The organism is Pantoea sp. sgz302252, assembly GCF_042610525.1.
Lineage (GTDB): Bacteria > Pseudomonadota > Gammaproteobacteria > Enterobacterales > Enterobacteriaceae > Erwinia.
In genome coordinates, this window is sequence record NZ_JBHDVM010000001.1 from 231,644 (window position 1) to 286,604 (window position 54,961).

The window sequence follows — 54,961 nt, forward strand, 5'->3', positions numbered from 1 at the left end:
TGTCCTGCAAAGCTTCGTGAGAAATGGTCGCAGCTGGCGATTAAACGCGACAAGGCTAACTCTGGCTCCGGCGGCAAGCAGGCGCTGGACTTCAACAATACTGACTGGGCAGAGGGGTTACAGCTATGAGAAACGTCGTTACCGCCATCCAGAATCGTGACGGCCAGGCGCTGCAGCAGATGTACGCCGCTGAAAAGCCAAAGCAGCAGGTACCGGAGCAGGCGATCCACATCTTCAACGAGCTTTTCCGTCAGCTGAAAGCGGCCTTCCCGGCGCTGATGGCGAATATCAAAACTCAGGACGAGCTGAACGAGCTGCGGCGACAGTGGGTGCTGGCGTTTGCCGAAAACGGAATTACCAGCATTGACCAGGTTAACGCCGGTATGAAGCTGGCCCGCCAGCAGGAAACGCCTTTTCTCCCGTCGCCCGGCCAGTTTGTCGCCTGGTGCCGCCAGGGCGAAGCTAGTCGCTACGGCCTGCCGAATGCCGACGAGCTTTACGACATGGTGATGGAGTACAGCGCGCGCCGTGGCTTCTACGACAGCCCGGAAAAATACCCGTGGAAGAGCAACGAGTGCTGGCTGATGGTTCCCGCCCTGTATTCGCAGATGCGTGCCATGAACCTGACACCGGCTGAGCTGCGGCAGAAGTGCGTGAAGGAACTGCGCTCGATGGCGAAGCGTCTGGACTCAGGTGAGAAAATCGGCGCGCCGATCGCACAGATACCGAAGCTGCACTGCCCCGTTAGCAACGAGAAGGGCCTGGATAAAATCGCAGAAATCCGGCGGAAACTGGGAATGCGAAAGGTGCAGCCATGAGCAACGTAACGCAGTTGATAATCGAGCCGCCGCTATTAAGCACGGCACGCAATCTGGCGCTGGCAATCGTGAAGCTAAGCAATAAACCTAACGCTACGCTGGCCGACGCTCAGGACACGATACACGCAATGGGAATGCTGGCGCGCGAAGCTCACGATTACATTGTTGATGCTGAATTTGATCAGCGGAAGCAAGAAAGCAAAGGGAGTGGATAATTCAAAACCGTTACAGGGTAAATGCTTTGCTATTTTTCTTCACAATTTAGTTTCATTTGGCATAAGTGACACTATTCTTTTTAACTAAGTTAATGATTACTCTGTCATTGAAAATGCTGGCTTCCCAAATATGCGAGGGTGTCATGGACAGTAGATTTATAGCGGTCATAGCGCTTGAAGGTAAAGCTCTGGAATGGGCAGCTTTAAAATCTATTGGTGGCCACTGGCCCGCTAATCTAAACGGGCGTTGGGACAAGGCAGGGTTTTTGATAGGCAACCTGCATATTTTCATCAGCGGAGGCGGACAAAAAGGGACATTTGTGGCTTTTATCGACGAACGTACACCGTTAACAGGACATGACTTACCTGAGGCTGTTTTCAGGACGGTTGTTCAATCCGTGATGGGTAATGTGGTGCTTGTACCCGGATCCGTGTTTGAAGGCGATTCAAACCAAAATTTATCAGGAGAAAATCATGAAAGCTGAAATCATCCCAATTAAGCCCCGGCCAGATCATCTTTCTGAAGTAAGCGCAGGTTTGGCGCTTCTGAAAATGTTTCATGAAACAGGCGGACATAATAAGCAAACCGTCGAGCTGATTATGGCGAAGATGGAAGACGATCTTGCCAAGGCGCAGGAGTCCATTTACCGGAGGTGAGTCGTGCAGGACTTTTGTTTGCACAAATCCACCTTGGGGCAGTTTACCAAACACATCTTCGATCTCGTATCTTCCGGCAAACGCTGGCGCATCAAAATCACAGAATGGCGTGATCAACGCAGTATCCCTCAGAACTCCTTACAACACTTGTGGTACGCAGAGCTGAGCGCTTATTTAATTAAGCGCGGTAAGCCCTTTGCATCTCCTGAATGGGTTAAGGATGCGATGAAACACACATATCTAGGCTATGAAGCACGCGAGATGGTTGATGTGGTAACAGGTGGACGAACTCAGGTACAGACGCTACGGCATACGGCAAATCTGGATACAGGCGAAATGCATCACTACCTGACGCAGGTGGAAGCATGGGCGCTTAATGTCGGCTGCCGACTGACCGTCCCGGCCGATAGCGAATACAACCAACTCAGGAAAAAACAGGTCGCATAATGAAAGCAACCGCCAACAAGCCAAAACGACGGCGCTGTAAAATATGTCGTGAATGGTTTCATTATCAGGACTTCAGAACCTGGTGGTGTTGCCCTGAGCACGGAGCGCGATTCGCTCTTCAAAAAAGGGAGGCAGACCGAGAGAAAAAAAGGAAGGATGAAGCGCAACAGGAAAGACGAAGCATTAAAATCCGCAAGCTCGCAGTACAACCCCTCAGTTACTTCCATAAGCAAGCCCAGACAGCCTTCAACGAATTCATCCGAACCCGCGACGCCGGGCAGCCCTGTATCAGCTGTGACCGCAGCACAGGCGCGAAAATGAATGCCGGGCATTACCGCACGGTTGGTGCCAGCAAAGAAACCCGCTACGACGAAACCAATTGCCACCTGCAGTGTGAGCACTGCAACTCGTACCTCTCCGGGAACATCGGCGAGTATAAGCCGCGCCTCATCGCAAAGATTGGCCAGGCTGCTTTCGATTGTCTGGTGGGGCCGCACGAGCTTAAGAAGTGGACGCGGGAAGAGCTACAGGAGCTGGCGCGGAATTACAGGCAGAAAACCAGAGAGCTGATTAAACAAAGAGAGGCAGCATGAATCTTGAAAGCGCTATTAAATTCCATTCCCCAAAATCACCGCAATTCACCGATTCACCACGTGCAACCGCCTCAGAAGCTCTGACGGGCACGGATGTTATGGCAGCAATGGGAATGGCTCAGAGTCGCGCTGAAATGGGTTACAGCGCGTTTTTGGGAAAGATGGGGATCGGTAAGCAGGACAGTGATCGGGCTATCAACCTGTTAACGAAGTATGCTCTTGAAACCTGCGACAGGGTTGCAGCCCTCCGCAAACTCAACGGTGATATTAAACCGGCGGTCGCGCAAGCGCTCGCAACTTATGCCTACCTGGATTATTGCCGCAGCGCGGCCAGCGTTAAAGGATGTGATTGCTGCGCCGGTACTGGTTTTATCGAAGCGGAAGTGTTCACAATGAAATCCCCCCTGGCGGGCGGCGTCAGGAGGAACGTGCGGGAAGTTGTGCGGGTCCGGTGTAAGCCATGCGAAGGCCGTGGCATCGTATCAGCGGCCTGTAATGACTGTTCCGGGCGAGGCAAAGTGGTAGACAGGAAGAAAACAGAGGCACAGGGCGTACCAGTTATGAGTAATTGTAAGCGCTGTGGTGGCCGGGGTTATGAGCGAATACCTTCTACAGAGGCACACCGGGCAGTTTGTGAGGTCACTGATTTACTCAGCCTCGACACCTGGAAGAAAACCGTTAAACCCTTTTACGACTCGTTAATCGATAAACTCGAAATTGAAGAAGCTTGGGCGAACAGTACCTTACGTTCTGCTACTAGATAGCGCCAAAAAAAATAGCTCATTATTATATCGTGAGCTATTTACTTTTCCCGAAGTTGTGGTAATTTATCCCTAACGTAGGGGGTCAACCTTCGTTAAGAAGTCTAAGCCTGGGGTTCATGCCCCGGGCTTTTTATTTGTCATTTTCTGAATGACAACTATTCTTAACAAGGTAGTACTCAATGCGCCGCCCGACCGACGGACTGACCATTAATCACTGATGATAAACAGGCGCACCAAATTTCAGGCTCTGCTCAGGCAGAGCCTTTTTTATTACTGGTCCTGTTTATTGTACTACAATGGAACCTGTGGTGAATCCCCCTATGCGGAGGGGCGTATCAGTTATCATTCTCCTGAATGACGTTAGTGAATGAGCCACGCGAACTCTTTGACTGGATAGTTCACCGGGAGGCACCCGGCACCACATTCGACTGATGGACCAGCAAAATTCAGAGCATTACTAATTGGTTTATACGAGTAAGGATGTAAAATTTCAGCGCCATACTTAAGTAAAGTTGATGGTATGTCTGACAACAAAGAATGACGGCAGATTGGAAGTGCTTACCGATGTCAGTGATTGCCTGAAACAATTATCTCTTTCTGTTCCCCAGTGAGAAGATAAAAAGGCAAAAAAATATCCCCGCTCCATTAGTCTCGACAGACAGGTTGGGTGAAGCGGGGGAGCCAATACGGCCAACACCAGGGAATACCATAAGAATAATTCATAAAAATAAAAAATAGTAATTTTTGAATCAGAAGGCCCGCAATCGCGGGCTTTTTTTGTGCCTGAGATACGCGAAAGCATTTAGCCAGCGTGTTAATACAGGTCATAGATGCGGTACAACGCTCGCATAATTCAAAAGCTCACTTCGCTGGGCCTCTTTACTTCCGCGTCATACTCAATGGCGCCTTTTCCCAAAGACTATAGACAGCACCGCCCGTCAATCGGAGGTGATGATGAGTATTGATATGAGCAAACTGGCATCAGGCGCGGCATATGGCGCATCTGCCGGGACGATAGCGAACGGTCTGTTGACCAGGCTAAGCCCCGATGAATGGAGTGCTGTTGGCGTGCTGGCCGGTATCCTGGTCGCGCTGTTCACGCTCGGCATCAACTGGTATTACAAACGAAAAGCCACACTGGCGCAGATTCAGGCGCTGCAACGTTGGCCAAACACCGAAATCGAGGAATAGCTATGGCGTTATCAAACAGCCTGCGCAATAAGCTAATTGCTGCTGCTGGTGGCGGATCCATGCTTATCGCCACGATACTCCTCGGCGGCAAGGATGGTGTGGAAGGGCGCGCTTATGAGCCTTACAAAGATGTGGCTGGAGTCTGGACCGTCTGCGACGGACACACTGGCAATGACATCGTGAAAGGCAAGAAGTATACCGACCGCGAATGCGATCGCTTGCTCTGGAATGACCTGCAGCCGGTAAAGCGCAGCGTTGATAGCCTGGTTAAAGTCCCGCTGGCCGAATATCAGCGCGCCGCGCTCTACAGTTTCACTTACAACGTCGGCACGGGTGCCTTTTCCAAATCCACGCTGCTGAAGCGCCTGAACACTGGCGATGTTGATGGTGCCTGCGAAGAACTGCGCCGCTGGGTTTACGCTGGTGGCATGAAGTGGCGTGGACTGATGAACCGGCGCGATATGGAAAAGTCCCTTTGCCTGGCGGAGACGGCTGATGATCTGGCTGATAAATAACTGGCGCATGCTGCTCTGGTTCTTTTTGGCCGCCTGCTTAGTGCTGACCGGTAGCGCCGCGAGCTATTACCACAACCGCATGAAACAGGCTCAGGCAAGCGCCAGCATTGCACTGCAGGGTCAGCAGCAGGCCGAAGCTATCACGGGAAACGTGATAGCAGCTGTAAATCTATTCAACGACATCGCCAAGGCAACCCACAATGACAAGCAACAGAGCAAAGCAGAGAGCGATGAGCGCGTCGTTTATATCAGGAAGGCGATTAAAGGCGATGCCTGTGCTTTTCAGCCTGTGCCTGCCGCTGCTGCTGACCGGTTGCGCGAACACCTCAACAAAATACGTTCCAGTGCCAGCGGTACCGATACCGGCAGAACTGCTGGCTGATTGTGAATTGCCTGCCATTCCAGATCCGCTGACGTATGGCGACAGCCTGGAACTGAACGAACGATTACTGACTTCGGTAGAGAACTGCAACCGGGACAAGGCGGCCATCAGACAAATTGAGCTAATTCGTTGAAAACGCTTTTATGATGAAGTGATTAATCGCTTAGGCCGTCAAAAGAAGAAAATTGTGAAGTGTTTGGCAGAAAAATGACCTCTGGAAGTGGAAATCCACTTCACCTCCAGAGGTGATGCAATGCATCATCGTTACAATTGCCATGATGGCAGCGCAAATGTATACACTTCTTGAACTCTTGTACAACTTTATGTAAGCTAATCGTGTGGTCAAACCAGTTCGGGTTGCCATAAACTAAAAAAGATGCCGGAAATCCACTTAAGGGCATCTTTTTCAAGCCGCTTAACAGCGGCTTTTTTTATGCCTGAAAATCAGTATCAGAGCGAACCTGAAGTAACTTTTATGCGCCATAGTGAGGCCATTCCTAACAGGAAAATAGAATTTCATTTTTTTTGCCTCTTATCTTGTTGCTAACTCAAAATGAGCAGATCATAAGATCCCCTAGGTTGAACACGGCAGCCTCCATGCTAATCAGCACTGAAAATTTACGTAATAATGCTGCAGACACAAGACTTGCCTGCACTCTTGCTGCAGTTGCTGGAGCCCTAAACACAGCTGCATTTGAAATTGTTGGTTTTTTCTCTGCCAACATGACCGGTAACGTATCTTCGCTCTCGGATCATCTTGCTAAGGGCAACTTCGCATCAGGCATTTTTTTTCTTGGAATTGTTTGTGTATTCATTGCCGGTTCTGTGTTCTCCACCATCCTTATAAACGCTGGGCGCAGGAGGAACATACGAGCTGTTTACGTCTTTAATATCCTTATTGAAGGAGTTAGCCTTATTTTACTTGGCGTGGTGGAAATCTGGCTGAGACCACCATCGCCTGGAATAACACTTATCTTAAGCCTGAGTTTTTTAATGGGACTACAGAATGCGGTAGTGACTCGAATATCTAATGCACGAGTAAGAACGACACACATCTCAGGGACTTCTACGGATATTGGTATAGAGTTGGCCATGCTGTTTGATGTGGTAAGACGGAAAGAATCCCCCAAAGAAACCCCATTATATCTCGAAAGACTCAGGTTACACTCCTTTACATTAGTATCGTTTCTAATAGGGGGTATTACAGGAATATGGCTTTTTCATTTGCTTGGATATGGGTATTTAATATTTATAGGCGCAAGTGTGATTATGCTCGCATTGCATAACTTGCTGAAAAATAGTAGTATTTAGTGAAAATTATAGGTTGTTTCTCTGAGTGAATTATTTGAAATCATAAGGCGCATTTATGGTTGCGCCTTATGGTGGAGCTTTAATATCCTAAAATATTTTTAACGGCTATTTTAACCTCTGCGTCGGATATTCCTTCTGCTGTTGCGACCCTATAATTGGGGAGGGCAGGGATTAAGTAATCAGACACGGTGTAAACCTCTTTCCATACGTGCTCTGTATGATTATGCGTTTCAGTGATAACGAATGTATCGCCGGTACTTTTAGGGCTAAATGATTGAATTTCAGAGTCAAATTCCCCGCCAACCAGTAAATAGTTAAAGTTTTCCATTTTACGCCTCTTAAAATGTAATAAACCTTGCTGCTAAAGATACCGTGCCAGTCGAATATATAAAATGAGCGGTATCGTTTTTGCTAGAAAAATGTGTATTTATTCGTTAGGAGTGAACATGATCACAATCCCGAATGCTCCGGTAATCGGGGCAAATTCATTCACCGGCATATGGGTACCCGGCGCGGTAGTCACAGGAAGCCGCGGTGCTAAGCTTGGCATTACTGCGATAGACCTGACAGCACAAACCCTCGATTCCCGCATGCAGTACAAAGGCCCGGCTCACTCCTATATCGCCAGTGATGGTACGTTAAGGCAGTCAGCCATTAACGAGTGGCCGCTTGAGTACAATAGAGGCGTTCCGATCGGTCGGCATGAGCCTGAAAGGGCATCCATGAATTACGTCGCTGGTGTGGAATATGGCAGCATCGGCCCTTCTGGGGCGGTTAATTACGACTGGAACTATGGCCCCGGCGCTAAGCCAACGACCCAGGCTTCAGATATGGGCATTGCGTCTGCGACATCAACGCGCACCGGTGCGCTTACTGCCGTTTATTCCGAGGCAACCAATGCATTCATTGCTGCGGCGACAGATGGTGGATCGCCTGAGGTGTGGACGCTGATAAAGCGTCAGTTTACGAATGCCTCAACAGCGCTGCTGAGATGGTACGCTGCACGCGTCAGTGCGTCGGATTATCTGCTTGCTCGATGCTCGGCGGTTCCGGCTGGTAACTTTACCGCTTCTGTGTACCGTAAGGTGACGCCAACCGGATTGCTTTCTGCTGGCGCTCAGTTAGAAGCGGGCGACACGGTAACCTCACCAATGATATCCCTGACCGGGCAGCAGGCAACTCGCACTGCGGCAACGCTCACAATCGACACATTAGCAGCAGCGTCGCTGACTGTTATTTACAGTAACGGCGACACTGAAACCCATCAAACACCAGGTAACACGTTCACGATGCCTTTTGCCAAAAAGGACTGGGCTGTCCGGCGCATGGAAAGAATTGAGTTTGGAGCATAACTATGGCGACAGAGACAATCACGCTCACCGATAGTGAATACGTCCAGATAACGGATGGCACCAATAACGCCTACATGACCGTTGTAAGTTGGCCTGGCTTTTCTGAGGTTTGTTGGTCTGACTCTCCGTCAAAGCCCGCAGCTAATGCACCGGCACACGATGAGACAGGCAAGATAGGATTCACTCCACCACTTCAGGTATGGGCAAAGGCCAAGAGAGGCAGCGCCATGATTAACGTTACCCGATGGATTTCATAAATGATGAAGCCTTTCTGTCTAAGCGAATATAGTCGTGCGCTGTTAGGCGGCTATCTGGCTGTAACCATTATTCTGCTACTGAGCATATTGATATCACAATTAATCTGGACGTTATGATGCCATCAGCCATCCCTCGCGCATGCCGTAAGCTCGGCTGCAGCAAGACAACCACCGCTCGTTCCGGCTACTGTGATAACCACCGCAACGAAGGCTGGCAACAGCACCAGCGAGGACAGAGCAGGCACCAGAGAGGATACGGCAGTAAGTGGGACATCATCCGCGCCCTCATCCTGAAACGTGACCGGCACATCTGCCAGCAATGCCTGAAGAAGGGCAAGCCTGTACCTGCATCCACGGTTGACCATGTCAAACCCAAAGCACATGGAGGCACTGATGACGACAGCAACCTTCAATCGTTGTGCTGGCCATGTCATAAGGCCAAGACAGCAACAGAAAGAAGTCGTCAGGGTACCCATCAGCAACCTGATGAAATGTAAAGAAATGGCATCAAATGAGAGTCATTCTCATCAAGGCAACCAAGGGGGAGGGCGGGTCAAGAGTTCAGAGCCTGCGCCCCAAAGGACCGCCGCCTAAGTTTTTCTCGCATCGCCGCAGGTTAGAAAACTTTTTTATGGGTACCCCCAACGTACCCTCTCAGTGGAGTTTCCCCTATGTCAGGACCACCGAAAACCCCGTCACACCTGGTTTTGGTGAGGGGGAACCCATCTAAACGCCCGGTTAACCAGAATGAGCCTAAGCCAGAGAAAGGGGTACCCAATACTCCGAAGCATCTCGATAAGATGGGTAAGTACTGGTTTCAGCAGATTGCCCAGGAGCTTGACGGGATCGGCGTGCTCACGCAGCTTGACGGCAAAGCGCTTGAGCTTCTGATAGAAGCCTATACCGAATACCGACGCCACTGCGAAACGCTCGACCGCGAAGGGTATACCTATGCGATTTACAGCGAAGAAGAGCCGGACGAGGGCAAAGAGCGGGCAATTAAATTTATTAAGGCGCATCCGGCCGCGGCAATGAAGGCCGACGTCTGGAAACGTATTCGCGCCATGCTGTCAGAGTTCGGCATGACCCCGGCCTCGCGTAGCAAGGTTAATGCTGGTGGCCCCGATAAGGTCGATCCGCTGGAAGAATTCCTGAAAGCGAGGGACTGATGGCAAAGGTAGCAGACGGTATCCGCTATGCCGAGCGCGTGATGAGCGGCGAAATCGTTGCGTGCAAATACGTGAAGCAGGCCTGCGCCCGTTTTCTGGACGATCTGCAGGTAGGCGAGCGGCGCAACGTATTCTTCAGTGAAAGCCGCGCCCAGCACATCCTCAATTTCTATAAATTCGTGCCGCACGTTAAAGGTGATCTGGCCGGTAAGCCGATTGACCTGATGGACTGGCACATCTTTATCCTGATTAACATTTTTGGCTTCGTCGTGCCGCAGATAAACGAGCTGACGGGCGAGCAGGTGCTGAACAGCAAAGGCAAGCCGGTCATGGTTCGCCGCTTCCGCACAGCTTACAACGAAGTGGCGCGTAAGAACGCCAAATCAACGCTTTCCTCCGGCATCGGCCTGTATATGGCGGGCGCTGACGGGGAAGGTGGGGCCGAGGTGTATTCCGCCGCCACCACGCGGGACCAGGCGCGTATCGTTTTTAATGACGCCGTGAACATGATTAAGCAGTCCCGCGCCGCGCTGGGCAGGCTGTTCGATTACAACAAGCTCGCAATTTTTCAGGAGCGTACCGCCTCAAAGTTTGAGCCGCTCTCCAGCGATGCCAATAACCTCGACGGCCTGAATATCCACTGTGCGATCGTGGATGAGCTGCACGCGCACCGCACCCGTGATGTGTGGGACGTTCTGGAAACCGCAACTGGTGCCCGTTCGCAGTCCCTGTTGTTTGCCATCACCACCGCAGGCTTTAACCGAGAAGGTATCTGTTACGAGTTGCGCGATTACGCGGTGAAGGTGCTGAGCGGCGTGGTGGAAGACGACACATTCTTCGGGATTATCTTTACCCTGGACGAGGGCGACGAGCCCTTTGACGAAAAGGTGTGGCAGAAAGCCAATCCGGGCCTGGGCATCTGTAAGCGCTGGGACGATCTGCGCCGCCTGGCCAAAAAGGCCCAAGAGCAGGTTTCCGCCCGCAACAACTTTTTCACAAAGCACCTGAATATCTGGGTCAGTGCCGAGTCTGCCTGGATGGATATGGTGAAGTGGGAGGAATGCGAACCGCTAGCACCGGTGCACGAGCTGAAAACGTACCCGATGTGGGTCGGCGTGGATCTGGCAAACAAAATTGATATCTGCGCGGCGGTGAAAGTATGGCGCGCGCCCGCGGGCCACGTACATGCAGACTTTATGTTCTGGCTCCCCGAAGGGAGGCTGGATCGCTGTTCCCGGCAGATGGCCGAGCTGTACCAGAAATGGCGCGACAGCGGCCACCTGACGCTGACGGACGGTGACGTTGTGGATCACGCCGTTATCAAAGAAGACCTCCTGAAGTGGATTGCTGGTGAAAACCTGCGGGAAATCGGTTTTGACCCGTGGGGCGCAACGCAATTCAGCCTGTCGCTGGCGGAGGAGGGCGTGCCGATGGTGGAGGTGGCGCAGACGGTGCGCAATCTCTCTGAAGCCATGAAGGAGACGGAGGCGCTGGCCTACGCCGGGCGCCTGCATCACAACAATCACCCGGTAATGACCTGGATGATGAGCAACGTCACCGCAAAGACCGATAAAAACGACAACGTGTTCCCCGTTAAATCGACGCCAGAGGCAAAAATAGACGGCCCGGTCGCCATGTTTACCGGGCTCAGTCGTCTGATCCTCAACGGCGGAGAAGAGCCGCAGGACTTAAGCGGCTTCTTTGATAACCCGATAATGGTAGGTTTCTGATGAAAGAGAGCAAACAGCCCGGCAAGGTGAAAAGCGCGCTGCTGAACTGGCTGGGCGTACCGATCGGGCTGACTACCGGTACGTTCTGGCAGGAATGGATGGGCCTCAGCAGCAGCGGAAAGGTGGTCTCGGCTGAAAAAGCAATGCACCTGTCAGCCGTCTGGGCCTGCGTCCGGCTGCTGAGCGAGTCCGTTTCCACGCTGCCGCTGAAGATTTACGAACGCCAGCCGGATGGCTCACGTAAGCCCGCCACGACGCACCCGGCCTATCAGGTGTTGTGCCGCCGGCCAAATATGGAGATGACCCCGTCGCGTTTCATGCTGATGGTGGTTGCCAGCATCTGCCTGCGCGGCAATGCGTTTGTCGAAAAAAAGATGATCGGCAACCGTATGGTGTCGCTGGTACCGCTGTTGCCCCAGAACATGGTCGTAAAGCGGCTGGATAACGGCAATCTGGAATACACCTATACCGAGGCACAGGCGCAGCGCGTCATTCCGGTAAAGAACCTGATGCACATTCGCGGCTTTGGCCTGGATGGCGTCTGCGGCATGATGCCGATGGCCGAAGGGCGGGATGTAATTGGTTCTGCAATGGCCGTTGAGGAATCGGCGGCAAAAATTTTTGAGAACGGGCTGCAAAGCTCCGGGTTTCTCTCAGCAGATCAGGCACTGGATAAAGACCAGCGGGAGCGGTTACGCGGCTATATGCAGGCGTTCACCGGGTCCAGGAATGCCGGAAAGATTATGGTACTGGAAGGCGGGCTGAAATATCAGAACGTCACCATGAACCCTGAAGCCGCCCAGATGCTAGAGTCCCGCGCGTTCAGCATTGAAGAAATCTGCCGCTGGTTCCGCGTGCCGCCGTTTATGGTCGGCCATGCGGATAAACAGAGCAGCTGGGCATCAAGCGTTGAAGGCATGAACCTTCAGTTCCTGACAAATACCCTGCGCCCACTGCTGGTAAACATCGAGCAGGAGATTTCGCGCTGTCTGCTGGACGGTGACGACGATCTTTTCGCGGAATTCTCCGTTGAAGGCCTGCTACGTGCCGACAGCGCCGGCCGTGCCGCATACTACACCACGGCATTGCAGAACGGCTGGATGTCACGCAATGATGTGCGCCGCCTTGAGAACATGCCGCCGATTGAGGGTGGAGAGCTTTACACCGTCCAGCTGAACCTCACACCGCTGGAAGATCTGAAAGCCAACGGTCAGGCTGCTCAGGCCGCGCAGCTGCGGAAGTTGCATAACCATATTTTCCCCGACATACCTTTCGAGCAATCCCCGCTGAAACAGGCGGCTTAGGAGCTAATCCCATGACACTGAAAAGCCTTCCGGAAGCACCGGCGGGGCGGCCTTCTGCACTCTCAAAACGGGATTTGCCGTCCGCCGCGATGGAGCGCTGGAACGGCGGCATCAAGGCCGCAAAAGCTGATGACAACAGCATCTCTGTATTTGACGTGATCGGCGCCGACTACTGGGGTGATGGCGTAACGGCCAGCCGCATTGCTGGTGCGCTTCGTTCAATGAATGGCGCGGACGTGACCGTCAATATTAACTCGCCTGGCGGCGACATGTTTGAAGGCCTGGCGATTTATAACCTGCTGCGCGAGTACAAGGGAAAAGTCACCGTCAAGGTGATGGGCCTGGCAGCATCTGCGGCATCAATCATCGCTATGGCCGGTGACGATGTGCAAATCGGACGCGGTGCCTTCCTGATGATCCACAACTGCTGGGTTTATGCGATGGGCAATCGTCACGACCTGGAGCAAATCGCAGCGGATATGGAGCCTTTCGATAAAGCGATGGGCGATATCTACGCAGCGCGCACGGGTCTCAGTATTGAGGACGTAGCCAAAATGATGGACGGCGAAACCTACATCGGTAGCAGTGACGCGGTTGATAAAGGTTTTGCCGATCGCCTGCTTTCCGCTGACGAAATTTCTGATGACGACGACAGCCCTGCGGCGGCGCTGCGTAAGCTTGACGCGCTGTTAGCAAAAACTGACACGCCGCGCTCTGAGCGTCGAAAACTGCTTAAGGCTTTATCCGGCAGCAAGCCAGGCGCTGTTGCCAACCATGATGGTACGCCGGGCGCTACCGAAGAAATCAACCCTGACAATATTAAACAACTTGAAGACGTCCTCGCGGCGTTCGGCAAATAAGGAAAACCCATGTCTGAAGTTAACGATTTACTAAAAAAAGTCTCCGCGAAGCTGGAAGAAGTTTCCGGCACCTTCAGCCAGAAGGCCGAAGATGCGCTGAAAGAGGCAAAAAATTCTGGCCAGCTCTCTGCCCAAACTAAAGAAGCGGTAGACAAGATCGCCACTGAGCACAACGCGCTGAATGAAGCGCTTAAATTACTCAAAGCGTCTCAAGGCGAGCTTGAGCAGCACGTGGCTAATATGCCGCTGGCAAACGCGAAGAAAGTTATCGAAACCGTAGGTCACACCGTGATCAGCTCTGAAGCGCTGAAGGCATTTGCTGCCAGCGTGGAAGGCGGTAAGCGTGTCAGCGTGCCGGTTAACGCTGCGCTGCTGTCAACGGGCGTCGCTGACGGTGTGGTTGAGCCTCAGCGATTACCGGGCATCGATACTGCGCCAAAACAACGCCTGTTTATTCGCGACCTGATCGCCCCGGGTCGTACCAGCGCGCCGGCGATCTTCTGGGTACAGCAGACCGGCTTCACCAATAAGGCCGCCGTAGTGCCGGAAGGCACGACCAAGCCGTACAGCGATATCGAGTTTGCCACGCAGATCACGCCGGTTACCACCATTGCGCACATGTTCAAGGCGTCCAAGCAGATTCTGGACGACTTTGCGCAGCTGCAGTCCACCGTGGATGCTGAGATGCGCTATGGCCTGAAGTATGTCGAAGAGCAGGAAATTTTGTTCGGTGACGGCACCGGCGCACACCTGAAAGGCATCGTGCCGCAGGCGTCCGCTTTCGCTGCAGCGTTCAGCGTCGAGCAGCAAAACGGTATCGACGATCTGCGTCTGGCCATGCTGCAGGCGCAGCTGGCGCGCTTCCCGGCGTCCGGCCACGTTCTGCACTTTATCGACTGGGCGAAGATCGAGCTGACCAAAGACACGCTGGGCCGCTATATCCTGGCGAACCCGTCAGCGCTTACCGGCCCGACGCTGTGGGGTCTGCCTGTTGTGGCCACCGAGGCCGCCGCGTTCCAGGGCAAGTTCCTGACTGGCGCCTTCAACGCTGCCGCGCAGCTGTTCGATCGTGAAGACGCCAATGTGGTTATCTCCACCGAGAACGCCGACGACTTCGAGAAGAACATGATCTCTATTCGTTGCGAGGAACGACTGGCTCTGGCCGTTAAGCGCCCTGAGGCGTTTATCTACGGCAGCTTTACTGCACCGGCAGCCGCTGGCGCATAACCCCTTAAGGCGGCCTGCGGGCCGCCAGAACAATGAGGAAACCGCCATGAAACTGCGATCAATCAAACCGATTTATCACAAGGGTGAAGTGCTGACCGAAGGCACAACGTTTGAAACGCTGGAACAGCACGGGCGTGAGCTCATTCAGCGGGGCTATGCCGAAGAGCCCGGCGCGAAAAAAGAGTCCGGTGACGACGGCAGCGCCAAAGGCAAGGCGAAAACGAAGTAAGGAGTGATTATGCTGACCGTTGATCAGGTAAAGCATCACTGCAACATCGAGCAGGACTTTACCGAGGATGATGCCTGGCTGGTGGCCCGCATAAAAGCGGCGGTGCGGTACGTGGAAAACTCTACCCGCCGCACGCTTTATGAAGAAGCCGCCGATCCTCTTTATCTTGCCGATCCGGACGCGCTGCTGTACGGCGAGGACATTGAAACCGCCATGCTGATGCTGATAGCGCACTGGTATGCGAACCGCGAGGCGGTGGTGACCGGCGTCAGCGTGGCCACGCCGGATTTTGCCGTTGAATCTTTTCTTCAGCCCTACAGGATTTATGGCGTATGAGAGCAGGACCCATGCGTTACCGCGTGACGCTGCAGAAACCCGCCAGCGGACGTCTTCCATCCGGACAGCCCGCTACCGGCTGGACTGATGTGGCAAGCATACGCGCTTCTATTGTTGATGTTTCTGGTCGGGAGTTGCTTGATTCCGGTTCGGAACTTTCAGGCACAACCTCCCGCATATGGATACGCCGCGTCCCAGGTATTGCTGTTACTGGCGGCTGGCGAATCGTGCATTTGCCACCAACTGGCAGCGGCGAGACATACGATATTAAGTCAGTTACCCGTGCTGAAAACGGCCAGCGGCTTGAGTTGCTTTGTGAAACAGGAGTGAAGCAATGATCAACACGAATCTGGACTTTTCAGGCCTGAAGGACATTGCTAAAGACCTTGAAACGTTAAGCCGCGCAGAAAACAACAAGGTGCTGCGTGATGCCACGCGTGCTGGCGCAGATGTGCTGCGTGAAGAGGTGATAGCCAAAGCTCCCGTGCAGACCGGAAAACTGAAGAAAAACGTCGTTGTAATGACCCAGAAAGCGCGGCGCCGGGGGGAAATATCCTCCGGCGTGCATATTCGCGGCGTCAACCCAGGTACGGGCAACAGCGACAACACTATGAAGGCCAGCAATCCGCGAAACGCCTATTACTGGCGATTTGTGGAAATGGGTACGTCCAAAATGGCCGCACATCCGTTTGTTCGACCTGCCTTTGACGTCAGGCAGGAAGAAGCAACGCGTGTTGCGCTGGCGCGGATGAATCTGGCCATTGATGAGGTGTTGTCAAAATGACGGAAGCCGATGTTTATCCGCTAATAGCTGAACTGGCCAACCTTCAGGTTTATCCCTACGTCGCGCCATCCGGCACGGAAGCACCCTGGGTTGTTTATATTCTGCCTTCGGCGGTGTCCGGTGATGTTTTTTGTGGCCAGGCAGAAACTTCTACCACGTTGCAAATTGACGTATGGGCGAAATCAACGGACGAAGCACGCAGCATCCGGGATCAGGCCCTGAACGCAATACAGGTGCTTAATCCGGTATCTGTGAATGAAATGAACGACTATGAGTCTGATACTTCGCTTTACCGCGCCACGCTTGAAGTACAAATATGGGATTAACCCTGACGAAACCGCCGCCTGGCGGTTTTTTATTATCCGGAGAGAAATATGTCCTCAAAATATGAAAAAACGCAGGGAACGAAAATCAATGTTTCCGCCGACGCGGCCACGGAAGCCAACCCGACCGGCGCCACCTGGCAGAGTATCAACTGCTCCACCAAAGAGCTGAGCTACACCGGCGGCCAGAAGTCCGATATCGAAACCACCACGCTGTGCTCCACCGAGCAGGAAATGACGAACGGCCTGGCTGCGCCCGGTGAGGTAACGCTGTCCGGTAACTGGTCAGCGGATGAGGTCGGGCAAAGCACTCTGCGTACCGCCTATGAAACCGATGCGGTGCACGCGTTTCAGGTGATTTTCCCGTCGGGTAACGGCTACGCCTTCCTGGCCGAAGTTCGCCAGAACAGCTGGAGCCTGTCCACGGCGGGCGTGGTCACCGCGTCGTTTACGCTGCGCGTAAAGGGCAAGCCTGTGGCGATCGTACCGGCACCGGCCGCAGCATAATAACGGCGGCTCAGGCCGCTTTCTCCCGCATCAGTCAGAGAGTAATTAAATGGCAAAGAAGGCATCAACCAACCCTTTACGCGCGCTGGCGCTGGCGCCTATGGCCGGATTTCGCAGCAAGGTTATCACCGTCCCTGAATGGGAAAATACCAGCGTAAAACTGCGCGAGCCGTCAGGCCAGGCCTGGATGGAATGGCAGCAGATAATTAACCCCAATCCGGAAGGCGAGCCGGAGACGCTGACCGCCGCCGAACGTGCGCTACGCAACAAAAGCGCCGACGTGGTGCTGTTTATCGACGTGCTGCTTAATGAAGAAGATATGCCGGTGTTTACCGCCGAAGACAAGCCGCTTATTGAAAATATCTATGGCCCTGTACATGCCAGGTTGCTTAAGCAGGCGCTTGACCTGAGTACATCGCAGGCGGCCGCAGAGGCAAAGTAAAAGAGCCCGGCACTTTCTTTCTGATGACGCTGGCGCTGCGGCTGGGGCGCACTCTCCATGAGCTGAAAGAGACGCTGACCGCCAGCGAGCTCCGGATGTGGATTGAATATGACAGGGTAAATCCCATCAGCGACCGGCGCGGCGATATTCAGTCTGCCCAGGTGGCCACCGCCGTCCTTAACTCGCAGGGGGCGAAGGTCAAAATGGAAGACGTTCTGCTGCAGTGGCGCGAGCCTGATCCGGTTGAGGAAAGTGGCGGGCTTGAGAATTTCTTTGCTGCGCTGTCCGGCTAGCGCAACACTAACAGGGTGATTTATGGCTACGCTGCGCGAACTTATTATCAAGATTTCGGCAAATTCCAGCTCGTTTCAGTCCGAGATTGCGCGCGCGTCGCGGATGGGCTCTGATTACTATAAAACCATGGAGCAGGGCGGGCGCCGGGCCGCTGCCGCCACGCGGGAAACGCAGCGATCGCTGGGCGAGCTTAATTCTCAGCTGGCATCCGTTCGCTCTACCGCAACCGGTATGGCGGGAGCGTTTGCTGGCGCCTTTGCTACCAGTCAGCTGATCCATTATATGGACACCTGGAACCAGCTCAGCGGTCGCTTGCGGCTGGCCTCCACGTCAGCGGATGATTTTGCAAATTCACAGCAAACGCTGATGACCATCAGTCAGCGCACCGGTACCTCTTTTGAAGCCAATGCTAACCTTTATAGCCGAATCGCCTCATCCCTGCGCGATGCGGGCTATGCCTCTGCGGACGTGGCGAAAGTAACCGAAACCGTGGCAACGTCCCTGAAGCTTTCCGGTGCCAGCACGGAAGAGGCCAGCTCGGTTATAACCCAGCTCAGCCAGGCGCTGGGATCGGGCGTGCTGCGCGGTGAGGAATTCAACGCCATTATGGAAAACGGCGGGCGGCTGGCGAAGTTTCTGGCCGACGGCCTGCACACCACGATTGGCGGCCTGCGCAACATGGCCAATAACGGCGAGCTGACCACCGATAAAATCGTGCCGCTGCTGACCAACGTTGAGCAGTTGCGTAAGGAGTTCGACACGCTTCCGGCATCAATCAGCGGATCGGCTCAGAAGGTTGAAAACGCCTTTATGCAGTGGGTTGGTGGCGCTAACAATGCAGTAGGCGCATCTTCGTCCCTGTCAGGCGTACTGGATGGCCTGGCGAAAAATATTGATACCGTTGCCAACGTAGCAGGCGCGCTGGTCGGTCTGGGCGTGGCTCGCTATTTCGGAAACATGGTTTCCAGCGTCACCACGGCGACCGCTTCGGTTATCTCCAATACGGCCGCCGAGGTCGCGCTTGCGCAGGCACAGGTTCGCGGCACGCAGGTCAGCGTGGCCACTGCGCGGCAGGCAGTCTATCGTGCGCAGCAGGCGCGAACAGCAGCCGCAGGTATTGAGGCCCAGATTGCAGCCGAGAGGCAACTGGCAGCAGCGCAGGCAGGTCTTAATACCTCGATTGCCAGCAGGAGCGCGGCAGCAATCCGCCTGACGGAAACGGCATCAGTGATGTCGCGTCTTGGAAGTGGGGTGCTGGGCATACTTGGTGGCTGGCCAGGTGTGATTATCGCCGCAGGCACCGCTCTTTACGGTGTCTCTCAGCACATGGAGCAGGTGCATAACGAGGCTGTGGGGTTTGCTGACAGCCTCGATGCCATTAACGGTAAGCTGCAGAAAATGTCGGTGGCGGGCCTGCGAGCAACTTTTGCCGATGCGCGCGGCTCGCTGGATGCACAGAAAAAAGATCTGGCTGATATCGATGAGCAGATCCGTAAGACGCGCGACAGCCTCCGCGGTATGCAGGATATGGAGAAGCAGTATGATGAGCACCCCTGGCTGGCGCGCATCAACAACCTGATGACGGCGGAAGAACTGACGAAACGGCAGCAGGAAGCCACCGACCAGCTCAACAGGCTTGATTATCAGCGTGAGCAGGCAGCGGCAAAAGTTGAAGCCACGCAAAAGCTGGTAAATGACGCCAGCGACTTTGCTACCAAAAAAGCCATTGAGCAGGCTGGCGCGGTTTCCATCCTTAAGGGCGCTTACGATCTCCTTAATCGCTCAATGAGCGCTACCGGCAACGCTACGCCGCCTCAATATGCCGGACCGGTTATTTCACTGGCAAAGGCCACGCCCCAGCAGACAACTGCACTCGAAAAAGCGCGTCGAGATAACGAGCTCGCCAGCCTGTCAGGACTGCAAAAACTACATGCCCAGCATCAGTATGAAGCCGATGATCTGAAGCTTACGGGCGCGCTGTATACGCAGTACGTTTATAACAAAGACCAGGCGGCAAAGAAGGATGCCGAATCTGCCCAGGCTAAGAAGGACGATACAGCCGCAACTAACGCCCAGGAAAAAGCGGCACGTGAGGCAGCGCAGACGGCAGAGCAGTATTCCCGAAAGATGGCCGATCTCAGCGTGGCGGTGGAAGTACAACGGGTACGCGCCACAGACGGGGAGAAAGCCTCCGAACTCTATGCTGCGTCGCATCAGGCCGGTGTTAAATGGACGGACGAACAGCGAAAGGCCATTCGGGCCTCTTCGGTCGAGCTGGAAACGTGGACGCAGAAAGCGGACGCGAACGTTAAAAAGCAACGCGAGCAGACCGAAGCACTGAAAGACCTGACCGACGCCGCGCGCAAATACCGTGATGACGCTACGTTAACCACAACAACGGCTGGCATGGGCGATCGGCAGCGTGACAGATTCAACGAGCAGCAGCAGGTCGAGCGTGTTTTTGATAAAACAGACAAGGGCGCAGAAGCCATTGCCGCGCGTAATGCGGCACTGGATGCGCTGTATAAAAAGTACAAGGCAACTGCTGCCGTAGAATCCAGCTGGCTGAACGGCGTTTCCCGCGGCTATGAAAACTGGCTCGAAAGCGCCAGCAATATCTCCGGCACGGTTTCACAGGGGATCACGTCCACGATGGACAGCGCGCTGGATAATATGGCGGCCGGACTGGCAGGGAGTAAGGCCGACTGGAAAAGCTGGGGATTGTCTGTCCTGCAGATGATTTCCAAAGTGGCGCTACAGATGGCGATTGTGAATTCGCTTCAGGCGGCGGGTGGTTCTGCGCTGTCTGGTATCTTCAGTGGTCTTGCAAGCGGCATCGGCGGCGCAGCTTCGGGAGCGGTCGGGGCAGCAGGAGGAACAGGAGCCCTGGGAATGTCTACCAGCTTCAGTGCCTATGACGGCGGCGGCTTTACCGGCGCGGGCGGAAAATATGATCCGGCCGGCATTGTGCACCGTGGCGAATTCGTCTTTACCAAAGAAGCCACTGATCGGATCGGCGTATCCAACCTGTACAGCATGATGAAAGGATATGCCAGCGGTGGCGTGGTAAGCGGTGCGGGGGGTATCGACGCATTTTCCTCCGGCGTAAATGCGGCTTCCGGTAACGGCATAGGAGGCATTCAGGTTAGCGCGCCCGTGACGATTGTGCAGGATAGCGGGTCCGGAAGTGTCAGCAGCGCTAATACAGCCAGCACGGCAAAGCAGTTACAGGCCATCGTTCAGACCACTGTTACCGACAGGCTGAGGAAAGAAATGTCGCCCGGCGGGCTGCTTTATAGGAGTTAATTCATGGCAATCGACACATTTACCTGGTGTCCGCAGGTGCAGGCCAGCGAGCAACTGGCCGTTGCTACGCTTCAAGCTCAGTTTGGTGACGGATATAAACAGGTGGCCAGCGCAGGGATAAACACGGCTGTGGAAGTATGGGCACTGTCCTGCAATGGCAATAAAGCTGATATGCTGGCGTTGCGGACGTTTTTAAAATCGCATGTGCTGGCTTCGTTCTGGTGGATTAACCCTTGGGGCGAAAAACATCTCTACCGAGTGAAGTCTGATTCCATTAACCCAAAGTTCATCAACGGTAACTTTGTCGAAATTGCTTTCACATTCGAACAGGCCTTCGCGCCTTAAATTTCCCTTCCGGTAACCGGGTCGCTCAGGCGGCCCTTTTTTATGGGCTGAATATGAGCTTCACACAGGACATACAGCAGCTGGAGCCGGGCCAGCTTATCCAGCTGCTGGAAATAGACGGCACCGCCTTTGGCCTGGACAACATTCTGCGCTTCCACGCCCACAATATCGCTTCAGAAGGCTGGGCCTCATTCGCCGCGGATAACCTGCCGTCGATTATCTGGCAGGGCAACGAGTATGAGCCTTATCCCTATGAGCTGAAGGGACTGGAACTATCCAGTACCGGATCGCAGCCTACGCCGACGCTGTCCGTAGGCAACGTTGGGAACTACGTTACCGCGCTGTGCCTGCAGTTCGACGACCTGGTGAAAGCGAAGGTTAAGGTTCACACCACGCTGGCGCGGTATCTGGATGCTGCCAACTGGACGGCGGGCAACGCGAACGCGCAGCCAACGGAAGAACGCGTGCAGCTTTTCTACGTGAATGCCAAGACCACCGAAACCCGGACGCAGGTGGATTTTGAGCTGTGCTCGCCGTTTGACGTGCAAAGCCTGCAATTACCCTCGCGGCAAATCACGCCGGTCTGCACATGGTGTATGCGAGGCTGGTACCGCACCGGCACAGGCTGCGACTACAACGGCACGCGCTACTTTCTGAAAGACGGCACGCCGACGGATAACCCGGCGCTGGACGTGTGCGGCGGACGCCTGAGCGACTGCAAACTTCGTTTTGGTGACGATCAGCCGCTGCCGTTCGGTGGCTTCCCGGCGGCAAACCTTCAGGGGAGATAGCAATGCGGAAAAAAATCATGGATGCCATTACGGCCCACGTGCAGGCGGAATATCCAAACGAGGCCTGCGGCGTGGTGGTGCAGATCGGCCGGGCGCAGGAGTACCTGCCGTGCCGGAACATTTCAGACACGCCGACCGAAAGTTTTACCCTGGCGCCGGACGACTACGCGGCGGCGGAAGCGCGGGGCGAGGTGCTAATGATTATCCATTCTCATCCGGACGTGGTGCAACTGGTGCCATCAGAGGTTGACCGCATCCAGTGCGATTACTCCGGCGTTGAGTGGGGAATTATGTCGTGGCCGGACGGCGATTTCTGCACGCTGTCACCGCGCGGCGAACGTGAGCTGGCCGGGCGGCGCTGGGTGTTGGGGCATGCCGACTGCTGGACGCTGGTGATGGATTATTACCGGCAGGAGCACGGGCTGGCGCTGAATAACTGGTCGGTGGATTATGAGTGGTGGAAAGACGGCAAGGAAAACCGTTATGACGACAACTGGCAGGCGGAAGGGTTTGTCGAGGTGCCGCGCGATGAAATGCAGCCGGGCGATATGGTGATGATGCAGGTCAGCGCACCAGTCACCAACCACGCCGCCATATATCTCGGCGACAACATTATCCTGCATCACTCCTTCGGCAATCTGTCGGCAAGAGTGCCTTACGGCAAATATTATCGGGATCGAACGGTGCGCGTCGTGCGCAGAAAGGAGTTGATCGATGCTTAAGACACTGACGCTAGGCGGCGCGGCGGGCAAGAGATTTGGCAAAATACACCGCTATCACGTGGCGGATCTACGCGAGATGCTGCGGGCCATGTGCGCTACCGTACCGGGATTTAAAAAGTACATGTCAAACGCGCACCTTAACGGCGTGCGCTTCACGTTCTGGTGCGGCGGCAACAATATTGGCCTGGCGGAATTTGATATGTCAGGCGGCGCGGAAGAATATCGCATGATGCCGGTGATTGAAGGGCGAAAAAGTGGCGGCGCGCTGCAAATTGTGGTCGGTGCGGTGGCGCTGGTCGCGGCATTCTTCACTGCCGGTGCTTCACTGGGAGCCTGGGGCGCCACGATGGGGCTGGCAACCGGAGCCGCAGCGGCAACAGGCGGAGCTGCGCTGGCGGTAACTGCCCTGACCGGTATGGGCCTGTCGATGATGCTTGGCGGCGTGGTGAGCATGCTGACGCCGCAGCCAAAATACAATATCGGATCGGCTTCCAGCACCGATAACCAGCCCAACTACGCGTTTGGCGCACCGATTAACACCGTTTCTATGGGCTATCCGGTGCCGCTGCTGTATGGCAGCAGGGAGATTGGCGGCGCGATTATCAGCGCTGGCATCTTCTCCAGCGACCAGCAGTAAATCACATCAGCTTCAGGCCACCTTCGGGTGGCTTTTTTTATGGGTGAAATATGCAATTACTCCAGCGCACGACGATGATCCAGGGCCGCAAGGGTGGCGGTGGTAGCGCGCATACTCCGGTGGAAGAGCCGGACGACCTGCTGTCCGTAGCCAAACTGAAAATGCTGCTGGCCATCTCTGAGGGAGAGATTCAGGGCGAGCTGACAGCGCAGCAAATTTTCCTGAACGATACGCCGCTGGCTAACGATGACGGTTCATACAATTTCAGCGGCGTGAAGTGGGAATACCGCACCGGAACGCAGGATCAGTCCTACATACAGGGTCTGCCGGAAATTGATAACGAGCTGAGCATCGGCGTGCAGGTAAAGACTGCCTCGCCCTGGGTGCGCCAGTTCACCGATCTGAATCTCGACGCGGTGCGCGTAAAGCTGAGCCTGCCAGCGCAGTATGCCTATAAAGATAACGGCGACATGGTTGGCACCGTGACGCAGTATGCGATTGACCTGTCCGTTGACGGCGGCGCATGGCAGAACGTCGTTAATGCCACGTTTGACGGGAAAACCACCTCAGAGTACCAGCACGATCACCGCATCGACCTGCCTTCGGCAACGTCCGGCTGGTCGGTTCGCGTCCGGCGCATCACCGCTGATTCCACCTCAACCAAACTGGTTAACGCCTTCAGCGTTTACTCCGTCGCAGAGGTTATCGACAGCAAGCTGCGTTATCCCAACACGGCGCTGCTGTACATGGAGCTGGACTCCAGCCAGTTTAACGGCAGCGTGCCAAAAACGACCTGCAAGCCGAAAGGCAAGCTGGTGCGCGTGCCCACAACCTACGATCCGATCACACGCACTTACGGCGGCACCTGGGCGGGCGACTTCCGCTGGGCCTATTCAAATAACCCGGCGTGGATTTTCTACGATCTGGTGTTGGATGAAATTTACGGCATGGGCAACCGCGTCGATGCGACCATGATCGACAAGTGGGAGCTGTACGCCATTGCTCAGTATTGTGATGAGATGGTGCCGGACGGCGCAGGCGGCATGGAGCCGCGCTTTACCTGCAACGTTTATATCCAGAGCCAGCAGGACGCCTATAACGTGCTGAAGGACATTGCGGCGATATTTCGTGGCATCACATTCTGGGGTAACGACCAGATTTATGTGAAGGCTGACGTTCCGCAGAACGACGTGGATTTCGTCTATCACGCTTCTAACGTTATCGACGGCCTGTTTACCTACGCGGGCGGCACGTACAAGAACCGCTACACGTCGTGTCAGGTGTCATGGTCAGATCCGCAGAATCACTATTCCGACACGGTTGAGGGCGTTTACGATACTGACCTGGTGCAGCGCTACGGCGTAAACGAAACGCAGCTGACGGCTATTGGCTGTACATCACAGAGCGAGGCGCACCGCAGGGGCCGCTGGGCTATCCTGTCGAATGCTAAGGACGGGACTATCTCGTTTGGCGTGGGCCTTGATGGCTACATCCCGCTGCCGGCTGAAATCATCGGCGTGGCCGATCCATACCGGGCGGGCAAGCCGAACGGTGGCCGCGTCAGCGCCGTTAATGGTCTGAGTATCACCCTTGACCGGGCTGCTGATTATGCTGCTGGCGATCGCTTGGTGCTGAATCTGCCGGACGGAAGTGCGCAGACGCGAACCATAGCTTCTGTCAGCGCCGATAAGAAAACGATGCGGGTCAGCACTGCCTACAGCCAGACGCCAGCCGCTGGCGCGGTATGGGCTATCGACAGCGACAACCTGGCTATCCAGTACTTTCGCGTGACCTACATTGCGTCCGGCGACGACGGAACTTTTACCGTGTCCGGCGTGCAGCATGACCCGAACAAATACCGCTACATCGACGACGGCGTGAAGATTGACCCGGCGCCGATTACCGTGACGCCGCCCGGCGTGATGCAGGCGCCGAAAAACATCACCATCACCGAAGTGGATCACGTCGCCCAGGGCCTGACCGTGGCATCAATGCAGGTGACGTGGGACAAGGCCGACAATGCCATCCGCTATACGGCACAGTGGCGCAAAGACAATGGCGACTGGGTAAACGTGGGGCAGGTAAGCTCTCAGGGCTTCACCATTCAGGGCATTTACGCTGGCGTTTATGACGTGCGCGTGCGGTCGGTTAACGCGATGGATGTTTCCTCGCCGTGGGGCTACGCAGATTCCACGGCGCTCAACGGCAAGATTGGCAAGCCCGGTACGCCGGTCAGCCTGAAAGCTACGGATGATGTGGTGTGGGCGATCGACATTACTTGGGCGTTCCCGGATGGCTCAGGCGATACCGCCTACACCGAAATCCAGCAGGCCACCACGGCAGACGGCCAGAATCCGCTGCTGCTGGCTTATGTGCCATATCCCGGCGTGAGCTATCAGCATGGGCCAATGCCCGCAGGGGTTCGCCGCTGGTACCGTGCGCGGCTGGTTGACCGTATTGGAAATAAAGGTGACTGGACGGAGTTTGTAGGCGGCATGTCCTCCGTGGATGCAACCGCGCTGCTTGGCGATATCACTGATAAATTCCTGACCGCAGAGGACGGTAAGGCGCTGTTAGCGGAACTGGAAACCGATCCGGAAGCGCTACTGCAGAGCATGCTGGCGACCTATGAAACGGTGGATCAGCAATGGGCGACATACGGCGAGAACCGCGCGGGCATCCTGCAGGCGCAGAAAGTGGCGGCAGATGCAGAAAGCTCCGTGGCTCAACTGGAAACGGATGTGGTGGCGCAGTACGCAGAGACGCAGGCCGCGCTGCAGCAGAAATTTACGGCTTACGCTGATGCGGCGGGCGGATCGGCAATTTACACGCTAAAGACCGGGCTGCGCTATGGCGGCACGAACTACGATGCTGGACTGTCTGTCGCGGTCACCATAAACGGCTCTTCCGTCGATACCCGCCTGGCCGTCAATGCCAATCAGTTCGTGGTGATCAGCGGCAGCAGCGGGAACTATTATTCCCCGTTTGTCATTAAAGACGGCCAGACGCTCATCAATCAGGCCTTTATCGGCGAAGGCTGGATAACCAATGCCATGATCGGTAATTACATCCAATCTAATAACTATGTGGCAGGAAGCACGGGATGGAATATTAACAAGGCAGGGACGTTTGAGATAAATGGCTCGGTGGCAGGGCAGGGAAGGCTGCTTATTTCTAACAACAGGATTGTATCTTACGACGAGAACAATAACCCTGCCGCAGTAATGGGACAGCGCCTATGAGTATGGGGCATCAAGCCTTTGTAAAAGGGACGTCATTTGACGTCCTTAATGCGATGTCATTTAACTTTGTTGCAGACGTAACAGACATATCAGGCTCTGGCAGCAAAAGCTATTCGCTACCGGGGTTCATTCTTTCTGCAGCGCTTATGAATACTTTCTCTTCTGCCGGAACTGATAACCGAAGCTATTCTGTGTCAGTGAGCGGGCAAACTGTTTCATGGAGCGTCGCTAACGGCTGTAAAATGATGGTTACTGCCACACCAGCATCGGGTGCTGGCAGCAACCTTTATTTCGGATTTACGCTTTATGACTACAGCACAAATCCACCGACTTTCAAAATAGCACCTGACTTCACTCCTTATAATCTGGCCCAGGTAATTGACCTGACGCCGGGCTATGGGCAAATCCTGCAAACAAACATACCTGCATCCGTACCAATGATCGCCTTTCATCGCGCATTGAATGGGGGTTATGACCACGTCTGGTGGGAAGAAGTAAATCAGAACGGATACTGGTCATTCAAATTCAGGGGAAACACAGGCCTTAACGCAATGCAGGCGTGCCGGATTTATCTGTTTGCTAAGGTGATGATCAACGCCCCTAATTGGGGTTTTTTCCTGTACAGGCAAGGCCAGATGGTCTGGCACAATAACTGTCTGCCGCTGAAAATGAATATCCTGAATGGCGGAACGGTGACATCTTCTGTGCCGCTGGCTTCCACTAATGGTGTCACCTCCTGCCTGTTTCAGGTTAGCGATCCGGCTTTTCCAGGCAACGGCATTCAGTGGTTCGAGTGCGCCAGCGGAGGCACTAATAGCTCGGGCGCCTATGCTGCAACAGCAAATGATCGGTATATGCAGAATCAGGTCACTGGAACCTCTCGCCCGGCGACGTGGGTTGCCGGGACTGTCGGCTATATAGAGTGCAATATATATGATGCCTATTACAAACAGGCGTTAGGGGTTTAACTTATCGCAATCTGACGTGTCAATGAACTGTGATTTGTCAGTCCAGGTGTAAAACGGATTTCCAGCCAAATATCTTGCCCCCTCTTTTTTGAATACCGCTATATCATAAGTGTGGTTGGATATATTTGCTTTGTTATAGCAAATCGGCGGCGTGTTAGATACGCAACCGCAAATTGAGGTAACGCCGATAATGATAGTGATAATCTTTTTCATTTAATTTTCCTTTGTGTTTTTTATATCAGATAACATTTATTCTTATGGTAATCCAAGGAGTAAATGCATTTATTGCTGCTTTATTGTTTTATTGATAATAAAGACGGCTGTCTATTTGGAGAAAAATATGCCAGCAGGCACCATCGCTTTAACTAACGGATCAGCAACCGTAACCGGTACCGGAACGTCATTCACGACAGAATTTAAAGTTGGCGACTTTCTCGGCGTAATCGTTGGCGGAGTGCCTTATACGCTGATTGTGTCAGCTATTGCATCCGATACCTCCCTGACTATCGTGGCCAACTTTACTGGCCCAACCGCCTCAGGACTGGCCTGGAATGCGGTACCGGCCACGCTACAGACGGCTATCACCCAGCAAGCCATGAATGATATGTCGAAGGTTTTGCGCGGCATGATTCAGGAAAAGGCCAACTGGCAGCAGGTATACAGCGGCACCGGCACCATCACAGTTAAACTCCCTGACGGCAGCACGTATAGCGGCCCGGCGTGGAACTCTATAACTACTGCAATTGCCGCCAAAGCAGACCTGACTGATGGCGCAGTATCTTTGTCCCAGGGCGGAACGGGTTCAAAAACTAAAGCTGGTGCTGCAACAAATTTAGGGCTCGGTACCACTGACACCCCTACATTTAGCGGCATAGGAATTAAAAGTTCTGCTCCATCTTTTAACTTTTACTTCAATAACTCATCTTCAATAACATCTCGTTTTGTGCAGTATGATTCCAGTAATTTAGCTCTCCTTGGCGCGAATTTCAGAGCACCCAAATATTTAATAGGTGATGGTGCAAATGGCACAATGGAGTTTACCGCCGACTCAACACTGAGCACCATTACACTTACCGGTGCTCCGGTTCTGTTTAAAAATGGCATTGCAGGCGCAGGAGCTAATGGCGTTAAGGTAAACAACTACTGGAATATGCTATATAACGGCACTTTAAACTGGTTCATTAATAATGCGAACGTCGGCTATGTGTCAGTAACTACATCAGATCGCACGCGTAAAAAGGACATCAGTTACGATATTGATTACGTAGAAGACCTGAAAAAAGTTATGGCCATCAAGCCCGCGTCTTTTGTCTGGGATGACGGGCGTGAAGACAAGAGCACAAAGCGCGGTTTTATCGCACAGGATCTGTACGAAGTCGCTGATGATATGGCGCTCAAGCCGCTTGATATCTGGGGAGTCGAGATGCTGCCGCTACTGAGTCGCATGGTAGGTGCCGTTAAGGCACAGCAGGGGATTATTGAAAGCCAGGCGGCAGAGATTAACGAGTTGAAAGCCCGCATGAAAGCTATCGACGGACTCGACCAATAACTCTATAAGGCAAAATAATGGCAGAGCCAATTATCATATCTGGCGTGCTGAGCGATCCTCTCGGCGCGATTCTTTCCGGCACCAGGATTACTCTTACCAGCACCATTAACTCCACTTCTGTTCTCAAAAACCAGACCGTCAGCGTTGTGACTGACGTGGCGGGAGCGTATTCATTTTCGCTCTTGCCTGGTGGCTACAGCGCCACCGTCGAATACTCGCGCGGCGGCCGGCAGACCCTTGGCCAGTTTAATCTGCAGGAGGGCAGTGCGCCGGGTAGTCTGAACGATTACATTCTCTACGGCGAGCCCGTGCTGGCTGATCCGGTTATCTACAATGCTATCCGCAATATTCACCAGAACGTAAGCGGCGCGGCGAGTGAAGCGCGCACCGGTGCAGATAGCGCGGCGGCGGCGGCAAAGAAGGCAACCGATGCGGCGCGGGATCACGATTTAACTGTCCCCTAATCCAGTTGCCACAACTAACGCACCTGAACTACTGTATATAAAAACAGTTGGTGAGGAGGGCATATGGCACGCTATGACGATATCGGGACAGCATATAGGCAGAGCATCAAAATTAGTCCGCAGGGCCGCCGCACGGTTACCACAGTAGATTTTGTGCAGAATCTGGCAAAGTACAATCACCATTTCACGCTGCGTCAGGCAAACGAATGGATCGAAATCTACCAGTGCAGTTTCAAGGACGTATCCACTGAAGAGGGCGAGCGCCGGACATTCCAGCTGTTCAATCCGAACAACGGGGGCTTTTAGGGCAAAAAAGCCCGCGTTACACGGGCATAAATTCGTTCAAGGAAAAGGGTAGTCCAGAATTTTCAGTGTGTAGTCGACTGAAAGGCGGAGCATACATTGTTCGAGGTTAATAGATATGGCCTGCCCGAATTTAGCGTAAAATTAGCACGGTTTGTATAAAAAAAAGCCCGCAATGATAGCGGGCGAAATATTTTCTGGACTGGAGCCCAGCTTATGAGTTCCCTAAGGTTAGAAGAATATTCAGGCGCGTCAATGCGACAGGTGATGAAAGTGTGGGATGACCGGCTGCCGTTTTGACTGTGGGGCATACATGGGGCAAAAAATTACCGCAAACCACCTCAAAGCCCCTTAAGGCAATGAATCAGTTTGCGGTAACGCATTGCTAAAACCCAGATTCTACCTACATCAACTTACTTCCAAAAAGATGCTCCTCACATCATCAATAAGCCGCGCTGGTACGGCAAGTAGTTTGATTTGAAAGGTCTTTTTAACTAGCTGGCGTTGCTCTGGGGCATAGCTGGCAAATTCGGCTTTAAAAAAAGCCGCACCGCGCGGCTTTTACTCGTTCGCTTCCCGTAAAACGTTATAGCCACCTGTAATAAAACCTGGCCAGTCTGTTATGTACTTAAGCTCGGGTTCGCATCCATAAGCAGTTATTAACATGCCGTGTGCCACCATCCTGAACATCTTCAAGCGGCGAGCACCAGTTTACGCATGTTCCATCTATGGCTTCAGGCAAAGACCAGCCAGCTCCTGTTGGTTACGACAGGAGAGACGGCAGAAAACTGGCTTGCAGTTATTGGCCCGTGTTTTAATCTTCCCTGATGAGTTAATCATTGGAAGATTACTGGGCTGGTGCAGAAGAGCGTCATCCCTGACAATTTCTCCGGCCGGTACACGCTTTCGCGCGACCTGTGAGGTCATCTCTCGTTGTCGTCTTCCGGCCGGAGCCGGACTACGTCCGTTGGCGTTAGTTCTTGTCTTCGTTCAGGTCCGCAAATTTTTGCAGATTACGGTGTGCTCTGGCGTGATAAAAGTCCTCAGCCAATTTCGGGCTTCTGATAATTCATGCAGGCGCCTGTTGCTTTTAACACTTGCTCTCATACGTCCAAGCTCGGCAATGAGGGAAAGAGCGGTTATCTCTCTTTTAGCCAGCGCCAGATGTAGTGCCGCTTCGCCAATAATGACGTGACCTTGCTCTTCGTCTTGAAATAACACGATAAGTCCTCCATTAGAACGATTAATGATAGCCTCACGTTTGACTGTAGTCTCTAAAGAAGAAAATGCGCGTTAAAAAGACCTAAATATCAAAAATGGGTAATTTTTTTGATGTTTTACTTCCTACCGGGACTTCAAACCGGGCGTTATGCTCAATTTTTATCGGGTCATATACTGCTCAGTATAAATTAAAATCCGTCTGGTTCAGCGCTGTTGCCATTTCGCTAAAAAAACCGTTTATTAATAGCGAGTAACACTCTATTGAGGCAGAAAGTTTGCCGTTAAGTGAGCCTGAGGAAAGCAGAATATTGAGTATCTATTGGCTGTATAAGGAGACAGGCATATGCAGATAGTATACTGTATGTCCATACACCTTAAGGAGGCGTTTTGGAGAAAGATGATCATGGCATTTCTGAAGAGCTACTGGCTTTCGTTGGCAAAACGGTTAGTAAATTGCTAACAGTGGACAACACCCTGCAGACGCATGAAATTACAGAGGCTCTGCACCGTCTCAGAGAAGAGGCAACTGATGTTGAAACCCGACATAAATGCCTGGAAATTATTCAAATGATAATGAAAAAAATGCATTGATAACCCGGTCAATTAGGGTACTGCCTTCGAATATTTAGCAATTAACAGGCTATATTTTAATCTTATCTGACACTGAGCCCACTGTTTTGCCAGATGCCTGGGAAAACAGCAAAATGCAGACGCTATTTCTGCCGGGATTGACTGCGGAAGTTTGCTATCTTTTTTTTCGTATTTAACGGTTTTTCTGCAAAATTTTTGCTTAGCCTGGTATTACATCTTAACTATCATTTGCTGCGGGCATCAGCAGAGTATTGCCAGCCATGCTGTTGCTGCGTCGCTGTATCTCTTCTTTTACTTCCTGAATGGCCATCATGGCCGCACGCTTCTTTTCCTCATTTAATCCGGCGTGAAGTACCGCCTCAAGTTTTGCCAGCACCGCGCGCCAGGACACAGCAGCTTTTTCACTCAGTAGCTTTAATACAGCCTCGCCGATAATGACGTCTTTAAGTCTCTCATTTTTATGGTTTTTCATGAAGCCTCTCTGAATAAGATTTGTACGCCGGTCATTCTGCCTCTGGGCGCATCCGGCTGCAAAGCTCTGCTCAGACTAGTCACTCCCTATTCGCAAAACAGCAATCCAATCAGTTGCTGGAGATGTTGTTCTTCCTGAAGAGATGAAACTGAATCAAGACGTGCCAGTAAGGACATACAGATAGCTTTGCGGTTCAGGGTGCGGCCTGAACGTAAAATCTCCACGACTACTGACCCTAGCGTTTCCTGTTGTGAGGGCAGAGCTGCGCGATCGAAATAGGCTGAGATTGTGTTGGAAAAAACTGCTGTTGATAAAGACTGTTGCATTGGGGAGCTCCGTTGTATTTCAGGGAAACAATGATTTAACAGTTAAGTTATACATGAAACCTAAAGTTGTACAGGTTTTTTTTGCGCGCCGGGCGCTTTTAAAACCAGCCTGTGTACAGGAAACCAGCAGCCCGCAATCTCAATAATGGCGCTATTTAGCTGAATGAGCGTCCTCAAGCCTGCACCGGATGCAGTGCTGACGATAAGTCTACCGACCATTTAATCTGTTCCGGGTACCCAATCCGGCTGAGTCATTACGCGCTGGGTTGATACAATAAAGCACAGATAATTTAACCTGTACGGTCGCGCTATACTGTTTACAAGAACAGCCAATCATCGTTGTAAACAGGACAAAAATGAAATCAATTAATATTCTTGCCGCGCTGTTACTTTCTCTGCCGCTGATTACCCAGGCCGATAGCCAGTGCGGGCCTTTTCATCTGGCGGGACAGGCTGCGGACGGCGGCTGGGCCAGCGTTAACGGCGTGGCAACGACCAGGCGTAAAATCTCCTGGTCAGAGCAAAAAGGTGACCCTGACAATGTAAAAATGCACTGGACGGTTGCCGCGACGAAATTTCAGGGCAATTACGGTATGGACTACGTTAGTCAGCAAGGTAAAGCTACGCTGGATGTTGAAGTCATGCGTAGTAGCCGCAGCCAGATAAAAATTTCCGGTTCTTACGATTGCCACAAAGCGGGGTAAGCTTAACCGCCGCCTCAATCCTCTTTGCTATGCTTTAATTCTTTACCCTTAACGCAGGAGCTAAAGTAATTATGCATCGCAGAGATTTTATCGGATCGGGCGGCGCGCTGGTGGCGCTCTCTTTAATGGCGTCTACGCCTGCGGCAAAAGCAACACCTGGCGAACAATCCACGCCTCGGCCTGAAAATAAACCCGTGCTTAAGGTAAAAAATATCGCTATTGGCGAAGGTCAGCCAAAGGTGATTATTCCCACCACAGCCACCACTGAAAAGGAATTAATCGATTTTGTCGGTAAGGCGGCGGCAAGAGAGGATTTTCATCTGCTTGAGCTGCGTGTTGATCCTCTGGAAAATGCCACCAGTGCCGAAGCTGTGGCGGCGCTAACGCACAAAGTCTCAGCTATGCTGGGAGACAAATTATTACTACTAACATTCCGTACTCAGGCGGAAGGCGGCAAAAAAGCCATTAGCGATAAAGAGTATGCCGCACTCTACCGCTCCCTGTTGGAGAAAGGGCAGTTTGATTTACTGGATATAGAAATGTATCGGGACAGGGCGCTGACCGATCCGTTGATTGCTTTAGCCCACAAAACTAACAGAAAAGTCATTTTATCCAACCATGAACTGCATGCTACGCCTGCGGCGCCGGAAATAATTTCGCGCCTGCGCGAGCAGCAGGCGCGCGGCGCCGATATCCTGAAACTGGCGGCTATGCCGAAAATGCCTGCGGACGTGCTGACGCTGCTTTCCGCCACGCTGGAAATGCACCAGCGTTATGCCCAGCGCCCGCTATTAACCATGTCAATGGGCGAAACCGGCGTACTTTCAAGAATGAGCGGCGAACTGAGCGGCTCAGCGCTGACCTTCGCTATGCTTGGCGATGCCTCAGCATCCGGGCAGGTTGACCTTGAGGATTTAAACAGCGTACTGCAAATCCTCCATAAAGGTATGGCTGGCTGAAGCGAGCGGGCCGCGCATTGATTAAGGCTGTCGGCATAACAGGCAGCCTGATGCCATAGCAAAAAAGATTCAGGTCATTCAGAAAAACCGCCAGCGGCGGTTTTTTAGATTGATGATAAAGTATGCCGGTGCCGGCTCAGGAGGGCCTGTGTCTTCCGTAAAGACGCAAAAAGCGCCGTCCGTGGCGGCTGCCGTCCATGGCCCGTAATGCTTTACTCCAGTCACAGGCCCTCCATCGCTTCAGGTTTGTCAGCCGTTTGAAAACCGCCAGCGGCGGTTTTTCTCCTTAGTCTCTGAGTTCCCCTACGGGACTGGTGCCGCCCGGCGCGCCGGAAGGCTGCTCCAGACTGCCTGGAGGCGGTGGTGGCGGGCTGTGGGTATCATGAGCGCCCCAGTGCGCGCAGCCAGATAGCAGCGTGACGGAAAACGCCAAAGAGAAGGCCAAAGCGATATTTTTCATAGTTTCCCTTTTTGTCATAACTGGTCTGATAAGCGTAGCCGCTGTACAGAAGCCTTACAAACAGAAAGGAAAAGAAGAAGGGATATCGCAGCCGTCTGCCCGGTAACCAGACGGGCCGCGAATATTACTGCGCCAGACGCGCCTGAATTAACGTGAGAAAATCTCGCGCTTTTTTGGCGGGAAAAATTGAGCGAGCAGTACCGCCGCCGCTACGATAAGGTAAGCGGCGAAAATCACCACCATCCACTGCGGCATACCCAGCGTAAACAGCGACCATTGATTTTCCGCGCAGTCGCCGGTAGCGACAAATACCGAGGGCAGCCATTTATCCAACGGCAGCCATTGCGGGAAGCGGGCGGCGAAATCGCAGGTGACAAAGGGATTGGGATGCAACTGAATCATGGTATGTTCCCATGCCAGACGCAAACCTTCCACGGCGCTGTAAAGCCAAAGCAAAATAGCTACCCAGCGTAAGGGTGTTTTTGGCGCAATAGCGCCAATCAGGGCAGCGCCTAAAATACCAAACAGAGCGCAGCGTTCATAAATGCACATAACGCAAGGCCTGAGCAGCATTACGTGTTGAAAATAGAGCGCCGTCATTTCGAGAGCTAAAGCGGTGAGGGCCATAATCAGCCATGCGCTCCGACCGCGAGAACTGCTGTTTAAATATCGCAACATAATCAATCCCTGTAATAGGCGTAGAATCGGCAGTGTAAACCAAAAGCGTTTTTGTACCAGCCACTATGGGCTAAATTTATGCGGCTGAAAACGCTCCGGCCGGGCCGCAGTGTAAAAAAATGTATCCATGATATTAAAACCCACAGCAGAGCCAGCAAAAACCACTGAGTTAAGCTCGTCATGGTGGAAAATTGCGATTTCGACAACGTTTTACGTCTTAGGTAGTCTAGGTGACAGCTTCGGGGTCTGGTATGATTAGCCGAAATTTTGCAGTCCTGAACGTAACGGAAACAATACGCTATGGTTATTAAGGCGCAGAGCCCTGCGGGTTTCGCTGAAGAATATATTATTGAGAGTATCTGGAACAGCCGTTTTCCACCAGGATCGATCCTGCCTGCCGAACGCGAACTGTCAGAGCTAATCGGCGTAACCCGTACCACGCTGCGCGAAGTGCTGCAACGCCTGGCGCGCGATGGCTGGCTTACCATTCAGCACGGCAAGCCTACTAAAGTTAATAACTTCTGGGAGACCTCTGGCCTGAGCATCCTGGAAACGCTTGCCCGTCTCGATCACGATAGCGTGCCGCAGCTTATCGACAGTTTGCTCTCCGTACGCACTGACATCTCCTCCGTATTTATCCGTCGCGCTATTCGCATCCATCCGGATAAGGCGCAGGAAGTACTCATCGCCGCAGAATACGTTGAAGATAATGCCGAAGCCTATACTGAGCTGGACTACACCGTCTTCCGCGGGCTGGCTTTCGCCTCCGGCAATCCTATTTATGGCCTGATCCTTAACGGATTAAAAGGGCTCTATACTCGCGTTGGCCGCCACTATTTTTCCAATCCGGAAGCCCGAAAGCTGGCGCGTGAATTTTATCAGCAGCTGCTACAAATCTGCCGGGATCAGCAGCTGGATAAAATCGTGGAAACGGTGCGCGACTATGGTCATCGCAGCGGGGAAATCTGGCACAGCATGCAAAACAGTATGCCGGTGGAAGCCAGCGCCCGCCGCTAGCTTATCTCTGAAAATACTCTTTCTTCGGAAAGGGTATTTTTGATGCATATATTTATGCTGGAGTCATTAGCCCGCAGCTCTCTGCTCCATCCTCTTAAAGGTCGACTGACAGGCCTGACGCTGATAGCCATCACTTCGCTTTTATCCGATATTACCGACAGCCTGGGCGTCTGGCTGGTTGAGCCAGATACGGCTCTTATTCCGCATTATAAAAAATTTGGTTTTCAGAAGTTACCCGATCATAACGTTATGTACGCCTCTGTTGAAGAGAAGCAGAAGGTTCAGCTAAAGCTGTCGACAACGGCTGGAGCAGCGCCTGAGCTATAATAAGAAACAGCGTTAGTGTATAACATGCGCAGATTTAAGGAGGGGTTGATGGACGAAAAACCACAACGCAGGCTGTCAGGAGACGAAGTTCGGGCGCTTATGCTGGCTAATGCGAAAACGCTAATGTCCGAACCTTTTCTTGTGCCCGCGCCCGCGCATGAGCGGCATGGTCAACGTCAGGCTCAGGACACGCGCAGGCAGAAAAAAAGCGCCTGACGCAAACTACCCTGTAAAAAAGCCGGTTCTGATGAACCGGCTTTTGACTGCTGACAAACCTAAACCGTTTCTGGACTTTGGCTTTTTTCTACCGCAACAAGGCAACTTGATAGCGGCAGAGGCTGAGCGGATAAGCGGACCGTTTGGCGCATGGACGCGCCAACCGAGCCTCCACGGACGGATTAACGGCGTGTCCGTGTTCCGATCTGCCTCTGCTGCTCTGCCACTGATTTAAACGCGACCTGGGGTTTGTCATCAATCTCAAGCCGGTTCTGATGAACCGGCTTTTGACTGTCATGGCCTACAGTGATGAAGCACGAGGCGGACAGCGGTCAAGGATCTCGGTGCTGCCATCTTCGTTCTGCTGTTCCAGATGCACATCAAACCCCCACAGCCGGTGCACATGTTTCAGCACCTCGCGACGGCTCTTATCCAACGGTGCGCGGCTGTGTGGCACATAGCGCAGCCTTAACGAACGATCGCCGCGTAAATCAACATCATAAACCTGAATATTCGGCTCAAGGTTGCTCAGATTGTACTGTGCGGAAAGCTGCTGGCGGATCGCCCGGTAGCCCGCCTCGTCGTGGATTGCGGCAATCTCCAGGAAGTTATTGCGATCGTCATCCATTACCGTAAACAGACGGAAATCGCGCATCACTTTAGGCGACAGGAACTGGCTGATAAAGCTTTCGTCTTTAAACTCGCGCATGGCGAAATGTAGCGTCTCCAGCCAGTCTGAACCGGCGATATCCGGGAACCAGTAGCGATCTTCCTCTGTGGGCTGCTGGCAAATACGTTTGATATCCTGGAACATAGCGAAGCCCAGCGCATAGGGGTTAATGCCGTTATACCACTGGCTGTTATAGGGCGGCTGATAGACCACATTGGTATGGCTGTGCAGAAACTCCAGCATAAAACGCTCGCTGACTTTTCCCTCATCATAAAGATGGTTGAGAATGGTGTAGTGCCAAAAGGTTGCCCAGCCCTCATTCATCACCTGAGTCTGCTTCTGCGGATAAAAATACTGGCTGACTTTACGCACAATGCGCAGGATCTCGCGCTGCCACGGCTCGAGCAGCGGCGCGTTTTTTTCCATAAAATAGAGCAGGTTTTCCTGCGGTTCGCTGGGGTAGCGCGCCGCTTCGGCATGAGGCGCCTCCGCCTCGCGGCGTGGAAGCGTACGCCACAGCATATTCACCTGGCTTTGCAGGTATTCTTCACGGCTGCGCTGGCGAGCCTTCTCTTCCTGCAGCGAAATTTTTTGCGGGCGTTTATAGCGATCCACGCCGTAGTTCATCAGCGCATGACAGGAATCCAGCAGCTTTTCGACTTCTTCCACGCCATAGCGCTCCTCGCACTCGCTGATATAGTTACGGGCGAAAATCAAATAGTCGACGATGGAACTGGCATCCGTCCAGCTGCGGAATAAATAGTTATTTTTAAAAAAGGAGTTATGGCCATAGCAGGCATGCGCCATCACCAGCGCCTGCATCGTAATGGTATTTTCTTCCATCAAATAGGCAATACAGGGATTGGAGTTAATCACAATCTCGTAGGCCAGCCCCTGCTGTCCATGCTTATAGCGCTGTTCCGTTTCGATAAATTTTTTACCGAACGACCAGTGCGCATAGTTAATAGGCATCCCGACGCTGGAATAGGCATCCATCATCTGTTCGGAAGTAATGACTTCGATTTGATGGGGATAGGTATCCAGCCGATAGAGTTTGGCGACGCGGTCAATCTCATGCAGATAGACATCCAGCAGATCGAAAGTCCAGTCTGGCCCGTCACTGAGTCGTTGGCTGTTCGTAATGGACTCATCAAAGATAGTCGTCATAGCGCACCCCTTTTTTAAAACCGGTTTTCGACGTTACGTAAGTAGCGACAAACATCCGTTTTCATTGCGGCCTGCCAGCGGGCATAACGCCAACAAGGCAGGCCTGGAATTGAAGCCAGTCACTCAATGATAGTTCACTCTCACCGATCGCTCAGGCGAATACAATGGAAATCTTCGACAGAAAATAGAGCCGGAAACGAAAAATCATTTTAACGTGAGGCAAAGCGCAAAAAATAACAAATCCAGCAGGATAATATCCTGTATATAAGGGAAAAATATGGCGTAATAATATTCTTCTGTGCAAGGCAAAAAATAACGGCTTTACGATGATTTGCTGCTGCCGGAGCTGTTAATGCAATATTAAACTCCGATTTATCATTGGCATCTTGTTTTTATTCCTTTCCAGGGTAAAAAAGAAGGGAGTTAATTTTGCGTGCGGTTGCGTAGGCTTTTTCACCGTAGCACGCGCAACTATCCAGTATATTCATCTGTTAAAATCGGCGGCGGAGTAGCGATGCGAATTGTCATTCTGGGAAGTGGCGTAGTGGGCGTGGCCAGTGCCTGGTATCTGGCCCAAAGCGGGCATGAGGTGACGATAATCGATCGTCAGCCCGAGGTGGCGCTGGAAACCAGCGCGGGTAATGCCGGGCAAATTTCTCCAGGCTATGCGGCGCCCTGGGCAGCACCGGGCGTGCCTTTAAAAGCGGTTAAGTGGATGTTCCAGCGCCATGCGCCGCTGGCGATCAGGCCAGACGGCAGCCGCTTTCAACTGGCATGGATGTGGCAAATGCTGCGTAACTGCGATATGCGCCACTATCAGGAAAACAAAAGCCGTATGGTGCGCATCGCCGAGTACAGCCGTGACTGCCTTAAAGCCCTGCGTCGGGAAACCGGCATTGCCTATGAAGGCCGTCAGGGCGGCACGTTGCAGCTTTTCCGCACCGCACAGCAGTTTGAAAGCGCCACCAAAGATATTGCGGTGTTGAAAGAGGCGGGCGTACCTTATGAACTGCTGGAAGCCAGCCAGCTGGCCGAAGCGGAACCGGCACTGGCAGCGACAAACCATCTGCTGACCGGCGGCCTGCGGCTGCCCAATGATGAAACGGGCGATTGCCAGCTTTTTACCCGCCAGCTGGCGGAAATGGCGAAAGCGGCGGGCGTAACTTTCCGTTTCAACACGCCTGTAGACGCGCTGCTGCAGCAGGACAATAAAATTGTCGGCGTAAAGTGCGGCACGGAGGTGGTGACGGCAGATGCCTATGTAGTAGCGTTCGGGTCCTGGTCTAAGGCGCTACTGGATGAGATTGTGGCTATTCCTGTGTACCCGCTGAAAGGCTACTCCCTGACCATCCCGATTAAAGATCCCGAAGCGGCACCGGTTTCCACGGTGCTGGATGAAACTTATAAAGTTGCCATCACGCGTTTCGATAATCGCATTCGCGTAGGCGGCATGGCGGAAATCGTTGGCTATAACACTAAGCTGCTGCCGGCAAGGCGCGAAACGCTGGAAATGGTGGTGCGGGATCTCTATCCGCAGGGCGGCCATATTGACCAGGCGACCTTCTGGACAGGCCTGCGGCCAATGACGCCGGACGGTACGCCAATCGTCGGCCGTACGCCATTGAAAAATCTTTATCTCAATACCGGTCACGGAACGCTCGGTTGGACCATGGCCTGCGGCTCCGGCCAGCTGCTTTCTGATATTATCTCGGGACGCGCACCTGCGATTGCCGCAGATGATTTATCCGTCATGCGCTATCTGCCGGGATTCTTGCCGACTTCGGGGCATATTTTACACGGCGCCCGCTAGTTTCCGCTTATAACAGGAGAAGTTATGTCTCGTCCTATTGTCGCAACTATCGACACCAGCGCGTTGCGGCATAACCTGGCCGTCGCCCGCCAGGCTGCCCCTCGCTCCCGGCTCTGGTCGGTGGTGAAAGCCAACGCCTACGGGCACGGACTCGCCCGCGTCTGGCAAAGCTTGTCCGCTACAGACGGCTTCGCGCTGCTGGGCCTTGAAGAGGCTATCCTGCTGCGCGAAAGCGGCTGGAATAAGCCAATCCTGCTGCTGGAAGGCTTTTTCCATGCGGATGAGCTGCCGATCCTGGATCGCTATCGGCTCACCACCAGCGTGCACAGCAACTGGCAAATCCAGGCGCTGGCAAAAGCGAAACTCTCTGCGCCGCTGGATATCTATCTGAAAATGAACAGCGGCATGAATCGTCTGGGCTTTCAGCCTGCTCAGGTGCATCAGGCGTGGCAGAAGCTCAAAACCCTGGCGAACGTGGGCGAAATAACGCTGATGGCGCATTTTGCCGAAGCAGAGAGCAGCGCAGGGATAGCAGAACCGATGGCGCGTATTGAACAGGCTGCGGAAGGGCTAAGCTGCCCGCGCTCGCTGGCGAACTCGGCGGCAACCCTGTGGCACAGCGAAACGCATTTTGACTGGGTACGGCCGGGCATTATTCTCTACGGTGCTTCGCCGAGCGGCGACTGGCAGGATGTCGCCAGCAGCGGGCTGCGGCCAGCGATGACGTTAAACTGCGAGGTTATCGGTATCCAGTCGCTGAAGGCAGGTGACGGCGTAGGTTATGGCGCCCGCTACCGCGTAACAGGTGAGCAACGCATTGGCGTGGTTGCCTGTGGCTATGCGGATGGCTATCCGCGCCACGCGCCAACCGGCACGCCGGTATGGGTGGACGGCATCAGAACTCAGGTTGTTGGCGCGGTATCTATGGATATGATCACCGTCGACCTTACTCCTTGTCCTCAGTCAGGCATCGGCAGCTCGGTGGAAATGTGGGGCCAAAACATCAAAATTGACGAAGTGGCAAAAGCGGCCGGTACGGTTGGCTATGAGCTGATGTGCGCGCTTGCGCCGCGCGTACCGGTAAAAGTTATTTAAGATTTCAGCGCGGTCAGCGTGCCGCGCACTTTCTTACTGTAAAACCAGGCCGTTCCTGTCAGCATAGCGCCCGCTACCATCATCAGCGCCAGCGCCGATTTTTCCGCCAGCGGCAGCGCCATCACCAACAGCCCACCCGCAGCACCGCCCGCCATCTGAATAAAGCCCGCCAGCGCCGAGGCAACGCCTGCTTGCTGCTGATAAGGCTCCAGCGCGTAGCTGGTGGCCGGGCCGACGGTAAAGGCCAGTCCGGCTACGGAGACCGCTACCGGCAACATATAAAGTGCCCAGTTGCTCTGCCACGCCGACGGCAGCAGCACCACGCCGCCCAATAACATTACTGCGCCCAGCGCCATAGCTAAGCTACCGAAGGCCAGACAGACTGGACGGCCCAGCTTACGAATCATTTTATTTACCAGCACGCTTACCAGCATAATCCAGAAGCCATTAGCGCCGAAAGCGAGAGAGAATTGCAGCGCAGAGAGCTTGCCTTCGGTCATCAGTACCTGCGGTGCCAGCGAAACATAAGTCAGCACCATGCCCAGCGCGCCCGCGTTGGCAAAGGCAAAGGCGAGAAAGCGAGGCTGACGCAGGATTTGCCAGTACTGGCGCAGCGGAATACCCCGGACGGCCAGCGTGCCAGCCGGTCGGGTTTCCGGCAGGAAGAAAATAACCAGCAGACCAATAACAAATGCATAGGCGGTTAAAAACCAGAAGGGCGCTCGCCAGTTAAAAGCTTCGGCAAGAAAGCCGCCCAGCATGGGGGCCAGCGCAGGTACGATATTCAGCGCGCCGTTCAGAAAGCCATAGGCGCGGGCTGCATCATCACCGTCAAGCCGATCGCGCACGCCGCTAAAAGCGACCACCGCCGTACAGCAAACGGCACAGCCTTGCACTACACGTGCGCAAAGAAACTGCGGCCAGCCTGCAGCCGTAGCGGCCAGCACGCTCCCCAGGATATAAAGCAGCAGTCCGGCCAGAGCTACCGGCTTGCGGCCCAGGTTATCCACCAGCGGCCCGGCAACAATCTGCCCCAAACCCATCACCAGCAGAAACAGGGGAATAGTAGTCTGCACGGTCGTCACCGGCGTATTCAGCCCCAGCGCAATATCGGGCAGGGTAGGCAAATAGAGATCGATTCCCAAAGGCGCTAACAGCACCAGGCTGAGAAGAAGTAGGGTGAATTTTTGCATCAGGCAGGCGGCGTCCAGTAAAAAAGCAAGCCGCACAGAGTAGTGATAAGCGAGGAAAAAGAAAAGTAAAACTTAAGCGGGGCGGCGAGCGCCCCGAAAGATGAACTTAATAGGCGCCGTCGCGACGCAGAACAACGCCTGCTGTTTTAAACAGAATGGCGATATCCGTCCACAGCGCCCAGTTTTTCACATACCAGGAGTCAAAATAAACGCGGGTATCGTAGTCGATATCATTACGGCCGCTAACCTGCCAGAGCCCGGTCATACCTGGTTTGGCCATCAGATAGTAGTCTACGTCGCCCGCGTAACGCTCCAGCTCTGCTTCGATAACCGGCCGTGGGCCAACCAGACTCATCTCGCCGCGGATCACGTTCCACAGCTGTGGCAATTCATCCAGACTGGTCTTACGCAGGAAGGCGCCAATTTTTGTAATACGCGGATCGTTTTTCAGCTTGAAGTCTTTATCCCATTCGGCGCGCGCCTCTGCGCTGGTGGCCAGCAGCTCCTCCAGCACCTCTTTGGAATTGGTCACCATCGAACGGAACTTCAGGCATTTAAACTTTTTGCCATCCTGACCAACGCGTTCGTGACCGTAAATTTTGTTGCCGCCGTCGCGGCCGACCAACCAGCAAATCAGGCCGAAAGCGGGCGCAAGAAACAGCAGCAGCAGCGAGGCGACCACCACGTCAAAGACGCGTTTCAGGAAGCGGGAAGAGCGCTTCGCCAGATTGTTGCTGACGCGCAGGATCATAACTTCGTGACTGAAAATAAAAGACATATCGGTGCCGTAGAGCGGCACGCCGCGCAGCGTGGGTACCACTGAAACCGAACGGCATTTCTTTTTCGAAAGCAGCTTCAACCACTTATCGCGCATCGCCTGCTGTTCATATTCCATTGCTACGATAAACTGCGTGTTTTCAAGATCCACCGTGTCCCAGACAATATCTTTTGCGGTGATGACCGGGACGCCGTTGAGGCTTTCCGCACCGGTATGGCCATTAGAGGCGACAAAAGCTTTAACCTCATAGCCGAGGATCTCTTCGCTTTGCAGCGCCGCATAGGCTTCACGGGCATTTTTGCCCGAACCGATAATAATGGTCTGTTTCTGCCACTGTCCTGCTTTCAAAATGGCATGCTTAACGGTGGAGCGCAGCAGTGGCAGCAGAAGCAGCGCGTAAGCCCAGGTAAAACTCCACAGCAACCGGGAAAAATCCCATTTTGAAAAGGCAATCAGTGCCAGGTCGAGCAGGGAAAAGATCACCAGGGTTTTGACAATCTCTTTCAGCTCAAACCAGAAAGGCTTGCGGTAGGTATAGTGGCGCAGCCGCATCCAGAACCAGGCCGTACAGACCACGGACATCACGAACTGCGCGGTAAAGCGAATCTGAACCTCCTGCGGCGGAATAAATATATCCAGGTTTCCCCAAATACCTTTTACGGTCGCTGCGGATAAAAACAGGGCCAGGTTAATGGCGATTAAGTCGCTCAGACTTAATGCCAGTTTGGCAATAATGTTTTTACGGGTGCCGCTAAATGCGCGGCGACGGTCATTCAGTACCAGAGTACTTGCCATAATGCCTGCTCTCTTTTCATAAGGAATGGCTGACCTGACGAGGATCAAGCACGCGTTCAGGGGTTAGCACACTTAAATTAAATCTTTTAATTTCAGTGCGTTAAAAATAAATATCTTGTGTTTCGGAAAGTTATCTTAATGAAACACGCCGACTCTGTTTCATCTTGAAGCAGTTATCTGAGTATGCAATAGAGAAAAGAGTTAGTTAATACGGTTAATTCCGAAAATAACTCAAATCTTTCTTAAAGGGAATAGTAGCTAAGCGGGGTTAATTAAATTAAGCGCAGAGATGAATGACGAAAAGATAACAAAGATAAGACAAAATTATAATAGTTTGCCGCGGCGCATCAGCACCGCGGCGGCAATAAAAGCCTTAAGGCGGCTCAGGCCGGTTTTTTCAGCACCCAGCGATCCTGTTGCGTATCATAATGCCCAATGGCCAGATCCACAGGCTCACCGTCAATCCAGGCTGGCACGCTGGTTTCATTATCCCAGCCGTCGAGCTGGTAGCTCAGGCCGGGATTGGTTTTGCAGGGAATAACGACCGTATCGATATTCTGCGCATCCAGTTCCGCATCGACAATTTCATAGCGACCAATCTTTACGACATGACCCATGATTTTCCTCCTCCCGGACAGGCACGAACTTTAAGGGTAGTCGTTATTTGCCAGAGATCGAGGCGAAAAGGGCCAGGATTAGTCTCGCTCTTCCGCCATGCGCACGCCGACTTTCACAATTTCATTGTCCTGCTTCTCTGCCACAGTCCAAATCATGTTCTTCCACTCGACCTGGTCGCCTACCACTGGCGCGCCACCAATCATGCTGGCGACCAGATGGCCCAGCGTCTGCTGCATATTGATCTCTTCATCCAGCTCAATGCCGTATATTTCGGAAACATCGTGCAGGCGGGCGTCGGCTTGCAGAATAAAATCGCCGAAAAAGCGCTGGTCGAGCGAAACCGGCGGCGACTGGCTGAACAACTTGCCCAGCTCGGGTAGATCCTTCTCCCGCCCGATTACGCACAGCACATCGCCCTCACGTAGCCGTGTATTGCCGGTAGGGTGCAGCAGCAGATTGTCGCGGAACAGGGCAGCGATACGCGTTTCGCGCGGCATTTTAAGTTCGCGCAGGGCAGCACCGATACACCACTTGTCGCCGCCCAGCTGATAAACAAACTGCTCCCAGGGATTCTCCGGATGAATATCCAGCCCTACCCGGGAAACAGGCGAAGCGGTAGGCGGCACAATAACTTTGGCCTTGCGCGCGGCGTAACCAAGTGAAGTACCCTGAACCATCAATGAAACCAGCACCACAAAGAAAGCGATGTTAAAAAACAGCGAGGCATGCGGCAGGCCCGCCATCATCGGGAACACGGCCAGGATAATAGGCACGGCGCCGCGCAGGCCGACCCAGCTGATAAAGAAACGTTCGCGCGTGGTGAAGCCGCGAAACGGCAGCAGGCCAACAAAAACCGAGAGCGGTCGGGCGAACAGGATTAGCCATAGCGACAGCAGCATAGCCGGCAGCGCGATATTCCACAGATCGGTAGGATTAACCAGCAGCCCCAGCACCAGAAACATACCAATCTGGCTTAGCCAGGCCATGCCGTCAAAGGTTTGCAGAATACCGTGCCGGTTGCGAATAGGCCGGTTGCCCAGCCAGAAGCCGCAGAGATAAACGGCCAGAATGCCGCTGCCTTCCAGCACCGTAGTCAGCGCAAAGACCAGGATGCCTCCGCTAACCGCCAGCAGCGGATAAAGACCGCTTGCCAGCGAAACCCGGTTAATAAGCTGCAGCAGCGCCCAGCCGCCGCCGAGACCCAGCACTATGCCCAGACCGAACTGCTGGATCAGATGCACCACAAACATCCAGCTCAGACCGCTCTGGCCTTGTTCTATCATCTCGATAAGCGTGATGGTCAGAAACACCGCCATAGGATCGTTGCTGCCGGACTCTATCTCCAGGGTGGCGCTGACGCGTTCGTTCAGGCCTTTGCCGCCGAGCAGCGAGAAAACCGCCGCCGCATCGGTTGAACCAATGATTGCGCCGACTAAAAAGCCTTCAATCATATTCAGGTTGAACAGCCAGGCGGCCGCCATGCCGGTTAATCCGGCGGTAATCAGTACGCCGATGGTGGAAAGCGACAGCGCCGGGCCAAGCGCTACCTTAAAAGAGCTGGCCTGAGTACGCATGCCGCCGTCGAGCAGGATAACCGCCAGCGCAAGGTTGCTGACCAGGTAGGCTACCGGATAGTTGTCAAAGGCGATGCCGCCGATGCCGTCCACGCCAGCCAGCATGCCGAGCGCCAGAAAAATAACCAGAATAGGGATGCCAAGCTTTGAAGAGAACGAACTAAGCAGAATACTTGCCGCCACCAGCACTGAACCGATGATAAACAGACTATAGATAGCGCTGGCTTCCAATGGGGCAATCTCCTGTATTTGATGAAATGCTGCTCTGAACAAACGGGTGTCAGGATAGCGCAATTTATCAGGGTTAGTCATGTGCAGATGTGCGAAATCCGGCTTTTTTTCGCCATTAAGAATATTCTAATTATCCCCTCGTCAATCCGCTGTGATCGGCCCTTATTTGTAGGCTATTCGCCTGATAGAGGTTAAATTCGTGTGAAAGCGGACTTTTTAAAGGGTTAAGTTAACTAACTAAATGCAGAGAAAGGGATTTTTAGCACCAGAGATTACGGAGAGTAGGGGAGTGAAAAGCCTGAATCAGCCAGCGGCGACGCTGACTGATTTAGTCTGGCTCAGGCGTTTTCAGCCTGCTTATGGAAGAGTTCGCGGAACACGGGATAGATATCCTCAGGTTCGCGAATATGCTGGATAGCAAAGTTGTCAAACATTGCCTGTAAATGCTCATACTCGCGCCAGAGCGTCTGATGCGCGCGGCGGGTAATTTCGATATAGCTGTAGTAACGCACCACCGGCAAGATATTTTTCGCCAGAATTTCGTGACACAGCGGCGAATCGTCCGCCCAGTTATCGCCATCGGAAGCCTGAGCGGCGTAGATGTTCCACTGCGCCGGGTCGTAACGCTCTTTCACTACTTCATCCATCAGCTTAAGCGCGCTGGAAACGATAGTGCCGCCGGTTTCCTGCGAGTAGAAGAACTCCTGTTCATCTACCTCTTTTGCCTGCGTATGGTGCCGGATATAAACGACCTCGACGTTTTTGTAGGTTCGGCTCAGGAACAGATAGAGCAGAATATAAAAACGCTTGGCCATATCCTTGGTGGCCTGATCCATGGAACCGGAGACGTCCATCAGGCAGAACATTACGGCCTGGCTGGAAGGCTCAGGACGCTTCTCGAAGTTTTTGTAACGCAGATCAAACGTATCAATAAATGGCACGCGCTTGATACGCGCCCGCAGTTCCGCAATCTCTTTACGCAGGCGTTCCTCTTCCAGCAGTTGTGCAGGCTCCGCTTTTTGCACTGCTTCCAGCGAGGCTTCGAGCTCATTTAGCATTCTGCGCTTGCCAGCGGTCATAGCAGTACGGCGCGCCAGCGAGTTTTGCAATGAACGCACCACGCTGATATTGGCCGGCACGCCATTAGAAGTAAAACCGGCGCGATGAACTTTATATTCATTGAGCTGGCGATGCTGATTTTTCTTCAGGTTCGGCAAGGCAAGATCTTCAAACAGCAAATCCAGATATTCGTCTTTGGAAATATTAAACACGAATTCGTCTTTGCCTTCGCCGTCCTGGCTGGCGTTGCCCTGACCGCTTCCGCCGCCTCCGCCGCCGCCCTGTGGACGCTCAACGCGATCGTTTTGCACAAAATGGTCATTGCCAGGATGCACGCGGTGACGCTGGCCGCCGCGGCCCTGATGAAACACTGGTTCGTTGATATCGTCAACAGGAATAGACACTGATTCGCCGCTATCTACGTCGGTTACCGAACGCTTATTAATGGCCTCGGAAATCGACTGTTTGATTTGCGACTTATAGCGGCGTAAAAAGCGCTGGCGATTCACCGCGCTTTTGTTTTTGCCGTTAAGACGCCGATCGATAAAATAGGCCATAACTCCCCCAAACAGCGTTGCCGTCGGGCCAGGTATGCCTGGCCCAGTGGAATGCATTTACCCGGTCGGGATCAGGATGATTTTCTCACGCGCAAATACCATTCGCACAGCAGGCGCACCTGTTTGCGCGTATAGCCTTTTTCCATCATGCGGTCGACAAAATCGTCATGCTTTTTCTGCTCGTCGGTCGAGGTTTTGGCATTAAACGAAATAACCGGCAGCAGCTCCTCGGTATTGGAGAACATTTTCTTCTCGATAACCGTGCGCAGTTTCTCATAGCTGGTCCAGTTCGGATTGCGGCCATTGTTGTGGGCCCGGGCACGCAAAACAAAGTTGACGATTTCATTACGGAAGTCTTTAGGATTACTGATCCCTGCAGGCTTCTCGATTTTCTCCAGCTCTGCATTCAGCGACTCGCGGTCGAACAGCTGGCCGGTATCGGGATCGCGATACTCCTGATCCTGGATCCAGAAATCGGCATAGGTAACATAGCGGTCAAAAATATTCTGGCCATACTCGGAATAAGATTCCAGATAGGCGGTCTGGATTTCCTTGCCGATAAATTCGGCGTATTTTGGAATCAGATAGCCTTTCAGATGCTCAAGGTACTTCTCCGCCTGATCCTGTGGGAACTGTTCGCGCTCAATCTGCTGCTCCAGCACATAGAAGAGATGTACCGGATTGGCAGCGACTTCCGCATGATCAAAGTTGAAAACGCGGGAGAGGATTTTAAAAGCAAAACGGGTTGAAAGTCCGTTCATACCTTCATCTACCCCGGCATAGTCGCGGTACTCCTGATATGACTTGGCTTTAGGATCGGTATCTTTCAGGCTTTCGCCGTCGTATACCCGCATTTTTGAATAGGTACTGGAGTTTTCCGGCTCTTTCAGGCGAGAAAGAATTGAGAAGCGTGCCAGCGTTTCCAGAGTGCCAGGCGCGCACGGCGCGTGGGACAGCTCACTATGGTTAAGCAGCTTATCGTAGATTTTAATCTCTTCCGACACTCGCAGGCAGTAAGGCACCTTGACGATATAAACACGGTCAAGGAACGCCTCGTTGTTTTTGTTATTACGGAAAGTCACCCACTCCGATTCATTGGAGTGCGCCAGAATAATGCCGTTAAACGGCAAGGCGGAAATACCTTCGGTACCGTTATAGTTCCCTTCCTGGGTAGCGGTCAGCAGCGGATGCAGCACTTTAATCGGTGCTTTAAACATCTCGACGAATTCCATGATCCCCTGGTTGGCGCGGCACAGCGCACCCGAGTAGCCGTAGGCATCCGGATCGTTTTGCGCATGGTTTTCCAGCTTGCGGATATCCACTTTACCCACCAGAGCGGAAATATCCTGATTGTTTTCGTCGCCCGGCTCGGTTTTAGCGATGGCCAGCTGCTCCAGAATCGACGGCCAGACTTTGACTACTTTAAACCGGGAGATATCGCCGCCAAACTCATGCAGGCGCTTAGCGGCCCATGGCGACATAATGGTGCCCAGGTAACGACGAGGCACGCCATACTCTTTTTCCAGAATATTGGCGTCTTCCTGCGGGTTAAACAGGCACAGCGGATGATCGTTGACCGGGCTGCGCTCGCCGTCTGCGCTAAGCACATAAATAGGCACGCGCTGCATCAGTGATTTAAGACGTTCAGCCAGTGAGGATTTACCGCCACCAACCGGGCCCAGCAGGTAAAGGATCTGTTTCTTCTCTTCCAGCCCCTGAGCGGCATGTTTCAGATAGGAGACGATCTGCTCAATCGCCTCTTCCATACCGTAAAACTCTTCAAAGGCGGGGTAGCGCGCAATAACGCGATTGGAAAACAGTCGGGAAAGGCGTGGCTCCTGAGCGGTATCGACCATGACCGGCTCACCAATAGCCGTTAACAGTCGTTCCGCCGCGTTGGCGTAGGCACTACGATCTTGCCGGCAAACGGTAAGAAATTCCTGCAGTGTGAACTCTTCGTCCTTGGCAGCTTCATAACGCTGACGATAATGATCGAATATATTCATAGCGATGCCCGTCCTTTCGTTTTTAGCACAGGTACCAGGAGCCTAATGAGAGACAGCTCCTGAAGGAACTTATAATGAGTACAGCAACCCTTATGCCAACCTGACTTCTAATCGGGATACACAACAATGATGGTTACTCTGCTCTTCAAACTTAGCGTCTTTGATTAAAGCTTAGTTGGCATTTAAGAAATTTCCTGAACCTCCTCGCATTTTCAATGCAATTTCAATAACAAAGTCACATTTGATCTAAGCGCTGCGCCTTGTCTGATGCGGGCTGGCGGGATTTTGTAAATAAGCCCGTATAATGACCGGGCGTGCAGACGGTGAGTAAATTGATTCTGCGTGCGGCAAAATCTTTAAAATTTTAAACAAATGCCGCAAGCCTGATAAACTGCCTGAGCTGATTGTTATATTTATGGAATGAATTAATTGTGAACTATTTCAAAGTTAGCGCGCTTGCCGTGCTTTTACCCGTTTCTTTTACCGCTGTGGTGGCGCAGGCCAATCCTTTAACGCTTGGCGCCTCGGTGATTTATAGCCAGAGCCCTTATAAAGGTGGTCAGGATCGCTATTACCCGGTTCCGGTGATCAATTACGAGGGCGACAGCTTCTACGTGCGCAGCCTGGCAGCGGGTTACTATCTCTGGAAAGATGAACAGGATCAGCTATCGCTGACCGTATTGGGTTCGCCGCAGAATTTCGATCCGGACGATACCGACAACAAACAGCTGAAAGCGCTGGATAAGCGTCATATGACGCTGATGGGCGGTCTGGCTTACCGTCATACGGCAGAGTGGGGAACGGTCAGAACGGTGCTGGCTGGCGATATGCTGGATAACAGCGATGGCTTTATCTGGGATCTCTCTTATCTTTACCGCTTTCGCTTCGGCGACTTCAGCCTGACGCCCGGCATCGGCGCGCTTTACAGCAGCGCTAACCAGAACGACTACTACTATGGCGTTTCTAAAAGCGAATCACGCCGCAGCGGCCTGCGCAGCTACGATGCTGACGACAGCTGGAACCCGTATCTGGAGCTGACGGCGGCCTGGGCGATTAATCAAAACTGGAATGCCACCGTAGCGGGTCGCTACACCCGACTGGGCGATGAAATCAAAAACAGCCCTATGGTGGATAAAGACTCCCAGGTGAGCGTCTGGACCGGGATAAGCTACACCTTTTAACCGACCATAATGGCATCAATTCGGGGCGCATTGCGCCCTTTTGCATCATTATGGCGATCTGAAACAGTGCAGGGGGGCATGATGACTAAATCCGTCTTATTTTCCGATTGCAGCGTTCCGGCTATTGGCCAGGGAACCTGGTACATGGGCGAAGAGAGCAGCAAGAGAGCGCAGGAAGTTGCTGCATTGCAGGCCGGGCTGGAGCAAGGACTAAAGCTTATTGATACGGCAGAGATGTATGCTGAGGGCGGCGCAGAAGAAGTCGTTGGCGAAGCGCTGCGTGGCCGCCGCGACAGTGCCTTTCTGGTTTCCAAAGTTTATCCCTGGAATGCAGGCGTGGTTGATGCTGCGGAAGCCTGCGAGCGCAGCCTGCGGCGCCTGCAAACCGATTATCTCGATCTTTATCTGCTTCACTGGCGCGGCAACGTGCCGCTGGAAGAAACCATTACCGCGATGGAAAAACTGCAGCAGGCGGGAAAAATTCGCCGCTGGGGCGTGTCGAATTTTGACAGCAGCGATCTGAGCGAACTGCTGGCGGAAGAGGGCGGAGCGGCCTGTACTGCTAACCAGGTGCTTTATCATCTGGCTTCGCGCGGCATAGAGTACGATCTGCTGCCTGAATGCCAGCAACAAGCGATAACCGTGATGGCCTATTGCCCGCTGGCACAGGCGGGCCGCCTTCGTCACGATCTGATGACGCACCCTGTTCTTAACGATATTGCACAACAAAAGAGCATTACCGTGGCGCAGCTGCTGCTGGCCTGGGTTATTCGTAAAGAAGGCGTTATAGCTATCCCTAAAGCCAGCACGGTACAGCACGTAACGGAAAACGCCGCTGCGACAGCAATCACTTTGGATAGCGAAGAGCTGGCGCAAATTAATCAGGCCTTTCCGCCGCCTAATCGTAAAATGCCCCTGGACATAGTTTAAGGGGCAACCTCAGGCGGGCTAAAGCCCGCCCTGAAGATCAGGTGCCTTTACGTACCTTAATAGTGGTTGCCAGACGGGCAGGAGATTCGCCGGCACTTTGCATTGGCTTAGTGACGTGCGCAGTCTCTACGCAGACCATAGTTTTATAGCCTTCATTTGCCATATCGCCCATGCTGCAGGAAAGTTCAGGGCCGGGATTCCAGGTGACAACGTCACTATGGTAGTGATGATAAACCTCGATCGTTCTGTCGCCTGCTTTATCACTGATTACGCTGCAGTCGTCCGGCTGGGTATAGATACGATCGGTGCGATCCGGATAGGTTTGCCTGCCATCATCCGACCGGCCTTCCGCATTGTCTTTTACTTTATCGATATAGGGGTGGCCCAGGCCGCTGACCTCGACTCCTGCGATCTCTGCAACGGTAAAATAGCTATGCAGCGCGGCTGTAGCTTCGAAATCGCCGTGCGCCTCCAGTTCGATTTCGCAACGTTCGCCAAAGCGGAAGCGCACAAAAAGAGTGAAATCATGCGGCCATAGCTTCCGCGTTTGCTCGCTGCTTTCCAGCACCAGCGTCAGCATTACGCTCTCTTCATTTTCATCATGCGCCGACAGCGTCCAGGGCAGCGTGCGGGCAAAGCCGTGGGCCGGTTCACCCGCCGGGCCGAACCAGGGCCAGCAGATCGGCACGCCGCCGCGAATAGCTTTGCCGGTGGTCCAGGCCGTTTTTTCGCTCAGCCAGATGACCGGTTTTTCACCGCTGGGCTGCCAGGCAACCAGCTGTGCGCCCTGTAAAGTTACCGCCGCGCGCACGCGCGGATGCACGATAACCATAATCGGCAGCTCGCCCATTTTACGCAGCGAAATATAAGGTGTGATTTGCTCAGCTACGGGCAGTGAAAAGAGTTTCTCGTTCATCGGATCTCCTGTTATTCAGCAAAAAAAAAGGGCGACCGCAGTCGCCCTCAGGATTAGCTAATCGCTATTATTTTGCGATATGCGCAATCAGATCCAGTACTTTGTTTGAGTAACCGGTTTCGTTATCGTACCAGGAAACCAGCTTAACAAAAGTATCGCTCAGCGCGATGCCGGCTTTGGCATCGAAAACGGAAGTCAGGGTTTCGCCGTTGAAATCGGTAGAAACCACTTCGTCTTCGGTGTAGCCCAGTACGCCTTTCAGCTCGCCTTCGGCAGCGGCTTTAATAGCATCACAGATTTCTTTGTAGGATGCAGGCTTAGCCAGACGCGCAGTCAGGTCAACCACGGAGACGTTAGGCGTTGGTACGCGGAACGCCATACCGGTCAGTTTGCCGTTCAGCTCAGGGATAACTTTACCTACTGCTTTCGCTGCGCCGGTAGAAGATGGAATGATGTTCTGAGAAGCGCCGCGGCCGCCGCGCCAGTCTTTGTGAGACGGGCCATCAACGGTTTTCTGGGTAGCGGTAGTCGCGTGAACGGTGGTCATCAGCGCTTCGACGATGCCGAATTTATCGTTGATAACTTTCGCCAGCGGTGCCAGGCAGTTAGTGGTACAGGAAGCGTTGGAAACGATCTCCTGGCCGGCATAAGACTTGTGGTTAACGCCCATAACGAACATTGGGGTATCGTCTTTAGAAGGACCGGTCAGAACGACTTTCTTCGCGCCAGCCTGAATGTGCTTACGAGCGGTTTCGTCGGTCAGGAAGATACCGGTGGCTTCTGCTACCACGTCAACGCCCACTTCGTTCCATTTCAGGTTAGCTGGATCTCTTTCAGCGGTAACACGGATGGTTTTGCCGTTAACAACCAGATGGCCATCTTTTACTTCTACGCTACCGTCGAAACGACCGTGAGTAGAGTCATATTTCAGCATGTAAGCCATGTACTCGGCGTCCAGCAGGTCGTTGATAGCCACGATTTCTACGTCGGAACGCTGCTGAGCAGCACGGAAAACGATGCGACCGATGCGGCCAAAACCGTTGATACCTACTTTGATAGTCATATATTCCACCAGCTGTTGTTAGTGAATAAAAGGTTGGCTGTAAAATTACAAAAACCTTATCAGGCGTCAAGCGGAATCGCTTCAATAGTTGCGGCAAGTCAAACCCTGGAGCAGGAATAATCACCTGAAAACGCCTTCCGCAATCTGCGTCTCCCCTTTAGTTTGGGGCATTCAGCCCGAATATAAAGGGGCAGGAATTTTAAAGGGTGATCTGAATCACACTTTCAGCCGTGCCTCACTTTCAGACTTCGCCTGAGCATAAAAAATCCCCTGACGTTGTTAAGTATTTGTTAGAATGATAGCTGAACTTTCA

The 54,961-nt window shown here is 53.2% G+C and carries 62 protein-coding genes; 46 read left to right on the forward strand and 16 right to left on the reverse strand.

Annotation, left to right across the window (positions count from 1 at the left end; all coding sequences use genetic code 11):
- Positions 1-125: 125 nt before the first annotated feature.
- The 11 genes from ACETPC_RS01045 to ACETPC_RS01095 all read left to right on the forward strand — a co-directional run bounded on the left by ACETPC_RS01045 (position 126) and on the right by ACETPC_RS01095 (position 6,893).
- Entirely contained in the window at positions 126-818 is a 693-nt protein-coding gene (locus ACETPC_RS01045) for a replication protein P (RefSeq protein ID WP_380177782.1), read from the forward strand.
- The gene (locus tag ACETPC_RS01050) at positions 815-1,033 is read left to right on the forward strand and encodes a hypothetical protein (RefSeq protein ID WP_380177784.1); all 219 of its coding nucleotides are present in this window, start codon (positions 815-817) and stop codon (positions 1,031-1,033) included. The genes ACETPC_RS01045 and ACETPC_RS01050 overlap by 4 nt, the downstream gene beginning before the upstream one ends.
- 143 nt (positions 1,034-1,176) lie before the next feature.
- Complete coding sequence (locus ACETPC_RS01055; RefSeq protein ID WP_380177786.1) at positions 1,177-1,518, forward strand: hypothetical protein; 342 nt, start codon at positions 1,177-1,179, stop codon at positions 1,516-1,518.
- A complete protein-coding gene (locus tag ACETPC_RS01060) occupies positions 1,508-1,690 on the forward strand; it encodes a hypothetical protein (RefSeq protein ID WP_380177788.1) in 183 nt (60 codons plus the stop codon). The genes ACETPC_RS01055 and ACETPC_RS01060 overlap by 11 nt, the downstream gene beginning before the upstream one ends.
- 18 nt (positions 1,691-1,708) lie before the next feature.
- Positions 1,709-2,137, forward strand: a complete 429-nt coding sequence (locus ACETPC_RS01065) for a YbcN family protein (RefSeq protein ID WP_380177790.1) — start codon at positions 1,709-1,711, stop codon at positions 2,135-2,137.
- Complete coding sequence (locus ACETPC_RS01070; RefSeq protein WP_380177792.1) at positions 2,137-2,730, forward strand: recombination protein NinG; 594 nt, start codon at positions 2,137-2,139, stop codon at positions 2,728-2,730. Before ACETPC_RS01065 ends, ACETPC_RS01070 begins: the two co-directional genes overlap by 1 nt.
- Entirely contained in the window at positions 2,727-3,494 is a 768-nt protein-coding gene (locus ACETPC_RS01075; RefSeq protein ID WP_380177794.1) for an antitermination protein, read from the forward strand. The genes ACETPC_RS01070 and ACETPC_RS01075 overlap by 4 nt, the downstream gene beginning before the upstream one ends.
- Positions 3,495-4,460: 966 nt before the next feature.
- Positions 4,461-4,685, forward strand: coding sequence for a phage holin (locus ACETPC_RS01080; RefSeq protein WP_380177796.1), 225 nt, complete (start codon positions 4,461-4,463; stop codon positions 4,683-4,685).
- 2 nt (positions 4,686-4,687) lie between these two features.
- Complete coding sequence (locus ACETPC_RS01085; RefSeq protein ID WP_380177798.1) at positions 4,688-5,200, forward strand: lysozyme; 513 nt, start codon at positions 4,688-4,690, stop codon at positions 5,198-5,200.
- 7 nt (positions 5,201-5,207) lie between these two features.
- On the forward strand, positions 5,208-5,582 hold the full coding sequence (locus tag ACETPC_RS01090) for an exotoxin (RefSeq protein WP_380177800.1): 375 nt from the start codon (positions 5,208-5,210) through the stop codon (positions 5,580-5,582).
- Between the two features lie 597 nt (positions 5,583-6,179).
- The gene (locus tag ACETPC_RS01095) at positions 6,180-6,893 is read left to right on the forward strand and encodes a YoaK family protein (RefSeq protein WP_380177802.1); all 714 of its coding nucleotides are present in this window, start codon (positions 6,180-6,182) and stop codon (positions 6,891-6,893) included.
- Between the two features lie 79 nt (positions 6,894-6,972).
- Here the strand turns inward: ACETPC_RS01095 and ACETPC_RS01100 are convergent, their stop codons facing one another.
- Positions 6,973-7,221, reverse strand: a complete 249-nt coding sequence (locus ACETPC_RS01100) for a hypothetical protein (RefSeq protein WP_380177804.1) — start codon at positions 7,219-7,221, stop codon at positions 6,973-6,975.
- A gap of 64 nt (positions 7,222-7,285) precedes the next feature.
- On the opposite strand from ACETPC_RS01100, the gene ACETPC_RS01105 reads away from it, so the two are divergent.
- The 22 genes from ACETPC_RS01105 (at position 7,286) to ACETPC_RS01210 (ending at position 27,718) form a co-directional block, all read left to right on the forward strand.
- A complete protein-coding gene (locus tag ACETPC_RS01105; protein WP_380177806.1) occupies positions 7,286-8,245 on the forward strand; it encodes a hypothetical protein in 960 nt (319 codons plus the stop codon).
- 373 nt (positions 8,246-8,618) lie between these two features.
- Complete coding sequence (locus ACETPC_RS01110; RefSeq protein ID WP_380178823.1) at positions 8,619-8,999, forward strand: HNH endonuclease; 381 nt, start codon at positions 8,619-8,621, stop codon at positions 8,997-8,999.
- A gap of 174 nt (positions 9,000-9,173) precedes the next feature.
- On the forward strand, positions 9,174-9,671 hold the full coding sequence (locus ACETPC_RS01115; protein WP_380177808.1) for a phage terminase small subunit P27 family: 498 nt from the start codon (positions 9,174-9,176) through the stop codon (positions 9,669-9,671).
- Complete coding sequence (locus ACETPC_RS01120) at positions 9,671-11,401, forward strand: terminase large subunit (RefSeq protein WP_380177810.1); 1,731 nt, start codon at positions 9,671-9,673, stop codon at positions 11,399-11,401. Before ACETPC_RS01115 ends, ACETPC_RS01120 begins: the two co-directional genes overlap by 1 nt.
- The gene (locus ACETPC_RS01125) at positions 11,401-12,705 is read left to right on the forward strand and encodes a phage portal protein (protein ID WP_380177812.1); all 1,305 of its coding nucleotides are present in this window, start codon (positions 11,401-11,403) and stop codon (positions 12,703-12,705) included. Before ACETPC_RS01120 ends, ACETPC_RS01125 begins: the two co-directional genes overlap by 1 nt.
- 11 nt (positions 12,706-12,716) lie before the next feature.
- Complete coding sequence (locus tag ACETPC_RS01130) at positions 12,717-13,565, forward strand: head maturation protease, ClpP-related (protein ID WP_380177814.1); 849 nt, start codon at positions 12,717-12,719, stop codon at positions 13,563-13,565.
- A 9-nt stretch (positions 13,566-13,574) separates the two neighbouring features.
- On the forward strand, positions 13,575-14,792 hold the full coding sequence (locus ACETPC_RS01135; RefSeq protein ID WP_380177816.1) for a phage major capsid protein: 1,218 nt from the start codon (positions 13,575-13,577) through the stop codon (positions 14,790-14,792).
- Between the two features lie 46 nt (positions 14,793-14,838).
- On the forward strand, positions 14,839-15,021 hold the full coding sequence (locus ACETPC_RS01140) for a hypothetical protein (RefSeq protein WP_380177818.1): 183 nt from the start codon (positions 14,839-14,841) through the stop codon (positions 15,019-15,021).
- A 9-nt stretch (positions 15,022-15,030) separates the two neighbouring features.
- Positions 15,031-15,357 (forward strand): head-tail connector protein, encoded by a 327-nt coding sequence (locus tag ACETPC_RS01145; RefSeq protein ID WP_380177820.1) that lies wholly within the window; start codon positions 15,031-15,033, stop codon positions 15,355-15,357.
- Between the two features lie 11 nt (positions 15,358-15,368).
- A complete protein-coding gene (locus ACETPC_RS01150) occupies positions 15,369-15,695 on the forward strand; it encodes a phage head closure protein (protein ID WP_380177823.1) in 327 nt (108 codons plus the stop codon).
- Entirely contained in the window at positions 15,692-16,141 is a 450-nt protein-coding gene (locus ACETPC_RS01155) for an HK97-gp10 family putative phage morphogenesis protein (RefSeq protein WP_380177825.1), read from the forward strand. The genes ACETPC_RS01150 and ACETPC_RS01155 overlap by 4 nt, the downstream gene beginning before the upstream one ends.
- Complete coding sequence (locus tag ACETPC_RS01160) at positions 16,138-16,467, forward strand: DUF3168 domain-containing protein (protein ID WP_380177827.1); 330 nt, start codon at positions 16,138-16,140, stop codon at positions 16,465-16,467. The genes ACETPC_RS01155 and ACETPC_RS01160 overlap by 4 nt, the downstream gene beginning before the upstream one ends.
- Positions 16,468-16,515: 48 nt before the next feature.
- A complete protein-coding gene (locus ACETPC_RS01165) occupies positions 16,516-16,971 on the forward strand; it encodes a phage tail tube protein (RefSeq protein WP_253453618.1) in 456 nt (151 codons plus the stop codon).
- Between the two features lie 49 nt (positions 16,972-17,020).
- Positions 17,021-17,413 (forward strand): phage tail assembly chaperone, encoded by a 393-nt coding sequence (locus ACETPC_RS01170; RefSeq protein WP_380177830.1) that lies wholly within the window; start codon positions 17,021-17,023, stop codon positions 17,411-17,413.
- Between the two features lie 23 nt (positions 17,414-17,436).
- On the forward strand, positions 17,437-17,706 hold the full coding sequence (locus ACETPC_RS01175; protein WP_380177832.1) for a DUF4035 domain-containing protein: 270 nt from the start codon (positions 17,437-17,439) through the stop codon (positions 17,704-17,706).
- 22 nt (positions 17,707-17,728) lie between these two features.
- A complete protein-coding gene (locus ACETPC_RS01180) occupies positions 17,729-21,013 on the forward strand; it encodes a phage tail tape measure protein (protein WP_380177834.1) in 3,285 nt (1,094 codons plus the stop codon).
- A 3-nt stretch (positions 21,014-21,016) separates the two neighbouring features.
- Positions 21,017-21,358, forward strand: a complete 342-nt coding sequence (locus tag ACETPC_RS01185; RefSeq protein WP_380177836.1) for a phage tail protein — start codon at positions 21,017-21,019, stop codon at positions 21,356-21,358.
- A gap of 53 nt (positions 21,359-21,411) precedes the next feature.
- Entirely contained in the window at positions 21,412-22,149 is a 738-nt protein-coding gene (locus ACETPC_RS01190; protein WP_380177838.1) for a phage minor tail protein L, read from the forward strand.
- A 2-nt stretch (positions 22,150-22,151) separates the two neighbouring features.
- Positions 22,152-22,871 (forward strand): C40 family peptidase, encoded by a 720-nt coding sequence (locus ACETPC_RS01195; RefSeq protein WP_380177840.1) that lies wholly within the window; start codon positions 22,152-22,154, stop codon positions 22,869-22,871.
- Positions 22,864-23,508: a tail assembly protein gene (locus ACETPC_RS01200; protein ID WP_380177842.1), complete on the forward strand. Its 645-nt coding sequence runs from the start codon at positions 22,864-22,866 to the stop codon at positions 23,506-23,508. Before ACETPC_RS01195 ends, ACETPC_RS01200 begins: the two co-directional genes overlap by 8 nt.
- A 50-nt stretch (positions 23,509-23,558) precedes the next feature.
- Complete coding sequence (locus ACETPC_RS01205) at positions 23,559-26,750, forward strand: host specificity protein J (protein ID WP_380177844.1); 3,192 nt, start codon at positions 23,559-23,561, stop codon at positions 26,748-26,750.
- The gene (locus tag ACETPC_RS01210) at positions 26,747-27,718 is read left to right on the forward strand and encodes a hypothetical protein (RefSeq protein ID WP_380177846.1); all 972 of its coding nucleotides are present in this window, start codon (positions 26,747-26,749) and stop codon (positions 27,716-27,718) included. Before ACETPC_RS01205 ends, ACETPC_RS01210 begins: the two co-directional genes overlap by 4 nt.
- Here ACETPC_RS01210 and ACETPC_RS01215 read toward each other — a convergent pair.
- Positions 27,707-27,931, reverse strand: coding sequence for a hypothetical protein (locus ACETPC_RS01215; protein WP_380177848.1), 225 nt, complete (start codon positions 27,929-27,931; stop codon positions 27,707-27,709). The two genes, ACETPC_RS01210 and ACETPC_RS01215, sit on opposite strands and share 12 nt — an antisense overlap.
- A gap of 127 nt (positions 27,932-28,058) precedes the next feature.
- Here ACETPC_RS01215 and ACETPC_RS01220 point away from each other — a divergent pair, with 127 nt between their 5' ends.
- From ACETPC_RS01220 to ACETPC_RS01230, 3 genes are all read left to right on the forward strand, one after another.
- A complete protein-coding gene (locus tag ACETPC_RS01220; RefSeq protein WP_380177850.1) occupies positions 28,059-29,267 on the forward strand; it encodes a tail fiber domain-containing protein in 1,209 nt (402 codons plus the stop codon).
- Between the two features lie 17 nt (positions 29,268-29,284).
- The gene (locus ACETPC_RS01225) at positions 29,285-29,731 is read left to right on the forward strand and encodes a prophage tail fiber N-terminal domain-containing protein (protein ID WP_380177852.1); all 447 of its coding nucleotides are present in this window, start codon (positions 29,285-29,287) and stop codon (positions 29,729-29,731) included.
- 63 nt (positions 29,732-29,794) lie between these two features.
- The gene (locus tag ACETPC_RS01230) at positions 29,795-30,037 is read left to right on the forward strand and encodes a DNA polymerase V (protein ID WP_380177854.1); all 243 of its coding nucleotides are present in this window, start codon (positions 29,795-29,797) and stop codon (positions 30,035-30,037) included.
- Between the two features lie 987 nt (positions 30,038-31,024).
- On the opposite strand, the gene ACETPC_RS01235 is transcribed toward ACETPC_RS01230, so the two are convergent.
- On the reverse strand, positions 31,025-31,255 hold the full coding sequence (locus ACETPC_RS01235) for a hypothetical protein (RefSeq protein WP_380177856.1): 231 nt from the start codon (positions 31,253-31,255) through the stop codon (positions 31,025-31,027).
- Between the two features lie 387 nt (positions 31,256-31,642).
- On the opposite strand from ACETPC_RS01235, the gene ACETPC_RS01240 reads away from it, so the two are divergent.
- Positions 31,643-31,846 carry a hypothetical protein gene (locus ACETPC_RS01240; protein ID WP_380177858.1) on the forward strand — a complete coding sequence of 68 codons (204 nt, stop codon included), beginning with the start codon at positions 31,643-31,645 and terminating at the stop codon, positions 31,844-31,846.
- A gap of 217 nt (positions 31,847-32,063) precedes the next feature.
- Here the strand turns inward: ACETPC_RS01240 and ACETPC_RS01245 are convergent, their stop codons facing one another.
- Both ACETPC_RS01245 and ycgZ read right to left on the reverse strand, forming a co-directional pair.
- The gene (locus ACETPC_RS01245) at positions 32,064-32,318 is read right to left on the reverse strand and encodes a hypothetical protein (RefSeq protein ID WP_380177860.1); all 255 of its coding nucleotides are present in this window, start codon (positions 32,316-32,318) and stop codon (positions 32,064-32,066) included.
- An 86-nt stretch (positions 32,319-32,404) separates the two neighbouring features.
- Positions 32,405-32,644 carry a regulatory protein YcgZ gene (gene ycgZ / locus ACETPC_RS01250; protein WP_380177862.1) on the reverse strand — a complete coding sequence of 80 codons (240 nt, stop codon included), beginning with the start codon at positions 32,642-32,644 and terminating at the stop codon, positions 32,405-32,407.
- 356 nt (positions 32,645-33,000) lie between these two features.
- Between ycgZ and ACETPC_RS01255 the strand changes: the two genes are divergently transcribed.
- Positions 33,001-33,348 (forward strand): hypothetical protein, encoded by a 348-nt coding sequence (locus ACETPC_RS01255; protein WP_380177864.1) that lies wholly within the window; start codon positions 33,001-33,003, stop codon positions 33,346-33,348.
- Between the two features lie 71 nt (positions 33,349-33,419).
- Positions 33,420-34,307 carry a type I 3-dehydroquinate dehydratase gene (gene aroD / locus ACETPC_RS01260; protein WP_380177866.1) on the forward strand — a complete coding sequence of 296 codons (888 nt, stop codon included), beginning with the start codon at positions 33,420-33,422 and terminating at the stop codon, positions 34,305-34,307.
- Between the two features lie 286 nt (positions 34,308-34,593).
- On the opposite strand, the gene ACETPC_RS01265 is transcribed toward aroD, so the two are convergent.
- Positions 34,594-34,767, reverse strand: a complete 174-nt coding sequence (locus tag ACETPC_RS01265) for a hypothetical protein (RefSeq protein WP_380177868.1) — start codon at positions 34,765-34,767, stop codon at positions 34,594-34,596.
- A 147-nt stretch (positions 34,768-34,914) separates the two neighbouring features.
- Positions 34,915-35,445, reverse strand: coding sequence for a disulfide bond formation protein DsbB (gene dsbB, locus ACETPC_RS01270; RefSeq protein WP_380177870.1), 531 nt, complete (start codon positions 35,443-35,445; stop codon positions 34,915-34,917).
- A 300-nt stretch (positions 35,446-35,745) separates the two neighbouring features.
- On the opposite strand from dsbB, the gene fadR reads away from it, so the two are divergent.
- Genes fadR through ACETPC_RS01285 form a run of 3 tightly spaced genes read left to right on the forward strand, consistent with a single transcriptional unit; the run spans position 35,746 to position 37,005 of the window.
- A complete protein-coding gene (gene fadR, locus ACETPC_RS01275) occupies positions 35,746-36,462 on the forward strand; it encodes a fatty acid metabolism transcriptional regulator FadR (RefSeq protein WP_380177872.1) in 717 nt (238 codons plus the stop codon).
- A gap of 42 nt (positions 36,463-36,504) precedes the next feature.
- Positions 36,505-36,789 (forward strand): hypothetical protein, encoded by a 285-nt coding sequence (locus ACETPC_RS01280; RefSeq protein ID WP_380177874.1) that lies wholly within the window; start codon positions 36,505-36,507, stop codon positions 36,787-36,789.
- A 48-nt stretch (positions 36,790-36,837) separates the two neighbouring features.
- The gene (locus tag ACETPC_RS01285; RefSeq protein WP_380177875.1) at positions 36,838-37,005 is read left to right on the forward strand and encodes a hypothetical protein; all 168 of its coding nucleotides are present in this window, start codon (positions 36,838-36,840) and stop codon (positions 37,003-37,005) included.
- Positions 37,006-37,306: 301 nt separating this feature from the next.
- On the opposite strand, the gene ACETPC_RS01290 is transcribed toward ACETPC_RS01285, so the two are convergent.
- Positions 37,307-38,842 (reverse strand): SpoVR family protein, encoded by a 1,536-nt coding sequence (locus tag ACETPC_RS01290; RefSeq protein ID WP_380177877.1) that lies wholly within the window; start codon positions 38,840-38,842, stop codon positions 37,307-37,309.
- A gap of 514 nt (positions 38,843-39,356) precedes the next feature.
- Here ACETPC_RS01290 and ACETPC_RS01295 point away from each other — a divergent pair.
- The gene (locus ACETPC_RS01295) at positions 39,357-40,652 is read left to right on the forward strand and encodes a D-amino acid dehydrogenase (protein ID WP_380177879.1); all 1,296 of its coding nucleotides are present in this window, start codon (positions 39,357-39,359) and stop codon (positions 40,650-40,652) included.
- A gap of 24 nt (positions 40,653-40,676) precedes the next feature.
- The gene (gene dadX / locus ACETPC_RS01300) at positions 40,677-41,747 is read left to right on the forward strand and encodes a catabolic alanine racemase DadX (protein WP_380177881.1); all 1,071 of its coding nucleotides are present in this window, start codon (positions 40,677-40,679) and stop codon (positions 41,745-41,747) included.
- Here dadX and ACETPC_RS01305 read toward each other — a convergent pair.
- The 6 genes from ACETPC_RS01305 to yeaG form a co-directional block, all read right to left on the reverse strand.
- Positions 41,744-42,940 carry a multidrug effflux MFS transporter gene (locus ACETPC_RS01305; RefSeq protein ID WP_380177883.1) on the reverse strand — a complete coding sequence of 399 codons (1,197 nt, stop codon included), beginning with the start codon at positions 42,938-42,940 and terminating at the stop codon, positions 41,744-41,746. The two genes, dadX and ACETPC_RS01305, sit on opposite strands and share 4 nt — an antisense overlap.
- A gap of 106 nt (positions 42,941-43,046) precedes the next feature.
- Positions 43,047-44,513, reverse strand: coding sequence for an undecaprenyl-phosphate galactose phosphotransferase WbaP (gene wbaP / locus ACETPC_RS01310; RefSeq protein ID WP_380177885.1), 1,467 nt, complete (start codon positions 44,511-44,513; stop codon positions 43,047-43,049).
- A gap of 383 nt (positions 44,514-44,896) precedes the next feature.
- The gene (locus ACETPC_RS01315) at positions 44,897-45,130 is read right to left on the reverse strand and encodes a DUF1480 family protein (protein ID WP_380177887.1); all 234 of its coding nucleotides are present in this window, start codon (positions 45,128-45,130) and stop codon (positions 44,897-44,899) included.
- A gap of 78 nt (positions 45,131-45,208) precedes the next feature.
- On the reverse strand, positions 45,209-46,936 hold the full coding sequence (locus ACETPC_RS01320; protein WP_380177889.1) for a potassium/proton antiporter: 1,728 nt from the start codon (positions 46,934-46,936) through the stop codon (positions 45,209-45,211).
- 338 nt (positions 46,937-47,274) lie between these two features.
- A complete protein-coding gene (locus ACETPC_RS01325) occupies positions 47,275-48,552 on the reverse strand; it encodes a YeaH/YhbH family protein (RefSeq protein ID WP_380178824.1) in 1,278 nt (425 codons plus the stop codon).
- A 71-nt stretch (positions 48,553-48,623) separates the two neighbouring features.
- On the reverse strand, positions 48,624-50,558 hold the full coding sequence (yeaG, locus tag ACETPC_RS01330) for a protein kinase YeaG (RefSeq protein ID WP_380177891.1): 1,935 nt from the start codon (positions 50,556-50,558) through the stop codon (positions 48,624-48,626).
- 431 nt (positions 50,559-50,989) lie between these two features.
- Here yeaG and ACETPC_RS01335 point away from each other — a divergent pair, with 431 nt between their 5' ends.
- Positions 50,990-51,739, forward strand: a complete 750-nt coding sequence (locus ACETPC_RS01335) for a MipA/OmpV family protein (protein ID WP_380177893.1) — start codon at positions 50,990-50,992, stop codon at positions 51,737-51,739.
- Between the two features lie 81 nt (positions 51,740-51,820).
- Positions 51,821-52,669, forward strand: a complete 849-nt coding sequence (locus ACETPC_RS01340) for an aldo/keto reductase (RefSeq protein WP_380178826.1) — start codon at positions 51,821-51,823, stop codon at positions 52,667-52,669.
- 37 nt (positions 52,670-52,706) lie between these two features.
- Here the strand turns inward: ACETPC_RS01340 and ACETPC_RS01345 are convergent, their stop codons facing one another.
- Positions 52,707-53,585 carry a D-hexose-6-phosphate mutarotase gene (locus ACETPC_RS01345; protein ID WP_380177895.1) on the reverse strand — a complete coding sequence of 293 codons (879 nt, stop codon included), beginning with the start codon at positions 53,583-53,585 and terminating at the stop codon, positions 52,707-52,709.
- A gap of 67 nt (positions 53,586-53,652) precedes the next feature.
- Positions 53,653-54,648: a glyceraldehyde-3-phosphate dehydrogenase gene (gene gapA, locus ACETPC_RS01350; protein WP_380177897.1), complete on the reverse strand. Its 996-nt coding sequence runs from the start codon at positions 54,646-54,648 to the stop codon at positions 53,653-53,655.
- Positions 54,649-54,961: the final 313 nt, after the last annotated feature.

What these genes read in the sequence shown, in the direction of transcription:
- ACETPC_RS01045 (WP_380177782.1), top strand. Translation starts at nt 126, where the DNA reads ATGAGAAACGTCGTTACCGCCATCCAGAATCGTGACGGCCAGGCGCTG.
- ACETPC_RS01050 (WP_380177784.1), top strand. Translation starts at nt 815, where the DNA reads ATGAGCAACGTAACGCAGTTGATAATCGAGCCGCCGCTATTAAGCACG.
- ACETPC_RS01055 (WP_380177786.1), top strand. Translation starts at nt 1,177, where the DNA reads ATGGACAGTAGATTTATAGCGGTCATAGCGCTTGAAGGTAAAGCTCTG.
- ACETPC_RS01060 (WP_380177788.1), top strand. Translation starts at nt 1,508, where the DNA reads ATGAAAGCTGAAATCATCCCAATTAAGCCCCGGCCAGATCATCTTTCT.
- ACETPC_RS01070 (WP_380177792.1), top strand. Translation starts at nt 2,137, where the DNA reads ATGAAAGCAACCGCCAACAAGCCAAAACGACGGCGCTGTAAAATATGT.
- ACETPC_RS01075 (WP_380177794.1), top strand. Translation starts at nt 2,727, where the DNA reads ATGAATCTTGAAAGCGCTATTAAATTCCATTCCCCAAAATCACCGCAA.
- ACETPC_RS01080 (WP_380177796.1), top strand. Translation starts at nt 4,461, where the DNA reads ATGAGCAAACTGGCATCAGGCGCGGCATATGGCGCATCTGCCGGGACG.
- ACETPC_RS01085 (WP_380177798.1), top strand. Translation starts at nt 4,688, where the DNA reads ATGGCGTTATCAAACAGCCTGCGCAATAAGCTAATTGCTGCTGCTGGT.
- ACETPC_RS01090 (WP_380177800.1), top strand. Translation starts at nt 5,208, where the DNA reads ATGCTGCTCTGGTTCTTTTTGGCCGCCTGCTTAGTGCTGACCGGTAGC.
- ACETPC_RS01095 (WP_380177802.1), top strand. Translation starts at nt 6,180, where the DNA reads ATGCTAATCAGCACTGAAAATTTACGTAATAATGCTGCAGACACAAGA.
- ACETPC_RS01100 (WP_380177804.1), bottom strand. Translation starts at nt 7,221, where the DNA reads ATGGAAAACTTTAACTATTTACTGGTTGGCGGGGAATTTGACTCTGAA.
- ACETPC_RS01105 (WP_380177806.1), top strand. Translation starts at nt 7,286, where the DNA reads ATGAGCGGTATCGTTTTTGCTAGAAAAATGTGTATTTATTCGTTAGGA.
- ACETPC_RS01110 (WP_380178823.1), top strand. Translation starts at nt 8,619, where the DNA reads ATGCCATCAGCCATCCCTCGCGCATGCCGTAAGCTCGGCTGCAGCAAG.
- ACETPC_RS01115 (WP_380177808.1), top strand. Translation starts at nt 9,174, where the DNA reads ATGTCAGGACCACCGAAAACCCCGTCACACCTGGTTTTGGTGAGGGGG.
- ACETPC_RS01120 (WP_380177810.1), top strand. Translation starts at nt 9,671, where the DNA reads ATGGCAAAGGTAGCAGACGGTATCCGCTATGCCGAGCGCGTGATGAGC.
- ACETPC_RS01125 (WP_380177812.1), top strand. Translation starts at nt 11,401, where the DNA reads ATGAAAGAGAGCAAACAGCCCGGCAAGGTGAAAAGCGCGCTGCTGAAC.
- ACETPC_RS01130 (WP_380177814.1), top strand. Translation starts at nt 12,717, where the DNA reads ATGACACTGAAAAGCCTTCCGGAAGCACCGGCGGGGCGGCCTTCTGCA.
- ACETPC_RS01135 (WP_380177816.1), top strand. Translation starts at nt 13,575, where the DNA reads ATGTCTGAAGTTAACGATTTACTAAAAAAAGTCTCCGCGAAGCTGGAA.
- ACETPC_RS01140 (WP_380177818.1), top strand. Translation starts at nt 14,839, where the DNA reads ATGAAACTGCGATCAATCAAACCGATTTATCACAAGGGTGAAGTGCTG.
- ACETPC_RS01145 (WP_380177820.1), top strand. Translation starts at nt 15,031, where the DNA reads ATGCTGACCGTTGATCAGGTAAAGCATCACTGCAACATCGAGCAGGAC.
- ACETPC_RS01150 (WP_380177823.1), top strand. Translation starts at nt 15,369, where the DNA reads ATGCGTTACCGCGTGACGCTGCAGAAACCCGCCAGCGGACGTCTTCCA.
- ACETPC_RS01155 (WP_380177825.1), top strand. Translation starts at nt 15,692, where the DNA reads ATGATCAACACGAATCTGGACTTTTCAGGCCTGAAGGACATTGCTAAA.
- ACETPC_RS01160 (WP_380177827.1), top strand. Translation starts at nt 16,138, where the DNA reads ATGACGGAAGCCGATGTTTATCCGCTAATAGCTGAACTGGCCAACCTT.
- ACETPC_RS01165 (WP_253453618.1), top strand. Translation starts at nt 16,516, where the DNA reads ATGTCCTCAAAATATGAAAAAACGCAGGGAACGAAAATCAATGTTTCC.
- ACETPC_RS01170 (WP_380177830.1), top strand. Translation starts at nt 17,021, where the DNA reads ATGGCAAAGAAGGCATCAACCAACCCTTTACGCGCGCTGGCGCTGGCG.
- ACETPC_RS01175 (WP_380177832.1), top strand. Translation starts at nt 17,437, where the DNA reads ATGACGCTGGCGCTGCGGCTGGGGCGCACTCTCCATGAGCTGAAAGAG.
- ACETPC_RS01180 (WP_380177834.1), top strand. Translation starts at nt 17,729, where the DNA reads ATGGCTACGCTGCGCGAACTTATTATCAAGATTTCGGCAAATTCCAGC.
- ACETPC_RS01185 (WP_380177836.1), top strand. Translation starts at nt 21,017, where the DNA reads ATGGCAATCGACACATTTACCTGGTGTCCGCAGGTGCAGGCCAGCGAG.
- ACETPC_RS01190 (WP_380177838.1), top strand. Translation starts at nt 21,412, where the DNA reads ATGAGCTTCACACAGGACATACAGCAGCTGGAGCCGGGCCAGCTTATC.
- ACETPC_RS01195 (WP_380177840.1), top strand. Translation starts at nt 22,152, where the DNA reads ATGCGGAAAAAAATCATGGATGCCATTACGGCCCACGTGCAGGCGGAA.
- ACETPC_RS01200 (WP_380177842.1), top strand. Translation starts at nt 22,864, where the DNA reads ATGCTTAAGACACTGACGCTAGGCGGCGCGGCGGGCAAGAGATTTGGC.
- ACETPC_RS01205 (WP_380177844.1), top strand. Translation starts at nt 23,559, where the DNA reads ATGCAATTACTCCAGCGCACGACGATGATCCAGGGCCGCAAGGGTGGC.
- ACETPC_RS01210 (WP_380177846.1), top strand. Translation starts at nt 26,747, where the DNA reads ATGAGTATGGGGCATCAAGCCTTTGTAAAAGGGACGTCATTTGACGTC.
- ACETPC_RS01215 (WP_380177848.1), bottom strand. Translation starts at nt 27,931, where the DNA reads ATGAAAAAGATTATCACTATCATTATCGGCGTTACCTCAATTTGCGGT.
- ACETPC_RS01220 (WP_380177850.1), top strand. Translation starts at nt 28,059, where the DNA reads ATGCCAGCAGGCACCATCGCTTTAACTAACGGATCAGCAACCGTAACC.
- ACETPC_RS01225 (WP_380177852.1), top strand. Translation starts at nt 29,285, where the DNA reads ATGGCAGAGCCAATTATCATATCTGGCGTGCTGAGCGATCCTCTCGGC.
- ACETPC_RS01230 (WP_380177854.1), top strand. Translation starts at nt 29,795, where the DNA reads ATGGCACGCTATGACGATATCGGGACAGCATATAGGCAGAGCATCAAA.
- ACETPC_RS01245 (WP_380177860.1), bottom strand. Translation starts at nt 32,318, where the DNA reads ATGAAAAACCATAAAAATGAGAGACTTAAAGACGTCATTATCGGCGAG.
- ycgZ (WP_380177862.1), bottom strand. Translation starts at nt 32,644, where the DNA reads ATGCAACAGTCTTTATCAACAGCAGTTTTTTCCAACACAATCTCAGCC.
- ACETPC_RS01255 (WP_380177864.1), top strand. Translation starts at nt 33,001, where the DNA reads ATGAAATCAATTAATATTCTTGCCGCGCTGTTACTTTCTCTGCCGCTG.
- aroD (WP_380177866.1), top strand. Translation starts at nt 33,420, where the DNA reads ATGCATCGCAGAGATTTTATCGGATCGGGCGGCGCGCTGGTGGCGCTC.
- ACETPC_RS01265 (WP_380177868.1), bottom strand. Translation starts at nt 34,767, where the DNA reads ATGAAAAATATCGCTTTGGCCTTCTCTTTGGCGTTTTCCGTCACGCTG.
- dsbB (WP_380177870.1), bottom strand. Translation starts at nt 35,445, where the DNA reads ATGTTGCGATATTTAAACAGCAGTTCTCGCGGTCGGAGCGCATGGCTG.
- fadR (WP_380177872.1), top strand. Translation starts at nt 35,746, where the DNA reads ATGGTTATTAAGGCGCAGAGCCCTGCGGGTTTCGCTGAAGAATATATT.
- ACETPC_RS01280 (WP_380177874.1), top strand. Translation starts at nt 36,505, where the DNA reads ATGCATATATTTATGCTGGAGTCATTAGCCCGCAGCTCTCTGCTCCAT.
- ACETPC_RS01285 (WP_380177875.1), top strand. Translation starts at nt 36,838, where the DNA reads ATGGACGAAAAACCACAACGCAGGCTGTCAGGAGACGAAGTTCGGGCG.
- ACETPC_RS01290 (WP_380177877.1), bottom strand. Translation starts at nt 38,842, where the DNA reads ATGACGACTATCTTTGATGAGTCCATTACGAACAGCCAACGACTCAGT.
- ACETPC_RS01295 (WP_380177879.1), top strand. Translation starts at nt 39,357, where the DNA reads ATGCGAATTGTCATTCTGGGAAGTGGCGTAGTGGGCGTGGCCAGTGCC.
- dadX (WP_380177881.1), top strand. Translation starts at nt 40,677, where the DNA reads ATGTCTCGTCCTATTGTCGCAACTATCGACACCAGCGCGTTGCGGCAT.
- ACETPC_RS01305 (WP_380177883.1), bottom strand. Translation starts at nt 42,940, where the DNA reads ATGCAAAAATTCACCCTACTTCTTCTCAGCCTGGTGCTGTTAGCGCCT.
- wbaP (WP_380177885.1), bottom strand. Translation starts at nt 44,513, where the DNA reads ATGGCAAGTACTCTGGTACTGAATGACCGTCGCCGCGCATTTAGCGGC.
- ACETPC_RS01315 (WP_380177887.1), bottom strand. Translation starts at nt 45,130, where the DNA reads ATGGGTCATGTCGTAAAGATTGGTCGCTATGAAATTGTCGATGCGGAA.
- ACETPC_RS01325 (WP_380178824.1), bottom strand. Translation starts at nt 48,552, where the DNA reads ATGGCCTATTTTATCGATCGGCGTCTTAACGGCAAAAACAAAAGCGCG.
- yeaG (WP_380177891.1), bottom strand. Translation starts at nt 50,558, where the DNA reads ATGAATATATTCGATCATTATCGTCAGCGTTATGAAGCTGCCAAGGAC.
- ACETPC_RS01340 (WP_380178826.1), top strand. Translation starts at nt 51,821, where the DNA reads ATGACTAAATCCGTCTTATTTTCCGATTGCAGCGTTCCGGCTATTGGC.
- ACETPC_RS01345 (WP_380177895.1), bottom strand. Translation starts at nt 53,585, where the DNA reads ATGAACGAGAAACTCTTTTCACTGCCCGTAGCTGAGCAAATCACACCT.
- gapA (WP_380177897.1), bottom strand. Translation starts at nt 54,648, where the DNA reads ATGACTATCAAAGTAGGTATCAACGGTTTTGGCCGCATCGGTCGCATC.